This is a genomic window from Kitasatospora sp. NPDC097605 (assembly GCF_040302725.1).
In the GTDB taxonomy this organism is placed as follows: Bacteria; Actinomycetota; Actinomycetes; order Streptomycetales; family Streptomycetaceae; genus Kitasatospora.
Genome location: NZ_JBEOSF010000026.1, coordinates 1 through 57,036 on the forward strand (window position 1 = coordinate 1; position 57,036 = coordinate 57,036).

Below are 57,036 nucleotides of genomic sequence, written 5' to 3' on the forward strand. Positions count from 1 at the left end.
CCCGGGCCCCCGCGCCCCCCCCCCCCCCGGCCGCCCCCCCCCCCGGGCCCCCCCCCCCCCGGCCGGCCACACCGGTGGCCGGGGAGCGGGTGGACCTGTGCGCATGGCAAGGGGGGAGCATGGTCGGACCGTCGACCGGCGGAGCACATGGGACTGACCGGCGGAGCACACGGGGCTGAATCGACCCGGGCCTGTCCGGCCGGAGTCGGGACGCATGGCGGTTCGGGGAGGGCGCTGCCCCAGGTCAGCGGTGCCCGGCATCCTGTCGTCACCGCTGGCACATGACAGGAGCATGGCTTGCTGAAGGGGGCGCTCCGGCATCATAGGCACGAGGGTGGGGTGGACACCAGATGATCGGTCCATGCAAGCTGACCGGCATGGCAGTTGAGAAATCTGAAATCACGTCAGCCCATGTCGGGGATGGTTTGTCCGAACGCTCCCCGGTGCGCCGCCCTGGACTGGCACTCGGTGTCCTGGCCGGTGCGCTCGCCCTGGACGTGAGCGGTCTCGGAGTGCTCAACGCCGCCCTCCCGTCGGTCGGAACGCGCTTCGACCTGGACGACAGCACGCTCCAGTGGGTGATGACCGCCTACGCCGTCACCTTCGCCGGCTTCCTGCTGGTGGGCGGCCGGCTGGCCGATGTGCTCGGCCGGCGGCGGGTGTTCGAGGCCGGCGTCGCGCTGTTCACCGTGGCCGCGCTGGTCGGGGCGGTGGCCCCGGGCGTCGCGGTGCTGCTGGGCGCGCGCGCCGTGCAGGGCGTCGGCGCCGCCCTGTCGGGGCCGGCCGCGCTGGCCCTGCTCACCGAGACCTTCCCGGCCGGTCCGGCGCGCAACCGGGCCTTCAGTGTCTACGCGGCGGTCGGCGCCGCGAGTTTCAGCGGCGGGGTGATGCTGGGCGGTGTGCTGACCCAGTTCCTCGGCTGGCGCTCGGTGCTGTGGTTCTCGGTCCTGCTGGGCGTCGCCGTGCTGGCCGCGACCCGTGCCGCACTGCCCGACGGCACCGGGCACCGTGGCCGGCTGGACCTGCCCGGCGCGATCACCGGCACCCTCGGACTCACCCTGCTCGTGGTCGGCGTGAGCGGTGACGGTGTGTCGGCGTGGATCCTGCTCGGCGCCGCGGCCCTCTGCCTGGTGCTCTTCGTGGTGCGTGAGCGCGGCACCGCCGACCCGGTGCTGCCGCTCGGCCTCTTCCGGCTCGCCTCGGTGCGGGCCGCGAGCCTGGCGGCGTTCCTCCAGTACATGGCGTCGGTCGGGATGCTGTTCTTCGCCCCGCTGTACCTCCAGGGGATGCTGGACTACTCGCCGTTCGAGTCCGGCCTGGCCCTAGTGCCGATGTCCGCGGCCGTCTTCCTCACCGCCAACTTCGCCACCGGCCGCCTGCTGGCCCGCTACGCCCCGCGCACCCTGATGGCGGTCGGCCTGGTGCTGATCGGGGTCGGCACCGGCCTGTGGCTGGGCACCCCGCACGACGGCGGCTACCTCCAGCACGTCCTGCCCGGCCTGGTGCTCAGCGGCATCGGCCAGGGCCTGAACTTCCCCTCGATGACCTCCGCCGGGCTCACCGGCGTCCCGCCGGAGCGGCACGCCGTCGCCGGCGCGGTGAACGTGGTGACCCAGCAGATCGGCGCCAGCGCCGGGGTGGCGGTGATGGTCCTGGTCGCGGCGACCCGCGACGACCAGCTCGCCGGCTACCACCTCGCCTATGTCACCGCCGCCGTCGCCTGCCTGCTGGGCGCGGCGGTCGTCGCCGTCCGCCGCCGGGCCTCCTGAGGGTCCTGGCGGGGCGTCCCGGTGGGTGCTGCTCACGGCACACCGGGACGCCCCGCCGGTCGGCGGCTCTCAGCGGCCGTCGGTCACTGGGCGACGACCCGGGCCGTGGTCCGGTAGCGGTCGATGTGCTCGTCGACGATGTAGAGCGAGAGGTCCACCGCGGCCCTGTCCCACGCCTGGCCGGCCGGCGCGGTGGTCACCGGAACGGTCGCGGTCCGCTGCGAGCCGCCGCAGTTCACCTGGATCGTCTGCTTGCCCGACGCGGCGGGCTGGGTGGCCGTGACGATGATGTTGGCCGTGGGCGAGGACGCGCTGCACTGGAAGGCCACGGTGACGTTCAGCGTGCGGCCGGCGTCCGCGACCGTGGCGCCCTTGGCGGCGATCGAGACGGGGCCGGCGTGGGCGGGCGCGGTCGCGAGGACCACGCCCGCCGCGGCGAAGGCGGGAACGGCCAGGAAACGGGTGAACTTGGTACGAACGGACGAACGCATGGCGGTCTGCTCCAGTCGGAATGGGGGCGCGGGGATTCCCGCGCCCCCATCGTGCTGTACGCGGCCGAACGGAGCGGGCGGAGAAGGGTCGGACGTCCGAAACGGCGCGGCGAAATGGCGTGGATTCATGGGCCCGGCGCCGCGTGTACGCCGTGTACATCTCCTGTCGACCGGCTGCGGATAATGTCTTCCGGCTATTCCGTCCAGGGAAAGTCCCCGGGAATTCCCGGGGACTTTTCCCGGTGATTCGCCGGCCTTTCCGGCCCGTCGCGGGGTCAGTTCAGCGGGCGGCAGAGCAGGGCGTCCGGGACGCCGTAGTGCAGCCACTTCCAGGTGTCGGCGACACCCGCGAGGTACTCGCCGTCGGCGCACTGGCCCTTGTAGTGGCCCGGTGCCCAGTCGCTGTGGGTGGAGCCGCCGGTGGCCGGGCGGTTGTCGCCGTGGTCGAACCACACGGTGCGGCCGGTGGTCGGCAGCGGGGTGGCGGACGGCGCGCAGAGCAGGGCGGACATGGCGTTGTCACGAACGCTGTAGCCGACGGCGAAGGTGTGGTCGGGGCACTGGAGCTTGTCGTAGCCGGAGGCCCAGTCGCCCCCGGTGACGTAGCGCTGGTCGGTGACGGTCACCCAGGCGCCGCCGCCGGTGGCGGGCCGGCCCGCGTCGGTGCACAGGCCCCGGCTGTCACCGCGGCCGAGGCCGGCGAGGCGCTGGCCGTCGGGGCAGTTGCCCTTGCGGTTGCCGCTGCTCCAGTCGGGCAGCGCCAGCATGCGGGTGGAGACGTTCTGGTCGCCGTGGTCGAGGTCGAGCATGTTCCAGCGGTCCACCGCCGCGACCCGGCCGGTGTACGAGGGCGCGTCGACCAGCTTGCTCCAGTCGGCGGCGCGCCAGTCGCCCGGGTCGGTCAGGCCGAGCCGCCGGCCGGCGGTGTCGTAGGAGAGCAGCGCCCAGTCGTCGTTCGGGACGCCCCCGCTCTGCCAGCCGATCAGCGGCCAGACGGCGAAGTCGGTGTCGTTGGCGGCCAGGATGTCGGTGAAGCGGCCGAACCAGGTCTGCTCCTTGCCGTTGGTGGATCCGCGTCCGGCGGCGCCGAACTCGCTGATCCACACCGGCGCGGTGAAGTGCTGGCCGGACCGGGTGACGAAGAGCGCCTGCTGGTCGACCACCCGGGCGAGCTGCTCGGGCGTGAAGTCCTGGTAGCGGGGGTCGCTCGTGGAGCCGGGACCGCTCGCCGCACCGGTGTTGGCCGGGCCGGTGTAGGCGTAGAAGTGCGCGGCGTAGACCAGCTTGTCGGAGCGGACCAGCGTGTTCGACAGGGTGGCGACGGGGGTGAGCAGCGGCCGGCCGTGGGGGAGTCCGGCGGCGGGGATGCCGTACCAGTTGATCCCCTCCATGACGACCAGCAGGTCCGGGTCGGCCCGCAGGATCCGGTTGCCGGCCTCCTCGAAGGCGGCGTACGCGTCATGGCCGTCGCCCAGGCCCCAGTTGGGGTCGTCCCAGACGTCCCGGCGGATCTCGTTGCGCAGATCGGCGCCGACGACGCGCTTGTCCGCCCGGTAGCGGTTCACCATGAACAGCCAGTCGTCCACCCACTGCTGGGTCGTCTGGCCGCTGTTCCAGCGCTCGTTGCCGTCCAGGCCGCAGCAGAACCGGTAGCCGGTGGTGTGGTTGTTGAGGATCACCGCGAAGCCGTCGGCGGTCAGCGCGGCCACCACCGCGTCGAACACCTGGAGCGGTGTCCTGCCCTTCAGCTGGGGGTTGGCGGTGACGGCGGCGTCCGGCACCGGCGCGGTGTCGTGGATCAGCGCGTTGGCGAACGGGAGCCGGACGCTGTTCAGGCCCAGTCCGTGGAGGTCCGTCAGGATCCGGGCGATCGGCACCCGGTCCAGGCCGAGCGGGATGTTGTACGAGACCTGGCGGGCCTGGTTGTTCGCCGGGTCGGTGGTCGAGCCGCTGCCCTCCCAAGTCCCCTGGGCGCCCGCCCAGTTGCCGGCTTTCAGCTTGAACCGGTCGCCGTTCGCGTCGACGACGTAGCGGCCCCGGGTGCTCAGCGGGCCGGTCCACGAGGCGGCGAGGCCGGGGCCGTCCAGCACCGGCGTGGCGGCCGCGGGCGGTGCGGTGGGCAGGGCGGTGGGCAGAGCGGTGGCCGGGGCGGTGGCCGCCGCTCCGGCCAGCAGGGAGGCCGCGGCGACGGCGGCCACGAGGAGCCGGCGGCGTATCCGCGGCGGGCGGGCTGGACTGGTGGGCTTCACGGCGTCTCCAGAAGTCCGAGCGGGGCAGGGACTGCTGACAGTACGTCTCATGAAGCGTCAACCACAGGGGAAAGGCCGTTCCGGGGCCGTGAAATCTCGGTCAGGAGCGGCGTCGGCACCGGCCACCGCCGCCCCTGGCCTCGCGCTCTCCTCCTACGACCTGGTCGGCAGCACCGCCCCCGGACGCCCCCGGGAGCTCTCGGCCCTCACCGGCCGCGACCTCCCGGGGGCGTCCCGCGTCCTGCCGGAGAACGGCCTCGATGAGCGGGCCCGGTGCGGCCGTCAGGGCCGCTCCGGGGCGCAGGCGTTGTCGTACTCCTGCCCGTTCTCGACGCGGGCGACCGGTGCGCCGGCGAGCCGGCCGAGGACGGAGCGCAGGGTCCCGGCGGCCGTGGGGTCCAGGTCCGCGAGCAGGCCCTCCTCGATCGTCCGGACGTCCTCGCGCGCGGCGTCGAGGACGCGCCGGCCGGCGTCGGTCGCCTCGACGATCCGGGCCCGCCGGTCGGCCGGGTCCGGCCGGCGCCGGACCAGCTCGGCCGCTTCCAGTTCGTCGAGGACGAGGACGAGCTTGCTCTTGTCGACGGAGACGGCGTGGGCGAGGGCGAGTTGGCTCCGGGTGGGTGCGTCGACGATCGCCATCAGCACCGTGTAGCCCCAGAGGGAGAGCCCGTGCTCGCGTACGGCCGATGCCTCCGCGGTGGCGAGCCCCTGCTTGAGACGGGCGAAGAGCCAGTGCAGGTCGCTGTGGAGCCGGCTGTCCGACGCCTGGTCGTCGGGGGAAGAGGTGTGGGCCATGGCGACAGAATAGCAAAGGACCAATATCGTCTTGACTTGAGATTATCTTTGACTACGCTGATCGAGTCTTCAGATCGTCTTGACTGGAAGGGATTGCCATGCGGAAGCTGCTGCACCTCGACGCCAGTGTCCGGAGCACGTCGTTCTCCCGGGAGCTCGGAAGCGTCTTCGTCGAGCACTGGAAGGCCGCCAACCCCGATGGCGCGTACACCTACCGCGACCTGGTCGCGGAGCCGGTGAAGCCCATCGACGAGGCCCGCGCGACGCTGATGACGCTGTCGGGGATGAACGGGATCAAGGACCTCGCAAGCATGGACGCGCTGGTCGCCGAGCACGGGCTGGAGGAGGCCTGGGCCGAGACCCGTCCGCTGATTGTGCAGCTCATCGAGGCGGACGTGCTGGTCATCGGCACGCCCATGTACAACTTCACCGTCCCCGGGTCCCTCAAGACCTGGATGGACCGGGTGACGCTGCCCTGGCTGCCGCTGGCCGGCAAGTCCGCCGTGATCCTCAGCGCCCGCGGCGGCGCCTACGGCCCCGGCATGCCCCGGGAGGGCTTCGACTTCCAGGAGCCCCTCCTGCGCGGCTACTTCACGGTGCTCGGGGTGGAGGACGTGGAGTTCGTGCACACCGAGCTGACCCACGCCACGGTCATGCCGTTCCTCGCGCAGTTCAAGGACACCTACGAGGCGGGCCGGGCCGCCGCGCTGGAGCAGGTCAAGGAACTGGCCGCCCGCGTCCCCGCGGAGGCCCCGGCCGCCTGAGGCCGGCTCCGACCGTACGTCCCGTCAGACGCCGTCACGCACTTCCGCACGAGAGGACACCCCGCACGATGGACACCGCACTCAAGGACCGCGTGGTCCTGGTCACCGGCGCCTCGACCGGCATCGGCGCCGCGACCGCCCGGGCGTACGCGCAGGAGGGCGCCCGGGTCGCCATCACCTACCGCGACAACCCGGAGAAGGCCGAGAGGGTCGCCTCCGGGATCGAGGGCGCGGGAGGCCGGGCGCTCGCGGTCCGGCTCGACCTGGAGGACCTGGAGACCGTCGAGGAGGCCGTCACCGCAGTCGTCGCGCACTGGGGCGGGATCGACGTCCTCGTCGCCAACGCCGTGCGCTGGGGCGGCGACGGCCCGCCCGACCCGAGCGTCCGCTTCGAGGACGTCCCGCTCGAGGAGTGGCAGGCCATGGTCAGCGCCAACCTGATCGGCGCCGCCGCCCAGGTGCGCGCCGTCCTGCCGGGCATGCGCTCGCGCGGCTGGGGCCGGATCGTGCTGATCTCCTCCAGCGTCGCCGAGGAGGGCGTGCCCGGCCCCGGCCCCTACGGCACGTCCAAGTCCGGCCTCCACGGGCTGGCCCGCAGCCTCGCCTGGGAGGCGGGCCGGGACGGCATCCTGGTCAACGTGGTGGCCCCCGGCTTCACGCTGACCGACAGCCGCCCGGTCCCCGAGGCCATCGCCGACCGGCTCGCCGCCGGCACGCCGACCCGTCGCCTCTCCGACGCGGACGACGTCGCCAGGCTGGTGCTGTTCCTCGGCTCGGGTGCCAACGGCAACCTCACGGGCGAGGTGGTCCGTGACGGCTCCTCGGCCGCCCGCGCCCCGCACGTCGGCCCCTGACCGCGGGTCCGGCCCGGGGCGCCGCTCAGCTGGAGGCCTTGACGACGGACCAGCCGCCGTCCACCACCAGGGTCGCGCCGGTCACGTAGGACGCGTCGGACGAGCCGAGGAAGGCGACGGCGGCGGCCACCTCCTCGGGTGTGCCGAAGCGTTTGGCGGCGGTGCCGGCCACGCTCTCGGCCCGTCCGGCCTCGTCCACGCGGTCCCAGGCCGCCGTCATGATCGGGCCGGGGAGCACGGTGTTCACCCGGAGCCGGGGGCCGTACTCGACGGCGAGTTGACGGCCCAGCGCGCACAGGGCGCCCTTCGCCGCGGCGTACGCGGGATGGCCCGGGAGCCCGACCAGGGCATGCACGGAGGAGGTGAGCACCAGGGCGCCGGCGCTGTCGGTCAGCTGGTCCGCGAACGCCCGGACCGCCAGCCAGGACGCCTTGAGGGTGACGTCGAGCTGGCCGTCCCACTCCGCCTCGCTCAGTTGGTGCGCCGGCTTCACGACCACGGCGTAGGCGTTGCTGTGCAGCAGGTCCAGCCGTCCGTAGTGCCGGCGGACGTGCTCGGCGAGCTCCTGCCACATCGCCGGGGAGGCGACGTCCCCGTGCCGGTACTCGGCGCGGCCGCCGGCGCGGGTGATCTCCTCGGCCACGGCCCGGCCGGCGGTGTCGGCGAGGTCGACGCCGACCACCGCGGCGCCCTCGGCGGCCAGCCGGCGCATGGTCGCCGCGCCGATCCCGGAGGCGGCCCCGGTCACCAGCGCGACGCGGTCCTGGAACCTTCGACAGGGCTGCTCGGGCATGGGCGTCAGCGTAGTTCCCGGGCCCGGTTCTGGAAACGGCGCGGGGACGGCCGGGGCAGTCGGTGAGTCAGTGCAGCGGGACGACGGCGAGCGGGCAGGGCGCGTGGTGGATGACCGCGTGGGCCACCGGACCCAGATGGGCGCCCACCGGGTTGCGATGGCGCCGGGCCCCGATGACCAGCAGACCGGTTCCGGCGGCCGCGTCGACCAGGGTGATCCCGGCGTGGCCCATCAGCACCTCGGTGGACACCGGGACCTCCGGGTGGTGCTCCCGCCAGGGGGCGAGCGCCTCGTCCAGCGCCCGCCGCGCGTCGGCGGCCTGCTGCTTCTCCTGGCCGCCGATGGAGCCGAAGTGCAGGTACTCGGTGCCGGCCGGCGGCCCCCAGGCGTGCACCACGGTGAGCGGTTCGCGGCGCCGGGCGGTGGTCCGGAAGGCGAAGTCGAGCACCGGGTCGCAGGGGTGCGCGAGGTCCAGGCCCGCGGTCACGCCGCGTGGCTCCCGCACCGGCTCCCGCACCGGCTCGCGCGCCGGTTCCTCCGACCGGGTGCCGGCGCGGGCCCGCACCAGCACCACCGGGCAGTGGGCCGCGCCGAGCACCCGCTGGCTCACCGAGCCGGTCAGGAAACCCCGCAGCGAGCCGAGGCCGCGGGAGCCGAGGACCAGCAGCGCGGCCCGTTCGGAGGCCGCCGCCAGCGCGACGACCGGGTCCTCCGGCGCGTGGACGACCCGCACCTCCAAGCCGGGGAAGCGGGCCCGCAGACCGTCGGCCTCGGCCTCGGCCGCGGGCTCCTCCCGCCCCCGGCGCGGCTCCCGCGACCCGGCCCGCAGCACGTCGAGCGGCAGCCCCTCCCGGACGGCCTCGCGCGCGGCCCAGTGCGCGGCGGCCCGGCCGGGCGCCGAACCGTCGAAGCCGGTGATGATCCGGTCAGCTGCCACGGTCCGCCTCCGCTCCCGGCACCCGCGTCCCCACGGGCCCTCCCCACCATGCTGCGCACCGCAGGGCGCGGAGCGCGAGCGCTGGGGGCGACCACGGGCCGCGCGCGACGACGTCACCTCTGTGGGTGGTTTCGGATCGTTCGGACACCCCCGGCCCGGGCGCGGCCCCTACCGTCGTCCTGTCGGTGTCCCCGTGCGGAAGGCGGTCCCATCCTCATGACCCGAAGGATCCTCATCAGTGCCCTGTCGAGCGTCGTCGTCGCGGCGGGACTCACCCTGGGGGTGGCCCCGACGGCGAGCGCGGCGACGTGCCCCTCGTCCTCCTCGCCGAAGATCTCGGGGGCGGAGGCCCAGTGGACCCTGAGCTGCAGCGGCGGCAAGCTCAAGGTGTACGGCTGGGTCGAGGACATCAGCGTGTTCGACGGCTGCGCCAATGTGCGGATCACCCCCGAGAAGGGGGAGGCGAAGGCCGCCAAGGCGTGCGGGTCGGGCGAGCGGGAGCAGTTCAGCTTCGAGTTCCCGGGGGCGAAGAAGGCCGAGGTCCGGCTCAGCACGGACAGCTGACCCCGGCCCGTCCCGGCCGGGCCCCGCACGGCGCGACGTCGTGCGGGGCCCGGCCGGCGTGATCCGGGGGAGCTGGCTACGGTGCCATGGTCAGGCCGGCCGAGGCGGCGCCGCGGCTGAGCACCACCGTGCGGATGTGCTCCAGGGCCCGGGCGTAGTCGGCGCGGGAGGGGTCGCGGCCAGCGGCCTCCCTCAGGTCGAGGACGCGGTAGGGCGGGCCGAGGTCGGTCACCTGGGGGATGAACTCGGCCTCGGCGACGGTCCAGCGCTGCCCCGGCGCGCCGGGCGGGGCGAAGGTGAACCGGGCGATCGAGCTCCAGTTGCCGCGCGGGTCCTCGGCGCCGTCGTAGGTGAACATGTGCCCGGCGAGCTGGTCGCCGAGGCCGTACACCGTCCAGGTGTCGCCGATCTTCTCGTAGGCCTGCGGGATGTGGGCGTGGGTGCCGAGGATCAGGTCGATGTCCGAGCGGCCCCCGGCCTGCCCGGCGGCCAGTTCGCGGGCCAGGGTGAGCTGCTGCTCGTTCGGGGCGTCCTGCCACTCGGTGCCCCAGTGCAGGCTCACCGCGACCACGTCCGCCCCGCTCGCCCGGGCGGCGCGGGCGTCGGCGAGGATCCGGTCCCGGTCGATCAGGTTCACCGCCCAGGGGCGGTCCGCCGGCAGCGGGATGCCGTTGGTGCCGTAGGTGTAGGCGAGGTGCGCCACGGTGGCGCCGCCGGCCCGGAGCAGGGCCGGCCGCCCCGCCTCGCTCTCGTCGCGGGCGGAGCCGGTGTGTGCCAGGCCCACGGCGTCCATGGCGTCGAGGGTGCGCCGGACGCCGGCCGGGCCGTCGTCGAGGGTGTGGTTGGAGGCGGTGTCGCAGGCGGTGTACCCCGCGTCCTTGAGCGCGCGGGCGACCTGCGGCGGCGACTTGAACGCCGGGTAGCCGGTGAACGGGCCGCCGTCGGCGCCGTAGACCGTCTCCATGTGGCAGATGGCCAGGTCCGCGCCGCTGATCAGCGGCTTGACACCGGCGAACATCCGGCTGAAGTCGTAGCCGTTGCCGCCGGCGTCCTCGTTGGCCTGCCGGATGATCTCGGTGTGCGGCAGCACATCGCCGGTGGCGACCAGGGTGAAGGCCCGCGGCCCGCTCGGGGCGGCGGCGGCGCTGACGGCGGGGCTCGGGCTCGGGCCGGCCACGGGCGGCGGGACGGCGGGGGAGCCGCAGCCGGCGGCGGCGAGCAGCAGCGGGAGGGCCGCCGCGACGGCCGGTCGGCGGGGCAGGCGCATGGTCGGCTCGTCTCATGATCGGAAGGTGTCACCGGCACTCCGACTATGCGACGCCCAGGCGGCCCCGACAGCGGCACCACGCGCTGAGGTCACCCGGGTGTCCGGCGCGCGGGTGGCCCGGGGCCCCCATATCGTGGGAACCGGGGGCTTCCAGCGGATCATCACCGCACGTCATCGCCCCTTCGGAGAGTTGCCATGGCTACGCCCCGCAACGCCCGCCGCCCCGTGCCGCCCCGGACCGGCGGCTACCGAACGTCGCTCCCGTGGCGGATCGTCACCGGCGCGGCCGAGTACGTCGACCGGCGCGTCGGCTGGGACAGGCTGCCGGTCGTACCGGGGCTGGTGACCCTGCTCGGACTGCGGGTCAGACTGCGGCAGCGGAACCTCTACGACACCGGGCAGCTGCCCTCCGTCGATCCGCCCACCCCCGCGCCCGCGTCCGCGCGCGACCGGGTCAACCGCACCGCCGACGGCAGCCACAACGACCTCGCGGACCCCGGGATGGGCATGGCGGGCACCCGCTTCGGCCGCAACATCCCGCTGGACCGGATCGCCCCGGCCGGCCCCGAGGCGGTCCTGTCCGCGCCCAACCCCCGCGAGGTCAGCCGCGCCCTGCTCACCCGCCGTGAGCTGATCGCGGCCGAGTCGGTCAACTCCCTGGTCGCCGCCTGGCTGCAGTTCATGATCCGCGACTGGTTCAGCCACGGGACGAGCCCCACGGAGCGCCCCTGGGAGGTGCCGCTGCTGGACGACGACCCGTGGCCCGACCGCCCGATGCGGATCATGCGGACCCCGGACGACCCGACCCGGGACCCCGCCGCGCCCGCCGGCACCCCCGACACCCGCGTCAACGTCTCCTCCCACTGGTGGGACGCCTCCCAGATCTACGGGAGCGGCGAGGCGGAGCAGCGCCTGCTGCGCACCGGGGAGCTGGGCCGGCTGCACGTGTGGGACAACGGGCGCGGCCCGCTCTCCGCGGACCCGGCCCGCGACCCCTCCCGGGTCCCCGGCTTCTGGCTGGGCCTGGCCATGATGCAGGACCTGTTCGCCCACGAGCACAACGCGATCTGCGACCACCTGCACGGCGCCTACCCCTCCTGGGACGACGAGGAGCTGTTCCAGCGGGCCAGACTCGTCAACGCCGCCCTGCTCGCCAAGATCCACACCGTGGAGTGGACGCCGGCCGTGATCAGCCACCCCACCACCGTCGAGGCGCTGCGGGCCAACTGGTGGGGCGTCGCGGGGGAGCGGGTCCACCGCCTCTTCGGCCGGATCAGCGGGAGCGAGGTCCTCAGCGGCATCCCCGGCGGCCCGACCGACCACTACGGCGTCCCGTACGCCCTGACCGAGGAGTTCGTGGCCGTCTACCGGATGCACCCGCTCGTCCGCGACGACTGGCACCTGCGCTCCGCCGCCGACGACGCCACCCTGCGGCACTGCACCTTCCGCGACCTCGCCGGGCCCGAGGCGCTGAAGGTCCTGGGCACCGTCGGCACCGCCGACCTGCTGTACAGCTTCGGCACCCTGCCGCCGGGCCTGGTCACCCTGCACAACTTCCCGCGCTTCCTCCAGGAGTACCAGCGCCCGGACGGCAACCTGCAGGACCTCGCCGCCACCGACATCCTGCGCAGCCGGGAACTCGGGGTGCCCCGCTACAACGAGTTCCGCCGGCTGCTGCGCCTGGAGCCCGCGCAGAGCTTCCAGCAGCTGACCGGCAACCCGGAGTGGGCCGAGGAGATCGAGCGGCTCTACGAGGGCGACATCGAGAAGGTCGACCTGACGGTCGGCATGTACGCGGAGAAGCTGCCCGCCGGATTCGCCTTCAGTGACACGGCGTTCCGCATCTTCGTCCTGATGGCGTCCCGGCGGCTGAACAGCGACCGCTTCTTCACCGCGTACTACACCCCCGAGGTGTACTCCAGGGCCGGCCTGGCCTGGATCGACGACAACACCATGGTCACCGTGCTGCTGCGGCACCACCCGGAGCTGCGCACGGCCCTCGCCGGACTGGGCAACGCCTTCGTCCCGTGGCACACCGCCGCCACGACGACGCGGTGACGGGCCTCGGCCTCCCTTGGCCCGGGTCATCGGGATATGTACGTTAGAACATAAGTGCCGGGGGCGACAGGCCCAGGCCGACCCGAAGAGGACCCGAGCATGACCGAGCCCACCGCGCCCGCCCGCTGCTGCATGCCGTCCGGAGGGGGCGCGGTGACGCCGTCCGCGCTCCCGTCCGTGCCGTCGCCGCGCCGTTCGGCGGCCGCCGGGGGCGACGACGGCACGGTGCTGCTGCCCGGCGGCGAGTTCCTGATGGGCACCGAGGACGCGGAGGGGTTCCCCGGCGACGGGGAGGGCCCGGTGCGCCCGGTGCGGCTGAAGCCGTTCCGCATCGACACCCGCGCGGTCACCAACGACCGGTTCGCCGCGTTCGTCGCCGACACCGGGTACCGCACCGAGGCGGAGCGCATCGGCTGGTCCTACGTCTTCGCCTCCTTCCTGCCCGCCCGGCTGCGCCGCGGTGCCCCGCGCCCCGGGCGCACCCCCTGGTGGTGCGGCGTCGAGGGCGCCGCGTGGAACCGGCCGGAGGGCCCGGGCAGCGGCGTCGGGGAGCGCGGGGACCACCCGGTGGTGCACATGTCCTGGAACGACGCGGCGGCGTACGCGGCCTGGGCCGGCAAGCGGCTGCCCACCGAGGCGGAGTGGGAGTACGCGGCGCGCGGCGGCCTGGAGCAGGCGCGCTACCCGTGGGGCGACGAGCTGGACCCGGCGGGGGAGTACCGCTGCAACATCTGGCGCGGCACCTTCCCGGCCCGCAACACCGCCGCCGACGGCTTCCGCGGCACCGCCCCCGCCGACGCCTTCGAGCCCAACGGCTTCGGGCTGTACAACGTGTCCGGCAACGTCTGGGAGTGGTGCGCCGACTGGTGGACCACCGACCACCCGGCCGGCCGCCCGCTGGTCGACCCCACCGGGCCCGCCACCGGCACCGAGAAGGTGATCCGGGGCGGCTCCCACATGTGCCACCGCTCCTACTGCAACCGCTACCGGGTGGCCGCCCGCACCGCCAACAGCCCGGACAGCTCCAGCGGGCACGCCGGCTTCCGCTGCGCGGCCGACGCCTGAGCGGTCCTCGGCGGAGACCTGAGCGGTCCGGGGCGGAGACCCGGGCCGGGGTCTCGATCCGGAGTCTTGACATCCGGCTACCGGCGGGTAAACCTGTGGGGCATAAGTTCCTCAGAACATAGGTGCCGCACATGCAGCTCGACTATGTGATCCTCGGGGCGCTGACCCTGCGCCGTCTGTCCGGCTACGATCTGCGCCGCTGGATGGAGGGGCCGGGCCGCTTCATCGGCTACGGGGTCCAACTCCCGCACATCTACCGCCGGCTGGCCAAGCTGGTGGAGCGCGGCTGGGTGGACTTCGAGGTCGATCCGCGCGAGGGCCGGCCGGACGCCAAGGTGTACCGGCTGACCGGGGAGGGCCGCGAGGCCCTCCTGGAGTGGGCGCGTTCCCCCTTCGTCCCGTCCGCGCGCGCCAAGGACCCCGACTTCACCCTGCGCTTCTTCTTCGCGGGCCAGCTCGGCCCCGAGACCGCCCTGGAGGTGGTCACCGCCGAGCTGGAGTACCGGATCGAGCAGCACGCGGAGACGGGCGCCATGCCGCTGCCCGACGCCTACGACCCGCAGATCCCCGAACTCGACGCCGCCTGGGCCCGCGAGGTCCACACCATGGCCCATGAGCACGGCTACGCCTTCGGTGCCTCCCACATCGCCTGGCTGCAGCTCACCAAGGCCCGCCTGGAGGCACGGCTCGGCCGCTGAACCGCGGCCCGCCGCGCCCCCGGCGCGGTCACCCTCCCCACCCGGTCGCCGTACCCCTCGCGGCCACCCCCTCGGCCGACCCACCCTCCCTCGGCCGCCCCTCCCTCGGTCCCCCCTTCGCCGCCTGCACCGCGCGGCCACCCCCACGCCCCTCCGCGGCCCCCGGTCGTCCGGCACCCCCCTCGCCGGCCGCACCGGTGCGGACCCCTGCCCGCTCCTCTCCCCGGAGTCCCCCCATGCGCATCATCTATGTCGACGTGGACACCCTGCGCGCCGACCACACCACCCCCTACGGCTACCACCGCCCCACCACCCCCCACCTCCAGGCCCTCGCCGAGAAGTCGGTCACCTTCGAGCGCTACTACTGCTCCGACTCACCCTGCCTGCCCTCGCGCACGGCCCTGACGAGCAGTCAGTTCGGCATCACCAACGGCGTGATCGGCCACTTCGGACCCGCCGCCCAGTTCCGGCTCGACTCCGGCCACGGCCCCGAACCCGACCGCCCCCTGCTCGGCCAGGTGCTCGGCTTCGGCGGCCACTACACCGCCGCCGTCTCGGTGTTCGCCGAGCGCCACCGCGCCTACTTCTTCCACGCCAACTTCCGCGAGTCCATCCGCGCCACCGCCCGCTACGGCGACGAGGAAGCCCAGGACGTCAACCGCGCCGCCACCGACTGGATCCGCCGGCACGCGGACGACGAGAACTGGTACCTGCACCTCACCTACTGGGACCCGCACACCAACTACACCCAGCCCGCCGAGTGGACCGAGAAGATGGCCGCCTCCGGCCCGGTGCAGGAGTGGCCCGACGAGGAGACCATCGCCGCCCACGCCGAGGTCTACGGTCCGCGCAGCGCCCTCGACCTGCACTACTCGCTGACCGGCGACGGCACCTCCCCGGTCCCGCACAACATGCCCGACGCCGTCCGCTCCCGCGCCGATTTCGAGCACCTGATCAACGGCTACGACGGCGCGGTCCACTACTGGGACCACTACTTCGGCCAACTCATGGCCACCCTGGAGGAGTTGGGCATAGCCGACGAGACCGCCGTGATCGTCAGCGCGGACCACGGCGAGTCCTTCGGCGAGCAGGGCTCCTACGCCGAGCACGGCCTGGCCAACGAACCGACCCACCGGCTCCCGCTGGTCGTCCACTGGCCCGGCGTCACCGACCGGCTGCCCGCCGAGGCGCGGCGCAACGACGCGCTGCTCTACAACATCGACCTCGCCCCCACCCTCTGCGACCTGCTCGGCCTGCCCGCCCCGGCCGGCTGGCAGGGCACCTCCTTCGCCCCCGCGGTGCGCGGCGAGACCATCGAGTCCCGCCCCTACCTGGTCCTCGGCCACGGTGCCCACACCTACCAGCGCGCGGTGCGCACCCGCGACCACCTCTACATCCGCACCTACCACCCCGGGGCCTTCCGGGCCGAGTGGGAGCAGCTCTTCCACGTCACCGAGGACCCCCACCTGACCCGCGACCTGCTCGCCGACGAGCCGGAACTCGCCGCGGTCATGCGCTCCCACCTCGCCGAGTGGTGGAACGAGTACGCCGGCCGCCCCGGCTGCCTGCCCGACCCGATGCAGGCGACCCTGCAGACCGGGCCGACGTACTACAACGACCCCGTCCGGTACGCCCGGCACCTGCGGGACACCGGCCGCGAGCACCTCGCCGAGGACCTCGAAGCCCGCCTCACCTCCCTGAACGTGCCGGTCTCCTGGCACGCCCCCGACCGCCCGCGCGTCGCCGAGATCGCCGCCCGCTGGGCGGCCCTGCTGCAGACCCGTGACCAGCGGTCCGTCCGGCCCAACTGACGCGCGCCACGCCAAGGGAGTCCACATGACCGCCGAATTCCCGCCGCCGCCCGCCGCGGCCGCCGCCCCGTCCGCCCCCGCCTCCGCCCCCGCCCCCGCCGGAAAGGGCAGCCGTGGCCGCTGGCGCCAACTTGGCCTGCTCAGCGCCGCCATGGGGACCGACGGCGGCGAGCACAGCGCCGTGTCGGTGCTGTTCCCCGCGATGCGCTCCGCCCTCAATCTGCCGCTGTCGGCCCTCAGCCTGCTGGTCGCCCTGGGGAAGATCACCGGGGTGGTCTTCGCCCCGATGTGGGTGAGCCTCGCGCAGCGCTACTCCCGCAAGTACATCCTGGCCGGCTGTTCCGGCCTGTGGGGCGTGTGGACCATCGCCACCGGGTTCGCCCAGAGCTATCTGCAGCTGGTGGTGCTGTTCGGCATCGCCGCGATCGGCATCTCCGGCAGCGGGCCGCTGGTCAACGGCATCCTCGCCGACCTCTTCGACGACCGGACCCGCGGCCGGGCGGCCGGTGTCCTCTTCGGCTCCATCGCCGTGTTCACCGCCGTCCTCGGCCCGCTGTTCGGCCAGCTGTCCCGGTTCGGCGACGGCTGGCGCTACGGCTTCTTCCTGCTCGGCGCCATGCAGCTGCTCTCCGGCATCGCCATCCTGCTGTTCTTCGAGGACCCGGGCGTCGGCGGGGCGGAGCACCAGCTGGCCGCGCTGAAGACCGGTCCCGCCGCGCCGCGCGGCCGCGCCTTCGACCGGGCGAGCCTGCGCCGGCTGGCCGCCATCCGCAGCTTCCCGCTGATGTGCCTGCAGCGCCTGCTCAGCGCCCAGTTCGTGATGGTCGCCTTCGGTGTGGTGTTCCTGGTCGACGCCCGCGGCTTCAGCAACGCGCAGGCCTCGCTGGTGATCTTCCCCGCGGCGCTCTCCTACCTGCTCGGCACCCTCGGCGGCGGGCTGACCGCGGACCACGTGCAGCGCCGCTTCCCCCGGTCCGGCCGGATCGCCGTGCTGCAGATCGCCCTCCTCGGGTACGCCGTCGTCGCCTACGTCGCCACCCAGATCGCCTGGACCCAGCTCGGGGTCTACGCCGTCCTGTTCTCGCTGCTGGGCGTCCTGCAGGGCGTCCAGCCGTCGGTCAACCGGCCGGTCGTCATGGCCATCACGCCGCCGGAGCTGCGCGGCGCGGCCTTCGCCGTCTTCCTCGGCCTCGAAGGGGTCGGCTGGGCCGTGATCACCCTGCTGATCGGCTTCCTCGGCGACACCGTCGGGCTGCAGGACGCCTTCCTCTGGGTGGTGGTCGTGGTCCTCCTCGTCAACGGACTGCTCGCCACACCGCTGTACCGCACCTACGCCCGGGACGTCGCCGCCGTCCAGGCCGACCTGGACCGCCGCGCCGGCGAATCCGACCGGCCGGTCCCGCTCCCCGACTGATCGCAGAACCAGGAACCGCACATGACGCACCGTCCCGACTCCGTGGTCTGCACGCCCGACCAGCTGCGGGCCGACGCCGTCGGCGCGTTCGGCGACCCGTACGTCAGCACGCCGCACCTGGACGCCCTCGCGGCCCGGGGCACCGCCTTCACCCAGGCGTACGTCCAGCACCCGGTGTGCTCGCCGAGCCGGGCGTCCGTGCTCACCGTCCTCCGTGCTGCTCCGGGTCACCCCACCGGAGCGGGCCCGCGAAGGCGGCGGGGACGCCGCGCCCGGCCCGGTGCCGCCGGCGGGACGGCACCGGCGGCCGCCTCAGGCGGTCGGCGGCGCCGCGGTGGCCGGGGTGGCCGGGGTACGGGCCGTCAGCGGGGCGAAGGTCTGCCGGAGGTCGACGACCGCGCCCGGGCCGGTGACCCAGGCCAGCGGCGCGTGGTGCAGCTGGATCCCGTCCGGTGCCCGCAGCAGGGCCTCGCCGGCCGTGTTCCGCGGCCACTCCACCGACCCGGTGGCGGTCCGGGCCGGGACCAGCCAGTGGTCGCCCCGGGTGTACGCGCCGCACGGCCGGAAGTACACCTGCACGCCGTCCTCCAGGTCGAGCCAGGCCCCCTCGCGCAGCCGCAGGGCGCCGCCGGCCATCGGCAGGGCGTCCCGGCCCCGGGGCGCCCGGTGGTCCCAGCGGCGCAGGAAGGGATGGAGCTCGGGCGACCGCCCGGTCTGCGGCCCCGGTTCGGCGGACAGCCGCACCCGGCGGCCCGGCAGGTCGGTCTCCTCCACCTGGAGCAGGTCCGCGGGCTCGGCCCGGCTGAGGTACGCGCTGTCCGCGACCTCGACCCAGTCGCCCACCGACAGGCCGAGCTTGTCGTCGTCGCCCAGGCTGGTGAGGTCGACCCAGACGCCCTCGACCGAGAGGACCGGGAGCACGACCGAGCCGTTCTCCCGGGACCACTTGAAGGTGGCGCCGCCCTCGGCCGAGCCGCCCCGGTGCACCTCCACCCGGTACAGCTGGTTCTCCGGGCCCCGGTAGGCGGCCTCGGGGTGGGCGAGGCACGGGTCCTCGCTCGCCCGCTCCGGCCGCCGGGCGCGCGCGGCCAGCCGCCCGGTCGGCCGCTCGCGGGGTTCGGCCCACGCCTCGAACGCCTCCCGGACCCGGGAGATCCCGCCGTCGGGTACGTTCAACTCCGCGCCGGGCAGGGCGAGTACCTGCCAGACGACCTTGGCCCGGGCGGCCGTGTCGGGCATCGCCGCACCGAGCGCGGCCTCGCGGATCTCCGGGTCCTCGACCGCGGTGACGCTGCGCTCCCAGACCTTCAGGTAGACCAGGAACGGGAACGCGCCGGGCAGCCGGTCCTCGGGGCGCTCCTGGTCCCGGTAGGCGTCCGGCTGGTCCCAGTACGTCCAGCCGGCGGGCGTCCGCGGGGCGTCGCCGTCGCCGTCCCGACCGGCATCACCGGCGCCGGTCGGGACGCCGGTCGGGACGCCGTCGTCGGGCACGGCGTCACCGGGTTCGGGCCGCTGGGCCTCGCACAGGACGCCGTCCACGTAGTACCGGCCGGCGCCGATGGCGAGGTCGTCCACGTCGTGGTTGCCCGGCAGATGGCCGATCGCGAACCCGGCCGCTGCGGCCGGTCCGCCGTGGCGGCCGATCAGGTCGGCGGCGAGCGTGCGCAGCTGGTACCGCTCGATCGCGGCCTGCTCGTTGGCGTCGGCGTCGAGCTGGACCCGGCCCTGCTGGGTCAGCACCGCGGAGTAGTGCTTGCCGGGCCGGAAGGTCAGGCGCGAGAAGTCTGCGTGCACGGTGTTCCTCTCACAAGCGGATCGCGGGGGGCGGGAGTCGGTCAGGTGACGAAGAAGACACCGGCGTCGGTGCCGGCCGGCGCGTACTCGGCCAGCCGCGCCCGCAGGTTGTCCTCGCGCTGGGGCTGGAACAGGTCGTGGAAGGCGCCCAGTTCGGAGCGGTCCTCGGCGCCGCGGGTGATCTCCGGCGCGCACCCGGCGGCCAACTGGCCGTAGCCGGGCGTGCCGTAGCGGAGGCTGGTGAACAGCGGACGGACCCGCGCGCTCTCCAGCTCGCGCAGCCGGGCGGCCCGCGCCGGGTCCAGCTCGCCGCGCTCGACCAGCTCGTCCACCGCCGAGCGCACCAGGTCCGGCTGGCAGGCGTACCGGCGCGGGGTGCGCGAGCCCGGGGGGACGTAGCTGAACCGCAGGCAGCCGAGCGCGCGGCGGGCCACCCGCAGCCGCCCGGTGAAGACGCAGTCCTCGGCGGTCGCCACCGCGTGGGTGTGCACCTCGCCGGCCACGGTGCAGCGGTGGGCGTGCAGCAGCGCGTGGGCGGGTGCGCAGTCGGGCCCGGAGAGCGCCGGCCGCTCCGGCCCGGTGGCGTCCAGGACGCTGTCGGCGAGATGGATCTCCAGCGGGTCGGTGTCCACCTCGTCGCCGACGACCTGGACGGTGCCGAGGACGCACCGCTCGATCCGGACGCAGGCCGTGGTGTGGTCCAGCACCAGGCTGGGCTCCTGCGGCGCGTGCGGTTCGCAGTGCGGTTCCAGCGACCAGCCCGGCACCAGGGTGCAGTGCCGCAGGGTCACGGAGGCCAGCGGACCGGTGACGTTGACCCCGCGACCGGTGATCAGCAGGCCGTCCAGGACCAGCCGCCCGCCCGGGTGGACGCCCCGGACGTTGAGCGCGTCCGGCCGGTTGCTGTACCAGTCGAGCAGCCGGATCACCGGCCGGGTGCCCTCGGCGGCGCGCAGTTCGAGGCGGTCGTCGGCCGCCAGGTCGAAGTCCAGCTGCTCCTGGTAGGCCCCGCTGTGGGTGATCTCGATGACGGCGGCGCCCCCCGCCTCGCCGGTCCGCTGGTCGGCCCGCCACCGCTCGTACGCCTCGTTGATCCGCTCGAACCGCTGGCCGGGGCCGACCCGGTAGAGCGTGCGGTGCCGGGCCTCCGGGCGGTCGCGCGGGTACTCCCCGCCGCCCGTGTCGTCGGAGAACGCGTAGTGGTGGTCGACCCAGACGCCGCGGCGCGGGGCGGTGCGGGCGCCGAAGGCGATCCGGCCGAGCACCGGGTCCACGGCGACCTGGCCGCGCCCGGGCCGGTACGCCCAGCCGCTCAGGTCGGCCACCGTGATCTCGGCGGGCGGGACGGGCTCCTGGGCGCCGTCGCGCCAGATCGCGAAGCTCTTGCCGGGCCCGTAGTAGTCGGCCATCCGCTCGGCCAGCTGGCGGCGCCGGATCGCGGCCGGCACCTGGTCGAGCGCCGCGAGGTGGGTGGCCGACGGCTCCGGCTCGGGCCGGGTGAACAGCGGGGCGTCGTTCCCGAGCACCGAGAAGGTGAAGAGGTTCCTGGCCCGGTCGACGCAGTAGGCCGGCGCCCGGGTGACGGAGTACGGCTTCAGCCGCCAGACGTACACCGCGACACCGGCCGGCGTGAAGCCGCCCTGGCGGCGGGCGGAGGCGGCCCGGCGGACGTCGGCGGTGTGCGCCTGCTCGTCGAAGGGCCCGCCGAGCAGGTCCAGCGCCGCGCCGCGCCGGACGTCGACCAGCCGGCCCCGGACCGGCCGCCGCTGGCCGGCCGGCTCCTCGTCGGGGCGCGGCAGCCGCACCGGCCGGGTGGCGCCGAGCAGCCGGGAGAGCTCCACCGCCCGGGCCGGCCAGTCGGCGACCGAGGCGGGCAGCTCCTCCAGCAGGGCGAGCGTGCCCTTGCGCCGGCGGTCGGCGACGGTGTCGGCGACGTCCCTGCGCGGCGCCAGCCGGGCGGCCAGCCGGTCGCGGGCCGCGGCCCGTTCCGGGGAGGCCCCGCCGTGCAGGCCGGTGGCGAGCACCTCCTCGTAGCCGGGCAGGATCCGGTAGCCGACCAGGTCGCCGAGGTAGGCCACGGCCCAGTCGGCGGCGGTCTCCACGAACCAGTCCCGGTAGCCCTGGTCGATGCCGGCGCGGACGATGTCGACCTGCTCGGCGACGACGGCCAGCAGGGCGCGCAGCGGCTCGCCCGCCTCGGCGTCCCGCAGCCGGTGCCAGCGCGGCAGCAGCTCCAGCAGTCCGTCCGGGTCCCGCTCACTGGGCTCGGTCATGCGCGGACCTCCTTGAGGATCAACGTGTCGGGCAGATCCGGTGCCAGCAGGGCGAGTTGGGCCGGACGGATGCCGCGGAAGACGGTCAGCACCCGGCCGGCCGGCAGCGGACGGGTGTCGGTGACGGCCGGGTTGAGCCGCAGCAGCTCGGCGAGCGGGATGCCGTGGCGGGCGGCGATGTCGGTGAGGGTCTCCCCGGCCGGGTCCCGCACCCGGTACCGCTGCTCGTCGAAGCGGGCGAGCCTGGCCGGGACCGTCGGCTGCGGCCGGACGAGCTGCTCGGCCAGGTGCTCCAGGCCCTCGGGGGTGAGGCTGCCGGGCACGCCGGTGAAGGCGTCGACGTCCACCCGGTCGACGCCCGGGACGGCCTGGGCGGCGGCGAGCACCTCGGACAGGTGGGCGCTCTGGCCGAGCCGGCGTCCGGCGAAGCCGAGGCGGTCGAGCAGGGCGTGGCGCAGCGCCGGCTCGACCACCTCCCAGGAGTGGTCCGGGTCGACCTTGACGCTCAGGGCGAGGACCAGCAGGACGAGTTCGCGCAGCGCGACCTCGACCGGCAGCCTCGGGTCGCCGTAGGCGCTGAGCGCGGAGCGCAGGGTGCGGACCAGGTCGGAGTCGGCGGTGAGCGGGATGTCGTCCACCCCGGCCACCGTGACGTGCACCAGCTCCCGCCGGCCGTCCGAGAGCCGGGTGGCGGCGGCGCGCCCGATACCGGCCCGGGAGCGGGTGAAGTCCTCGTAGTCGGGGACCGACACCAGCCGGTCCAGGGCGGTGACCGCGAGCGGGATGGTCTGCCGGGCGAGGCCCGGTCCGTCCGGGCCGGCGCCGCCGGTGGCGGGCAGCGGGTTGACGACGGCGGAGACCCCGAGCGGGCGGGTGGTGAGCTGGGTGATCCGGCCGGCGCCGACGTTGCCCGACTCGCCGATGCCGACCCGGTAGCGGGCGCGGACGTTCTCCCGGCCGGTGGGCAGGCGCGAACCGTGCACGCCGTCGCCGAAGGTGACGGTGGTGCGGCCGTCGGCGCCGATCGCGGTGACGAAGACCCGGTCGTCCGGGCCGTGTCCGGCGAGGCTGTCGACCTCGTGCCAGCGGATCCCGTCGACCCGGACCTCCAGGGTGCTGCGCGCGCCCCGGGGGGTGTCGGCGGCCAGCCAGGTGAGCGGCGACTGCCAGAGGGCGAAGCGCTGGCCGGGGAGGCCGGCGTCGCCGCTGCCGATCGCCTCGTCGCGGGTGGCGCCCTGGGTGGCGCGGACCACGTTGCCGAGGACCTGGACGGTCTCGCGCCGGTAGCGGTGGGCGAGCGGGGCGCTGAGGGTGATCGTGGTGCGCACGGTGTCCCCGGGCAGCCGGGGGTCGACGCCCTGCCCGACGCCGGCGATCATGGCGAGTTCGGTGGCCCGGACACCGGTGGTGCCGGGGATGTCGGTCCGCTCGCCGCCGACCACGACCCACCGGCCGGGGGTCAGCCCGTCGTAGAGCCGGGCGAGTTCGATCCGGTCGCCGTGCACGTCCTCGGTGACCGGCTCGTCGGCGAGCCGCAGCGGCTCGCCGCGGGCGTAGACGGTGGCGTCGCGGATGTGCGAGAGCTGGGTGTCCTGGTCGTCCAGCCAGGGCTGCTGCAGGGACAGCTCGGTGACCTTCCCGGTGATGCCGAAGTCGGCGCGGGAGATCACCCGCACATCGGTCACCCGGGTGATGACCTCGGCGAGGTCGCGGCCGCCCGGAACGCCGCCGTCGAGCCCCTTGCGCGGGCGCTGGACGACCACCCAGCTGCCGGGCGCGATCTGGTCGTAGACGGCGTCGAGGGTGAGGACGGTGCCGGAGACCGGCTGCAGCTTGGTGGTGAACACCACCTCGACCGCGGGCGGGGACTGCTCGGTGGCGGCGTAGCGGTGCACCCGGACGTTCAGCTCGCCGGACTCGCCGGTCGTCTCCTGGCCCGGGTCGAGGTGGTGGTCGAGCGCGGGGCCGGGCCCGCCGTCGACCTTCACGTGCACGCGCCCGTCGGCCTGCGGGCGGGACACCAGGACGGTGCGTTCGGGCAGCTTGGCCAGGAATCGGGCGCTGACGCCGGGCTCCCGCTCGGGCCCGGGCCGGGCCGAGGCGTGCGGGTCCGGCGGCGGCGGTTCGGTGGTCACCACCTGGACCTGGCCGGGCCCGAACGGGAAGGTGTGGTCCCACGGCAGCGAGAAGCCGCTGTGCAGCAGGCTGCCGGCCTCGACGTAGGTGAAGTCGGCGGTGGCGGGGACGGTGCCGGTGGCGTCGAAGGTGACCCGGACGCCGATCAGCGTGCTGCCGGAGAGCGGCCAGTCCACATAGCGGTCGATCCGGCCGTCGGCGCCGTAGACGGGCTTGAGTGGCGCGGTGGCGCCGAACGGGGTGGCCACCACCCGCATCGCCTGGATCTCGTGCACGGCGAGCGGCACCGTCAGGTCGACCCGGCGCCAGGCGGGGTAGAGGCCCTCGCGCAGCCGGGGGTCGAGCGCGGTGAGCAGCTGCGCGCCGAGGTCCGAGCCGGGGGCGAAGAGGCGCTGCGGGTCGCGGGCGAGGTCCCTGGCGCTGAGCGGGGGCCGGGTGGGGGCCTTGCGCAGCGCGGCCAGCAGCGAGCCCAGCCCGCGGACGGCCGGGTCGGCGGTGGCCGGGCCGTCCGGGCCACCCGGGCTGTCCGGGCCGTCCGGGTCGGGTTCGGGCCGGTCGGGGGCCTGCGGCGGCTCCAGTTGGTGGGCGCGCTCCCGCAGACCCGTCAGCTCGTCACCGAGGCGGCCGAACCACGCGGCCACCGGCCGCTGGGAGCGGGCCAGCTCGGCGGCCTCGGCGGCCCGGGCGATCACCGGGCCGAGCCGCTCGGCGAAGTCGGCCGGGGTGCCCAGCGGGCCGGAGGGCAGGTCGAGGTCGGCACGCAGCGGGGCCAGCACCTGGGCGTCGAACTCCCGGACGATCCGGCCGTTCCCGGGCCGGGGGTTCGGCGCGTGCGCGGAGACCGTGATCCAGTCCGCCAGTTCGGCGCGCAGGTCCTTGAGGGTGCGCAGGTCCCGGGGCAGCCCGATCACCGTGACGTCGTTCTCGCGGTCCAGCCGCACCTCGGGCACCAGCCGCAGCACCCGGTGGACCGGGTCGGCGGCCCGGTCGGCGCTGAAGACGAACAGCAGCCGGTCGCCGGGCCTGATGTTGTTGGCGGTGCCGGCGGCGAACAGCTCGGCGCGCCCGCCGGGGTTCAGCTGGCCGGGCGTCAGCTGGTACGGGCGGCGGCGCAGCACGGCCAGCTCGTTCCAGGCCGGGCGGGCGGCGAGGTCCTCGGCGGTCTCGAAGGACTGCGGGTCCTCGCCGGGGCCGGGGACGCTCTGGCTGCGGGCGCCGCGCGGGACGGTCACGGTCGGGTCCTCGACGGCCCGCGGGTCGTGGTCGAGGGTGTAGGCGAGGTAGGTGTCGGCGGCCACGCCGGGCCGGGGCCGGTGGCCGACCAGCCGGCCGAGCAGGCCGAGCGAGGACTCCTCGGTGGCGGTGCGCAGATAGCCCTCGTTGGCGATCCGCTCGGAGTAGAAGGTGAGCACGTCGGCGAGCACGGCCCAGGCGTCCAGCAGCGCGATCGCCGGGTCGTCCGGGGTGCGGACCGTCAGCTCGCGCAGCGCCGGGTAGGCGGGGGCGGACAGCCGCGCGAGCAGGCTGTCGAGGAACTGCCCGTAGCGGCCGACCCGGTAGCCGATGGCGTCCAGCCCGGGCGGGTTGAACAGCGGGGCCGGGGTCGCGGTCGCGGTGCCCGCGCAGCCGCAGGTGCACTGGCCGTTCATCGGCCGCCTCCGATCACGAGCGAGAGCCGGCCGTGCTCCGGCCGGTCGGGGTCGTTGTCGCAACAGGCGATCTCCAGCGCGCCGAGCCGCAGCAGCCCCTCGGCCGGCTCGCCGTCGTCCCGCCCGAACTGCCGCCGCAGCCGGGTGACCCGGGCGCTGACCACGCCCGGCACGGCGGCGGCCGCGGCCACCAGCCGGGAGACCCGCACCGGCTCGCCGAAGCCCAGCGCGTCGGGGTGGAAGAAGCCGGGGCGCCCGTCCGGCAGGGCGCGGTTGCCCAGCACCCGGCGCAACTCGGCCAGCACATGGCCGCGCTGGTGGCCGGGGGCGGCGCAGATCCGCAGTTCGAGGTCGAGCGGCACCAGCAGCGCGGGGCGGACCACCAGCTCGTGGCCGATCCGGCGGTACGCCTCCAGGCCCTGCCCGACCGCCGCCAGCAGGGCGGTGTCCGCCGTGGCCCGCCCGTACGGCTCGACGGCGACGTGCGCCTCCTGGCCGCTGCCGGTCCAGCGGAGTTCGGCGGCGGCCCGCCGGACGCCCGGCAGGCCGGCGGCCAGCTCCGCGTAGTCGGCGGCCGTGACGGCGCGCAGCCGGGTGCGGCTCAGCGCGAGCGGGGCCGCCTGCCGGACCTGGTCGAGCGGTTCGGGTCCGGTGCCGCCGGTCGCGGGCAGCGGGTTGCGGACCAGCCGCACCGCGCGTGCGTCCTGCGGCCGGGGCCGCGGCCGGTCGGGGTGGTCCCGGCAGACCACCAGGTGGTTGATGGCCTCCGCGCCCACGTTCCCGGCGGCGCCGTCGCCGATCCGGTAGGCGACCCGCAGCTCCGCGCCGGGCCGGGGCGGCAGGCCGTGGCGGCCGTCGCCGAAGCGCAGCGCGAGGCGGCCGTCGTCCTCCAGCTCGCCGACGAAGTGCCGGTCGCGCCGGCCGTCGGCCAGCAGGTCCCGGCGGGGCGTCCACTCCTGTCCGTCGGCGCCGGCCCGGACGGCGGGCAGGGCGGTGCGCGGGTCCTGGACGGCGATCGCGCTCGCCGGGCCGGCCAGCGCGGGGGAGTCGGGGTCGAGCCCGGCGGCGTACCGGGCGCCCCAGCTCTGGGCCACCTCCCAGACGGCGGACCGGCGCAGCACCGTGCCGGAGCGGGCCCGGGCGGTGAGCACCTCCAGCCGGCGCAGCTTGGCCGCGAGCAACCGGGTGCGGCGGGCCAGCAGCTCGCGCAGCCCGGAGGCGGGCCGCTCGGCGAGGCGCAGCTCGTGCACCACCCGGGCGCCGAACAGCAGGGTCAGTTCGGCGAGTTCGGCGCGGGAGAGGTGGTGGTGGCCCCGGCTCGTCCGGTGCCACAGCTCCTCCAGCCGCTCCCGGACGCGTTCGGGGACGGCGGCCAGCAGCTCGGCCTGTCCGGCGCAGACGTGTCCGGGATCCGGGTAGGCGGCCGCCTGGGTGACCGGGGCGTGGCTCAGCAGCGGGCGGAAGGGCCGGGGCAGCACCGGGTAGCGGGTCTGGTCGAGCAGCGTCTCCAGCGCCGCGGCCTGGGCGTCGGCGGTGGGCGGCTCGACCACGGCGCCCGCGCCGTCCGGGCCCTCCGCGCCCGCGCGGGGCGCGAGCAGGACGCTCAGCCCGGCCCGCCGGACGGCGGCCTCGCCGACCAGCGCGTCCAGCTCGCGGACCTGCTCGGGACCGAGGTGGCGGCCGGTCCTGGCCCGGTCGAGCAGCGCGTGGATCGCCTCCGCGGCGGGGCTGCCCTCGGTGCGGTCCGCGCAGTCGCACCCGTCCGGCTCGCAGAGCGGCACCCGGACCGGCTCCGGCGGCACCGCGAAGGTCTCCGGGGCGCCGCCGCAGAAGGTGAGGGAGCGGCCGTGGTCGACCAGGGCGACGTTGCCGCGCGCCACGCTCACGTCGGTGATCGGCTCGCAGTCGCCGCCGCCGCGCGCGGAGAGGCAGACCGGGAAGGTGAGCGCGTCCTGCGGTGCCCAGGCGACCTCGACCACCGGCTGGTCGTAGAGCTCGTCGACCAGGGGGGTGACGGAGGTGAGCCGGACGGCCTGGCGGTGCGCGGGGTCGGCGTCGGCGGCGGCGCCGGTGCGGGGGCCGAGCACCTCCTCGATGACCAGCAGGTCGCCGGGGCGCAGCGCCAGCCTCCGGGGCCGGGGCTGCGGCCGGGGCTGCGGCCGGCTGGTCTCCGGCCGGCCATCGCCGTGGTGGCCGTCGTGCGGGTCGTCGCCGTGCGGGTTGTCGCCGTGGGGGTCGTCGTGCGGGTCGTCCCGCCAGTCGTCGCGCAGGGTGGCGCCGGTCGCGCCCTCGGGCAGCACCCGGTCCTGGCCGCCCCAGGTCCAGAACCGGATGGTGTTGTGCGCGGGGTGCAGCACCAGGTCCGCCCCGCCGAGCGGCTCGAACACCTCGACGGCGGCGGTCCGGGCGAGCGCGTCCAGCTCCTCGTCCGGGATCACCGTGGACAGCTCCGGGCGATCCTGCGGGCCGAGCCGGCCGACGTCGACGGCGGCGAAGCGGAAGCCGCCGCGGCGCAGGATGAGCGGACGGTCCACCGCCAGCGTGACGAACGCCCGGGCGTTGCAGCCGTCGTGCATCGCGTAGTCGATCAGCCGCACGTGCCGGCGCACCGACACCCGGCGGCGGGCGGTGTCCAGGTAGGCCTCGGTGGCCACCGCGTCCTGGTGGTAGGAGAGCTGGTCGGCGGTGTGGGCGAGCAGCTCGACCAGGGTGATGCCGAGGTCGGGCAGGTGCCGCTCGGTCCAGCCGGGGACGGTGAGGCTCATCCGGTCCAGCACCAGCCGGCGCAGGCTCTCGTAGTCGCGGGCGGTGTAGTCGATCACCGGGGCGGGCCGGACGGCGGGCGGGCAGCTCTCCTCGGTGCGGCAGTCGTAGGGGGAGGGGCAGTCGAGGCCGAAGGAGAACCCGGCGCTCGCGTACCTCGGGTCGAAGCCCGGGTACGGGCGGGTACCCGGGCGGCCGTGGGCGTCCGCCTCGACCACCGTCAGCCGGTAGCGGGAGGTGTCGCCGGCGCGGTCCAGGGTGATGCGCATCCGGTCGTCCAGCTCCGGGTCGTCGGCGCGCTCGACGTCGACCGCGAGGGCGCGCAGGCCGGTGATCCGCCGGCCGCCGTCGATCCGGATGTGCTCCGGGCCGAGCCCGTCCGGCGCCCGGCCGAGGAAGGTGACGTCCAGCGTGCGCCCGTCGTCGCCCACCTCGGCGCCGTCCAGGCCCAGCAGGTGCGCCGCGCGCACATCGGCGCGGCGCGGCTCCGTCCCGCACCGGGCCGTCGGTCGTTCGGATCGCCCGGTCATGCCGCCACCCCGCCCTCGAACACGTCCTGCCGCCGCGAACCGGTCCGGCGCACGAGGTACGCCAGCTCGACCCGCACCACGTTCTCCTCGCTCGTCACGTCGAGCGAGGCCACCTCGATCACATCGCCGAGCCACTGCTGCAGCGCCGCCTGGACGGACAGCTGCAGGGTGGCCGCCAGCTCCGGGCTGTTCGGCGCGAAGACCAGGTCGAGCAGCCCGCAGCCGAAGTCCGGGTGCATGACCCGCTCGCCCGGCGCGGTGAACAGCAACTGCTCGATCAGGTCCCGCACATGGTCGTCGTACGCCGCCTCGGCGGTGCGCCCCCGGCTGTCGGTCCGGAACGGGAAGGCCAGGTCCGTCCGGACCGGCTCGGCGCGGTTCCCGGGGTACCCCGTGCCGCTCATGTCCCCTCCGCCCGCTGTTGGACCACGGTCACGATCGGCGGCCCCTGCGGGACCTGCTCGGCGCTCTGGCACAGCCCGACGGCGGAGCGCGGCAGCGCGGGGGAGCCGTTCACCCGGATCCGGGCCGAGGGCACCACCCAGCGGACCGTGACGCAGGGCTGCGGCTTGCCGGCCACGGTGAACGGGCAGCCGGTCACGGTGTACGGGTCGGCGGTGCTGGTGACGGCCTGGCCGGCGACCAGCACCCGGGCCTGGACGGGCCGGGCGGTCGCCTGGGCGCCGTGCGGGCAGGTCACCGTCGCGTTGACGTGCAGCAGATTTCCGGGCACGAGACTCTCCCCGTCAGGTCACGCTCAGGGCGTCCTGGTTGATCGAAACGGTGGCGCCGACCAGCGAGATCGAGGCGCCCTGGCCATTGCTGATCCGGATGCCCGAGTCGTTGATCACGATCGAGGCCCCGCCGGGTGTGCGCAGGGTGATCCCGGTGGTCGGGTCGTCGGACAGCACGATCACCCGCCGCCCGGTGGTCTCCAGCACCGCGTTCGGCGCGCCCGGCGGGCCGGTGGTCGCCTCCACCGGCACCTCCGAGGCGGAGCCGTACCAGCAGCCCGTCCAGACCGGGTAGCTCTGGTCGCCCTGCTCGAACTCCAGCCACACCCCGGCTCCGACCGGCGGGAGAGCGTAGTGGCCCATGCCCGGACCGGCCACCGGGAAGCACGGCATCGCCCAGCTCGACACCGCCTCGCCCAGCACGTCGGGCACCTGGGCCTGGATGCGGCCGATCCCCAGCGGGTCGACGTTGTTCACCACCGTCCCCCGGAACTTGCCGAGGTAGCGGGTCGGTTCGGCCATGCCGGCACTCCTGACTTCGGTGGGACGTAGGTGCGGTGGGACGTAGGTGCGGTGGGATTTCGGTGCTACGGGACGACGGTCGGCTGGAGGGCGATCAGGCCCTCCCGGGTCAGCGTGAAGTTCTGGGTGTAGGAGCCGCGCCTGAGGTTGTGGGTGACGCTCTTGACGAAGTACAGGCCGTCGTAGGTGAGCCCGGCGCCGCGGACGCCGACCAGCTCGCGCGGCCGCAGCACCCGGCCGTAGCGGACCACGTCCAGCTGCCCGGAGCCCGAGACGGCGTCCGCCGACTGCATCGCCTGGGCGATGATCTCGGCCACCGCCTGGGTGTTGTCCTTCTTGGCGGTGTCGGCGACCACCTTCTTCTTCAGCGCCGGCGCGGGCCGCAGCGCGAGCGGCGGGCGCAGGATGCTCACCTCCGGCACCGGCAGCACCGAGGACACCTTGGTCGCCGGGAGCTGGATCCGGGCCTCCGGCTCCTCGCGGGCGGTCCCGTCGAAGGCGAAGGTGAGCTGGTCGACGTTGGACAGCGCGTCCATGTTCACGTTCAGCGCGTGCTGCGGGACGCCGAGCCGGTTCTCCGGCCCCCAGTAGGCGCGGCTCGTCCCGGGGACCGGGCCGGGCTCAAGGTAGAAGACGTAGCCGTTGGCCTTCGCCAGCTCGTTGACGTACCCGAGGTCGGTGCCCTTCTGGAAGTCGATCCGCCGGGTGGGCATCGGCGTCTGCGGCACCAGCTCGGGGATGACCAGCGGGACGATGCCGTACTGCCCGTACTTGGCGATGATCGCGGCGACCCGGGCGGCCGGGGACATCGCGGGGAAGGGCACCCCGGCCTGCTCCTCCAGGTCCATCAGCACCGTCAGGTCCTCGCCGGTGACGGTGAGGGTGGACTGGCCGGGCTGGTTGCTGATACCGACCTCCTGACGGATGATCACACCGTCCATCAGCACGGTCGGGGTGCCGGTGACCGTCACCACCAGCACGATCCTGATCTTCGGGTCGAAGAAGCCGCCCGGCAGCAGCGCGGTGTCGATCAGCCCGCGCTTCGACAGGTCGAAGGCCAGCTGGAACCCGCTGCGCTGTCCGGACGCCACCGTGACCTGCGCGGACAGCAGGGCATCGGTCACCGGCTGCGGCACCGGCACCGGGATCTGCGGCCCCATCAGCAGGCCGAGGTGGATCGACCCGATCGGTCCGTCGCCCGTGACGGCCGCGACCTCAGGCACGGCCCACCCCCGGGACCGCGCCGGGCAGCGCGACGGTGATCCGCCGGCCCGGCGTCGCGGTCAGCTCCCGAGGGTCCAGCACCGGGTTGGCGTCGGCGATCCGCCACCACCGGTCGGCGCTGCCGAGGTACCGGTGGGCGAGCAGGTCGGGGCGGTCGCCGGCGCCGACGGTGTGCTCGGCGAGCGGGGTCAGGCCGTCCGGGTCCGGCAGCAGTCGCCGTCGCAGATACGGCACCTGACGCCCGTCCGGCTCGGTGCGCACCGCGACCGGGACGCCGTGGTACCGGCTGGTCAGGGGGTACGGCGAGGGCGCGGGCAGCGCGTCGAGCGGGTGGCCGGCGGTCATCGCAGCCCCCCGCCCAGACCGAGCGCGCTCAGCCGGCCGTCGGCCGCCGCGCCGACCAGCCGCTCCTTCTGCGCCAGGTGCGCCAGGTAGAGCTCGGCCCCGCGGTGCCCGGTCGGCAGATCGCTGACGGTCAGGACGCGCAGGCCGATCGCGACGGCGGCCCTGATCGGGTTCAGGTCGATGTCGAACGCCTCCTCGGTGATGGTGAGTTCGGTCAGCCGCACCGGCAGGATCCGCTTGCCGCCCCAGGTGAACAGGGTGAGCGGGGCCTCGATCGGCGTGATCTCCAGGGTGCCGAGCGCGGCGAGCGCCTGGTTGGCCCTGAGCTGCGCGCTGGCCGGCTGCACCAGTGACTCCAGCGTGGCCAGCTGCGGATGGATGCCGTTCGGGGCCGGCAGCTCCAGCTGGTCGGTGGCGTCCAGCTCCGCGGTGAACTTCCAGCTCTCCACGGCCGGCCCCTTGAGCCGCAGCGCCTCGGTCCGGTCCCCGCTCCCGTCCGCCCCCGCCACCTGCGGGGCCAGCGACCGCTCCAGACTGTCCGGGTTGAACTGCAGCACGATGATCCGCTGCGGCGTGCCGCGCTGCGGATCGACGATCACCAGCCCGGACCGCACCGGCCTCGGGGCGTCCGTGTAACCCAGGGGCGGGCTACTCATGGCCCTCCTCCAGCACCCGCAGGGCGATCCCGGCCTGGCGGGCGACCTCCGGGTCCGTCTCCTGGGTGAGCAGGTCCGCCAGCGGCTCCCGGTACTCGGGCCACTCGGCGTACACCATGGCCTGCACGGCGGCCCGGCGGACCCGGGCGTCCCGGTGCCGCACCGCCGCCAGCACGCGGGTGACCACCGAGTCCACCGCCCGCTTGGGGGAGCCGGCGCCCAGCAGCAGCACGGACCTCGCCCGCTCGAACGGGTCGGCGCGGACGTCGAGGTCGGCCTCCAGCTCGTCGACGCTCCGGACGTCGAGCGCGGCCTCCACCCGAGCCGACGCCGCCTGGACCCGCGTGTCGTCGTCGCCCGTGACCACCAGGTACCGCGCGTCGATGAACTCGTCCGCGACGTAGTGGGCCGACAGTCCGCCGGGCAGCGACCACTTCGCCTCGTAGAAGGCGTGGCTCGCCGGATCCCGCGCGATGTCCCCCTGGTAGGCCCATCCCTCGGCCTCGGCGAAGGCCCGGATCTCGGCGTTGTCCACGGAGTCGCGGAGAATCAGGCGACGACCCACGTACGGTCCGACGGCCATGCGGCCTCCCTTCCTGTCTGTTCCGGGCCTCAGAGGCCGTAGATGGTGCGGATGTGGTTCCGGATGTGTGCGAACAGGGCGTCCTTGCCGCCCTCGTCGGCGAAGTCGAGTTCGAGCGTCGCGGCCCAGGCCTGGAGGAACGCCACCTCGCGCTCGGCCATGGCATCGGCCGCGGGCGTGACCTTCACCTCCTTGTCCCGGGCGGCCTTCCCCCAGGCGTGCTCCACGTAGGACTGCTTCCACGACTCCACCTTGGCGTGCGCCGCCGCCCGCTCCGCCTCGGTGGCGTTCTCGTCCTTGATCACCTTCCGGACCGCCCGGCGTTCCCTGGCCGGTATCCCCTGGGCCGTGAGGAAGCGGGCCTGGCTGGTGCCGGTCATTTTTTCGAGCTCGCTCAGCCGCAGTCCCTCCGCCGCCGCGAGCTCCTGCATGCGCGTGGCGAACACGGCCGCATCGGGCTTCTTGGCGCTCAAGTCCTTGAAGGCGAAGGCGAGATCGAGTTGCCGGGCCGCCGACTGCGCCTTGTCCGGTGCCAGCGGCAGTTTGTTGAAGGCCTTGTCCAGGCCGGTCAGTCCGGCGGCGCGCTGCTTCGGGTTGAACTTGCCGGCGTCCTCCGTCGCGACCTTGTAGGCCATGGCCCGGTAGACCACGTCGCTGGGCGCCCGGTTGTGCTCGACGGCGCCGAGGGTGTGCAGGAAGAGCCTCCTGCGCTCCGGGACGGCGTCCTCGCCCTGCGGCGCGGGGCCCCCGCCCAGATCGGCGAGCATCACCCGGGCGGTCTTCTGCTGTTCCGCCGGCGGCATCCCGCTGAACATCTCCGGATACTTCTCGCCGAGCCTCTCCTCGGCGCTGCCGTGCGGTTTGGCCACCTGATTGCGTGGACTGTTCTTCCCCTGGTGGAGACCGGTGGTCGCGCCGTTCGGGCCCTCGACCGTCTGGTAGCTCCAGTCCGGGAACGCCAGCGTGCGGAACTTGTTGGCCAGGGACACCGAGTCCACCCGGTCGCCGGCGGCTATCCGGCGGTTCTGCTCGTCGTACCCGATGTTCTCGGCGTTCTCCACGTGCCGCTTCGAGTCCCGGACCTCCTTCGCCACCTGGCGGATGTACTTGAGGAGTTCCTCGCGGTCGAGTTCCACCCCCGCGACGGTGACCCGTTCCGGGTTCAGCAGCGCGCGGACCACGAACCGCGGCAGGCCGGTCAGTTCGAGCCCGGTCAGCCGGTACCAGGCGCGCAGGGCCCGCAGCACGGCGCTCAGGACCTGCCGGCGGACCCCCTTGCCGAGCAGCCGTGCCAGCCGGGGCCGCAGACGGGCCACGATCAGGTCGAGCCGCTGGTCCTTGGCCTGCGGCGAGTTCTCCCGCTGACGGCGCTCGGCGCGCTGCTGACGGCGCTTCCGCTGCCACTCGCGCAGGCGCTCGCGCTGCCTGCGGTAGGCGTCGCGGATGCGCTGGGCGCCGCTGGTGAGGGCGCGCCCGAGCCGGCTGCCGAGCAGCCGGCGGCCGAGGGCGCGGGCGGCGCCCCGGACCCGGTGGAGGGCGGCTCTGACGGTCTGCCGGGAGGCGTTGAGCGCACGGCCGACGGCGGAGCCGGGGCGGCGGGGCACGGCGGGCTTCGGGCGGGTGACCTCGCGGCGCGGGCGTCCGGCGCCGGCGGTCCGGCGGGGGTCGGTGCGGCCTTCGGAACGGCGTTCCGGACGGCGATCCGGACGGCGTTCCGGGTGGCGTTCCGGGTGGCCGACGGTCTGCCGGGCGGGTCCGCTCCGGCCGGGCGGGGTCCGGCCGGGGGAGGGGCGGCGGCGGAGCGCCTGGGTCGCCCGGCGCAGGCCCGCCCGGGCCCGGTTGACGGCGTTTCCGGCCGCCTTGCGGGTGCCCCGGCCGGCCCTGGCCAGGCCCTTCAGGATCCGCTGGGCGATCCCCTTGAGCCTGCTGCCGACCGCCTTGCCGGCCGCCTTGAGCTTGCCGAGCAGGAAGTTGGAGATGAAGTCCAGCAGCGCGACCACGCCCGCCGCCACCGCGTCGGCGAACAGACAGGCGGCCGATCCGGACTTGACCGCCTTGAGGAAGGCGACGAACCTCCCGATCGCGGCGACGATCCGGCTCACGGTGTTCCACGCCGCCACCAGCCCCTGGATGATGGCCATGATCGCGCCCGCGGCCGGCACGATCAGCGACACCAGCTTCTCGACGACGATCGAGACGATCATCCCGGGCAGCGCGGCGACGATCGCCTGCCAGGCCATCCGGCCGATCCGGGCCATCGAGATACAGCCCTTGACCAGGACGCCGACCAGGGTGGACGTCAGCCCGACGACCGACTCCACCTTCTCGTCGAACCACTGCCGCACCGCGCGCTTGATCGCACCCCACAGGTGGAGCCGGACCCCGTCGACCGCGGCGGTGCCGAGCTTGCGCAGCCACCCGCCCGGGTCGGCGGCGATGTCGCCGATCAGGATCGCGAACTCGCCGAAGACCGCGATCGCCTTCCGCACGAAGTCGATCGCGTCCAGCACCGCCCGGCGGACCGCCTCGACCGCGGCCTTCAGCCCCGCCTCCAGCACGTCCAGCAGCGCGTTCAGCCCGGCCGCGAGCACGTCGAGCAGCTTGTTGACGGCGTTCTTGAGCCGGTCCGCCCACGCGTTGACCTTGGCGACGGCCTTGTCGCGCCACTCCTCGATCCGCCGGCGGAACCTGTCGCGCAGCTCGGGGAAGGCCGCCAGCAGGACGTCACAGATCCTGATCAGCGCGTCCGCGAGGCTGGTGATCAGGTCGACGGCGAACCTCCGCGCCTGGTCGATCGCCCAGTTCGCGAAGGTGCGGAAGCCGTCGATGATGGCGTTGACCAGGCCGCGGAAGTAGTCGAAGACCTTGGTGACCGCCTCGACCAGCGCGTCGAAGGCCGCCTTGACCTTGGACTTGACCCAGCCCCACCAGCCCTCGGACTCCTCCTTCTTGCGGTCCTTCTCCCGCTGCGCCTTCTCCTCGGCCTCCCGCCGCTTGTCCTGGATCTTCCGGTTGTCCTGCTGCCGGCGGTCCTCGACGTCCCGGTCGGTCTCGGTGCGCCTGCGGTCGATCCGGCCGGACTTGTCCCGGTGCTCGGCGTCGGCGTCCCGGTCCGCGCCGGACACCGTCCGGTCCTGCTCGACGCGCCACTGCCCGCGTTCGGCCCGGACCCGCTCCGCGGCGTCGCCCCGCTCGCCGGCCTGGGCCTGGGCGTTCTCGGCCACCTCCCGGTCGATCTCGGCCTGGTTCCCCCGGCGCGCCTCGGTCTCGTCCTGCTGCTGCCGGGCCTGCGCGGAGCCCAGCCGGCTCCGGCCCTCGCCGACCGCGGCCCGGATCTGCGGGCCGCGCTCCTGCTGGGTCACCAGGCCGATGCCCGGCGCGACATCGGCCGCCCGGCCGGTGGCGGCGCCCCCGCGCCCGCCGCCGCGCCCGTCACCGCCACCCGGGACGGAGGCGGTCAGGGTCTCCGCCGGCACGTCCGGGTGGATCCCGTCCTCGCCCATCGGCCTGGCGGCGTCCTCCCGGCCGACGCCGAGGATCCTGGTGGAGCTGTCCTTGAGCTTCGCCGCCTGCGCGTCGGTGCGCGCCGGATCGCTCTCGCCGGTCAGTTCGACCCTGGGTGCCTGACCGACCGTGGTGTTCAGCGCCGGGTCGGTCGAGGGCACGCCGTCCAGCGCGCCCTGGACCCGCTGCACCTCCTGCGGCGAGACCTGGCCGCCCGCGTCGTCGGCGACATGGGGCGCGGCGACCCGCTCGCCGGGATTCCGGCCCGCCACCTCCTTCCGCTCGGCCTGCGGCCGCGCGCCGTCCGCGCCCGCCGGTCCGACCCGCTCCAGCCGCTCGGTCACCGCCTCGGCCGGCGGCGCGGCCTCGGGCGGGCCTGAGCGGGTCCGTGGGGCGCCGGACGGCCGCTGGACGGCCGGCGGGTCCGCCTGCAGCCGGGCGTGCTGCTCGCCGACTGTCCGGTCCACCGAGCCGTCGACGCCGTCCAGGGTGGCGGCCATCCGGTCGGGCGGCAGGCTCGCGGCGGTGGCGAGGGCGCTCTGCGGGTCCTGGGCGGAGACATCGGGCGGGGCCTGTTCCGCCTGCTGCTCGGCCGGGGCCGCGTCGCCCGGGGCGCCGGTTCCGGCCCCGCCCGCGCAGCCGCCGCCGGGGGCGCCCGCTTCGCCCGGCTCCGCCTCGGTGGTGGGCTGCGGCGGGCCCGCGCAGGCGCCGCCGCCGGTCTCCAGGGAGGCGTCCGGGGCGGGCCCGGCGGCGAGTCCGGCCGGGGTGTCGGTCTGCTCGGCCGCCGGGCCGGGGGTGGCGGCGGGCGGTGCCGCGCCGGGCGCGGCGTCGGGTGCGCCGCCCGGGGCCTCGCCGTCGACCGGTCCGGCGGTGGGGTCGGCGGCGGTGCGCTCCGGGAGGGCGGGCTCGGGTGACGGCGCGGGCTCGGCCTCCCGGGTCTCCTGGGCAGGTGCCGCCGGCTGTTGCTCCTGCCGGTCCGGCGGCGGCTCCGGGGCGGTGGGCTCGACGGCCGGGGTCCGCTCCTCGGGCTCCTCGGCCTCCTCGGGTTCCGCGGGCTCCCCGGCTTCCCCGGTCCGGGCGTCGGGAGCCGGCTCGGGTGGCGCCGCCGGCTCCTCGTCGGTCTCCGGCCGGCCCTCCCGCTCCTCCTGGACCTGCTCGGCCTTGGTCGCGGGCGGCTCCGGGAGCGCCGGCGCCTCGGCGTCCGGCGCGTTCGAGGCGTTCGCCGACAGCGGGATCCGGTCGACGGTCGGGACGTCGGACACCTCGGGGTCCGACGACGGCAGGAAGTCCCCGGGCCGCAGCTCCGGCGCGGCGGCCTCCGCCTGCGGTGGGCGGTCCCGGGCCGGGTCCGGGGCGTCGTGGACCTCGGCGTCCGCGTCCGGCTCCAGACCCAACGGCTTTTCCTCGTCCCGGACGTCGTCCTGCGGGCGGTCGCCGTCCAGCAGCCCGTGACGGGTGAGCGGGCTGTCCGGGGCCTGCGCGATCGCGTCCAGGCGCTCGGGTTCGACCGGCGCGGGCTGCGGTGTCGGTGCGGCGGCGGGCTCCTGCGGCGTCGTCCCGGCCGAGGGCTGGGCGGCGGCGTCCGGCTGCCCGGCGCCGGGCGCGCCGGTGACGGGTACGGTCGGCGGCGCGGCGGGCTCCTCCGCCGCGGCGGGTACGTCCGGTGCCGCCTCCGGTGCCGCCTCGGGGGCCGTGTCGGGGGCCGCCTCGGGCGGTGCTTCGGGTGCCTTCGGGCCGGCCGCGTCCTCGGCGGGTGGTGCCGGCTGCTCGTCCTGCTGCGGCTTCGGCTGTCCGGCTTCCTCGTCCTGGCCCGCGCCGCCCGCGCCGCCCGCGCCCTGCTGGTGCGCCGGGTCGTCGGCCTGCTCGTGCTCGTCGCCGGTGTGCTCTGCGGCCTCGCCGGTGCCGGTGGCCTCGGTGACCGGCGCGGGCGTCAGGGCGCCGTCCAGATCGGCCGGACGGTGCTCCGCGGCCTCGACCAGCTCCAGCACCCGGGTGTAGTCCGAGGAGGGCAATCGGTCCGCCAGCCGGTCCAGCACGGAGGCCTGCAACTCGGGGGCGAAGCGTGCGAGTTGCAGGCGGACCCGGCCGGAGGTGTCGGTCGGGTCGCCGCGCAGCGAGCGCAGGATGCCGGCTGCCAGCCGGTCGACCAGGGTGGCCGGATCGAGCCGCTCGGTGCGGAACCGGTCGGCGTCGACCGTCGCGTACCGGAGCCAGCCCGGGGTGGCCCCCGGCGTCGTCGCCGCCGGCCGGTCGTCCCGCGCGCCGTGTTCCGCCTCCCGTTCGATCGCGTCCTGCGGCAGGCTGACCGCGCCCAGGTCGCGCCCGGCCCGCAGCGCGCCGAGCGGGTGCGGGGCCTGGACGGTGTGCAGCAGCTCATGGGTGAGCAGCCGTCGGCCGTCCTCGGCGGCCGGGCGGTACTTGCCCTCGCCGAAGAAGAGGTCAGGGCCGACGGCGACGGCGTCCGCGCCGATCAGCTCGGTCAGCGCGGCGGAGTCCCGGTCGGTGTGCACCCGGACCCGGCTGAGGTCGTGCCCGAGCCGCGCCTCCAACTCCCGGCGCAGGCCCGGGTCGAGCGGCTGGCCGGCGCCGGAGACGATCTCCTTCGGCTCGGGCGTGCGGGCCTTCGGCGTGCGCGTCCTGCGCTTGGCCGCGTCCGGCGCGGTGTCCTTCGAGGAGGCGGCGGCAGTGGCGGCGGGTCTGGTCATGTCCGCCCCCGTCCTCGTCCCCGGTCCGGCGGCCGGCCGCCGCCGGACAGCCCGGCGTGCACGGCGCGGGCGAGCGCCTCGCCGAGCCGTTGCGGGGAGGCGCCCGCCGGCAGCGGCGGCAGCCCGCGCAGCAGGTCCAGCTCGCGGTCGCCGCCGGTCGCCAGCGGCACGCCGCGCGCCTCGACCAGCCGGGTCAGCTCCCTCCGGAACGCCGCCGTCAGCCGGTCGTGGTCGATCCGCGCGAAGCCGTCGAGGACCAGTTCGCCGATCTCGACCTCGATCCGTCCGGTCTCAGGGGCCCGCCGCCCCTCGCCCAACCCCTCGCTCAGCCCGTTGGTCAGATCCATCCGCCGACCTCCGAGGGCGTCAGCGAGCGCTCCAGCTTCAGGTACTCGGTGCGCGCGGCGGCCAGCAGGTGCCGCATCTGCAAGGGGCAGTCCTCCTCGGCGGCCTGGAAGGCGGCGGAGAGCGCGATATTGCGGATCGAGCCACCGGTCACGGTCAGCTGCGCGAGCCGCTCCGGGTCGAGGCCCGCGCTGGGCGTCCGCTCGGGGATGACCCGCCGCCAGATCTCGGCGCGCTCCGACACCCCCGGGAACGGGAAGTCGACCACGAACCTGATCCGCCGCATGAACGCCGGGTCCAGCGCCTTCTTCATATTGGTGGTGAGCACGGCCAGGCCCCGGTAGGCCTCCATCCGCATCAGCAGATAGCTGACCTCCAGGTTGGCGTAGCGGTCATGGCTGTCCCGGATCTCGCTGCGCTTGCCGAACAGCGCGTCCGCCTCGTCGAACAGCAGCAGGGCGCCGCCGCGCTCGGCCGCGTCGAAGACCCGCCGGAGGTTCTTCTCGGTCTCGCCGATGTACTTGCTGACCACCTGGGAGAGGTCGATGACGAACAGGTCCACCCCGAGCTGTCCGGCGACGACCTCGGCCGCCAGCGTCTTCCCGGTGCCCGACCCGCCGGCGAACAGCGCGGTGACGCCGAGGCCGCGGCGCAGCACCGCCTCGAAGCCCCACTCCTGGTAGACCGTGCCGCGCCGGCGGACGTGGGCGACGATCTCGCGCAGCGTGGCGCGCTGGTGCTCCGCCAGCACGAGGTCTTCCCAGCCGGCCCGCGGCTCGACCCGCCGGCCCAGCTCGTCCAGGGACATCCGGGCCTCCGTCAGTCCGGCGTGCCAGGCGAGCGGGCTGATGTCCCGGCCGCCGCCGGCCGCCCGCCGGGCGGTGGCGGCGGCCGAGCGGATCACATGGCCGGGCAGCGAGAACTGCGCGGCCAGCGCGCGGAGGTCGCCCTCGGCGAGGCCCGGTGCGCCGTCCAGCGCCGTGGCCCAGATCGCCAGCTGCTCCTCGGGGCCGAGCGGGGGCACGGTCAGCCGGGCGCGGTCCGAGACGTCCGAGGGCGGCGGCTCGTCGCCGGACACCACCAGCGGCACCGCCAGGCTCGTGAGGAAGGCCTCCGTGCCGTGCGGGGCCTGCGGGCGCTCCCCGCCCTCCACCAGCAGGGCGGCCGGGATCAGGATCGCCTCGCGCTGCCAGAGCCGGGCGAGGCGCTCGCGTTCGGCGGGCTCGGTGGGCAGGTCCTCGCGGTGCGCGGCGTAGAGGCCGAGCCCGGCGTGGTGGGCGGCGGCCGCCGCGATCTCCCAGCGGGTGCGGCGGTCGGCGCCGGTCAGTTCGGTGTGCGGCGGGCCGGCCGGCCCGGCCTCGGTCCACGTCCGGGCCAGCTCGGCCGCGCAGCGCTCGTGCGGGCCGGGCAGCTCGCCGGGCGGGCCGATCCGGGTGAGCAGGCCGTGCAGCCGCGCGTCCAGGTAGGGCACTCCGACCAGGAAGTGCAGCACCCGTTCGTCGATCCGCAGCCGGGAGGTGGTGAGCGCCGTCTCGTCGTCCAGCTCGACCAGCCGGAACCGGCGCAGCGGGCCTACCGGGGTGAGCGCGCTCCAGTGCGGCCGGTCCAGGGCGGCGAGGGCGAGCGAGAAGGTCGGGTACCCGCGCCCGGGGTCGCCGCTCGCGGCGGCGCACCGGGCGGCGGCGGTGGGGTCGATCGCGGGCGCGGCGGCCAGGACGAGGACGTCCCGCTCGAACGGGGTGAGCCCGAAGTCGGCGGTGAGGGCGTCCAGGGCGGTGGCGGGCCGCGCGGGCTCGCCGGAAGGCGGCCGGTCGTCGGTGCGGCCGGCCGCGTGGGCGTCGACCCGGTCGAGCACGGCGGCGACCGCGGCCGACAGCGCCCGCCGGTGCGGCTCGTCCACCGGGCCGTCGCGGCCCTGCTTTCGGCGCGTGCTCATCTCTCCCCCCTTCTGCGGTCGGTGCGTCTGCGATCAGTGCGTCAGGTCCACCACGGGACCGGTGAAGGTGCCGTCGGCGGACACCGTCAGCTCGCTCGGCACGCCGTCCACCTGGATCCGGGCCAGGTACGCCGTCGGGCGGACGCCGGCGACCGGGACCCGGACCACGAACGGGTCGGGGCGCGGCCGGGTCGGCACGGGTGCGCGGAACCGGTGGCTCGCCGCCGGCCGCCCGGCGGGTGGGTGCGACTCGTCGAGCAGCAGCAGGACCTGCTGGTCGTCCCCGAGCGGCAGGTCCAGCCGGACGTCCAGCCGGGCCGAGACCCCGGCCGGTCCTTCGCTGCGGCCCGCCGTGCCGATCGGCGCGACGATCCGCGGCTGCCGGGCGAAGGTCTGCGCGTCGGACTCCATGGCGAGGTGGTCGGCGGCCGGCCGGCCGTCCAGCACCAGCCCGTGCAGCACCCGCACCTGGTGCACGCCGGGCGGCAGGTCCGCCGGTACGGCGACCACCAGCCGGTCGTCCCGGACGGCGCCCGGGTCGACCGGCACCCGCCGCTCGCCCAGCCGGACCACGACCAGGTCCGCGCGCAGGCCGGAGCCGACCAGCACCAGCTCCCGGTCCTTGGTCACCGGCCCCTCCCCGGGGGCGTCCGGGGAGCCGGCCGGCCGGGAGAGCACCTGGTCGACGACCGGCCCGCGGGACGGCACGGCCCGAACCGTGCGGCGCAGCACGGGCTTGCCGGCCACCGGATCGGCCCTGCCCTCGATCAGGACGACGGTGGCCTGGTAGACGACGGACAGCGCGTACGGCGTCTGGAACAGCGCGGTCCAGAGCTTGGAGAGGTCGTCGACGTCCATCGGCGCGGGGGTGAGGCGCACCCGCTGCGGGGAGGCGGCCAGGTCCGTCCCCGCCAGGTACGGCCGGGCGGCCGCCTCGTCGATCAACTGCCGGGACAGCACCGGCTGTTCGGTCAGTGCCCGGACCACGCAGCCGAGCAGTCGCTGGCCGACCAGCTGGGACTCCTCGCCGTAGCAGCTGATCAGGTAGTGCAGGTCGAGGGCGGTGGTCGGCCGGGCGAGCAGGGTGCCGTCGGCCGCGCGGGTGGGCGCGTCGAGGTTGCGCAGCGCGGCGTTGGGCGTGACCTGGTAGAGGAAGACGGTGATGGCCGGGTCGGCCGGCGGCTCGGTCGGCGGTTTGCGGGCGCCGACGTCGACCGCGAACGGGATGTCGGGCGAGAGCGCGCGGGTGAGGAGCAGCCGCAGCGCCTCGCTCACGGTCGCGATCGCCAGGTGATTGCTCATGGGCCCGCCCGTTCGGTCATGAGGGCTCCCGGGTGAGGTACGTGTCCAGGTCGAGGGCCGGGGCCGGGCGGGCCGCCCGCGGTCCTCGGGGCGTGATCGGGGTGCGCTCGGCGGCCTTGACCTCGACCCGTCCGATCCGGACCTGCACCACCCGCTCGACCGGCCGCTGTGGGCGGCGGGCCCCGCTCCCGGGGGCGGGACGCGCGGCGGCGGCCACGGCGGCCACGGCGGCCCGCCGTCCGGACGCCGGCGCCGCGGCGGGGCGCGGCGGCGCGGGCGGTGCTCCGGCCGACGGCCCGGGGGCGACGGTACGGCGCGGCGCGGTGCCGGGGGGCACGGCGACCGGGCGGGTCCCCACCCGCGCCGCCGGCCCGATGTCCCGCGCGGCCGGGGCGGCGCGGGTTCCCGCGGCCGGGACGAGCGGCGGCGCGACCAGCAGCGGTGTGCGCGCCGGCGGCGGGACGGGAGCGGCGGTCGGCCGCCGGTCGCCGACCGTCGCCGGGAGCGCCTGCCCGGGCGGTCCCGGACGCGGCGCCGCCGGCCGGGGGAGCGGTGCGGGAAAGGTCCGCGGGCCCGCCGCGGCCGGCTCCTCGCCGACGGCCGGCCGCAGCGGTTCGAGCGCGTCGGTCCGTTCGAACGGCCCCGGCAGGCGCGGGCGCACGCGCACGCCGGCCGCGGTTCCGGCCCGCTCCCGGTCCGGTCCGCCCTTCGCGAGCAGACGGTCGAAGTGGTCAGGCATCGGCACACAGCTCCAGGTAGTAGCGGCGCCGCAGCGGGCTGAGCGCCAGGATCTCCGGCTCGCTCCACCCGTAGGCGGTGGCCAGCAGATGGACGTCGAGCAGGGTCGCCCGGGCCCAGTCGTCCAGCTCCTCCCAGAGGTAGGAGGCGATGTCCAGCTCGGCGAGGGTCTGCCGGCCGCACCCGGGGCAGTCGAGGTTCAGCCGGACGTCCGCGCAGGGGTCGGCGGCCGCGGCGGCCTCGGCCATCCGCCGCTGGACCGGTGCGGGGAGCCGGCGGGCGGTCACCGGTTCCCCGTCGTGCTCGGCGGTCAGCATGCACCGCTCCAGCAGGACGGTCCTGGCCCGGCCCTCGGGGGCCTGTTCGGCGGCGGCCAGGTCGCCGGGGGTGGCCGGCCGGAAGCCGACCCGCCAGCCGTCCAGCTCCACCCGCAGCGGCCCGGGCGCCGGCCGCGCGGCCCCGACCACCTGCCCGGCGTCGAGGGTGAACTCCAGCTCCTCCGGGCAGCCCGGGCAGCCGGCCCGCATGGTGAGCCGCTCGCCGAACAACGCGACGCGCAGGCCGAACAGTTCGGCGTCCCGCTCGCCGAGCGGCACGGCCAGCAGCTCCTCCGCCCCGGCGCCGGGGCGGGCGAGGGTGTGCAGCAGCAGCGCCCGTGCGCTGCGGCCGGCCGCCAGCCCGGCCTCCCAGGTGGCCAACAGGGCGCCCTGCCCGGCGAGTTCCATCAGCCGCCCCCGATCAGGCCGGCTGCTGGAACGACGGTTCTTCCGGCTCGGGCGTCTCCTCGTCCCGCTCCCAGCCCTCGACCTCCAGCTTGAGGCTCTGGATCGCCACCGCGTTGGCGTTGGCGTCCAGTTCGCCGAGCACCTGGTACTCGCTCGGCCAGGCGCGGTACAGCTTGTGGGCGACCGCCACCTGGCCGGCCTCGTTGAGCACCTGGATCACCAGGTCCTTGCGGAAGTCCCGCAGCGAGACCTCCGCCCCGCGGCCCGCGCCGACCATCCAGACCTTGTTGGCCCAGCGGTCGAACTCCGGGTCGTGGGTGACGCCGCGCTCCAGGGTGACCGCCTCGAAGTCGGTGCGTCCCGGCGATTTCCGCGGCGCGCTCGGATCGCCCCCGCTGCGGTGCTTCACCACTTCGGTGGTGCGCTTGAGCGGGCTGACCTTGCTGACCCCGGCGACGACCCGGCCGTCCCAGACGACCAGGAATTTGAAGTTCTTGTACGGATCGAACCGGTGCGGATTGACGGTGAACTCGACCATGGAGATCCTAAACCTCGAACTGTCCGGCGAGCTGCTCGATCTTGACGATCACGAATTCCGCGGGTTTCAGCGGGGCGAATCCGACCACGACGTTCACCACACCGCGATTGACGTCGTCCTGGGTGGTGGTGTCCCGGTCGCACTTGACGAAATAGGCCGAGCGCGCGGAGGTGCCCTGGAACGCGCCCTGCTGGAACAGCGAGTGCAGGAACGCGCCCACGTTCAGCCGGATCTGCGCCCACAGCCGCTCGTCGTTGGGCTCGAACACCACCCACTTGGTGCCGCGGTAGAGGCTCTCCTCCAGCATCAGCGCGAGGCGCCGCACCGGGATGTACTTCCACTGCGAGCCGAGCGCGTCGGCGCCGGCCATGGTCCGGGCGCCCCACGCCACCGGGCCCACCACCGGGAAGGTCCGCAGGCAGTTCACCGCGAGCGGGTTGAGCAGGCCGTTCTCCCGGTCGGTGAGCGGGACGGTGAGCGCGCGCACCCCAGGCAGGCCGGCCTCGGTGCCCGCGGGCGCCTTCCAGACGCCCCGCTGGGCGTCGGTGCGGGCCATCACGCCGGCGATGGTGCCCGACGGCGGGAAGGCCCGCAGCCGGCCGGTGAGCGGGTCGACCAGCTCCAGGTGCGGGAAGTACAGCGCCGCGTGGTCGCCGCGCACCGAGTCGAAGGCGGACAGGCCCGCCCGGGCGGCGTCCAGCGTCGTCCACGCCTGCGGCGAGTCGACGATCAGGAACATCCGCTTCTCCGCGCACAGCGCCTGGGCGGCCGAGACGACCGTGACGGCGTCGTCGACGTCGGCGTAGCCGGCCAGCTCCGGCAGCACCAGCAGGTTGACGTCCTGCACGTCGCGCAGGGCCTGGATGCCGGTCTTGCCCGCCTCGCTGCCGATCAGGTCGGTCAGGCCGGGGGCGCCGCCGTCCTGGCCGCCGGCGAGGGCGAGGACCGGCGGGTTGACCGAGCCCTCCAGGCCGAGGTTGTTGGCGGCCTCGCCGAGGAAGCGCACCACGTCGGCCGGGTCGGTCGAGCCCGCGACGACCTGCAGCTGCCGGCCGAACACGCTCACCCGGGTGCCCGCGAAGGCCCGCCGGCCCGGGGCGTCGGGCAGTGCGCGCAGCTTGCGCTCCAGCAGCAGGGCGAGTTCGGCGACGGTGGCCGGGGCGGCGCCGTCCACGGCCGGGTCGTGGATCCGGACGGTCCGCGCGTCGTCACCGATCTTGACCTGGATCTCGTGGGTGAGGTCCGGCAGCGTGGCCGCGAACGGCTTGGAGACCGTGCCCACCGGGTCCGGCCGGCTCTCCGTCAGCACCTTCACCCGGACCACCGCCGAGCCGCCGTTGACCACCGTCTCGGCGAACCGGGCGCCGGCCGGCCGGACCGACAGGTCGGCGAAGGACTCCCGGACGGCGCCCGAGGCGTCGAAGACCTGGAGGTTGAAGGTCTCGGCCGGGGTCGGCGTCCGGTAGTCCACGGCGACCCGCAGCGCCGCGCCCCAGGCGCCCGGTTCGACGGCCGTGACCTCCAGGGCCGGGGTGGCGGTGGAGGTCTGCGTCGAGGTGAGGGTGACGCCCGCGGCGGCGCCGGTGCCGGCCGCCGCGACCCGGACCACGACCCCGATCGAGCCCCCGTTGAGGAAGAACTGCTGGACGGCGTAACTGACCGGACTCTGGCTCGCGAGCCCGCCGAAACGGCGTTCGAAATCCGCGAAACTGGTGATGGTGACGGGCTGGTTCAACGGACCGCGCCGGGTGGCCCCGACGAAGGCGGTCACCGAGGTGCTCACCGCGGTGATGGTGCGGACACCACTGGGAAGCTCTTCGATGTAGACGCCCGGGTAGGTCGGTGTCGTCGGCAATTCCCCCTCCGTTCACTCCGTGCGGTTCGCTTCGTGCCGTTCACTTCGTGCATCAAGGGACCCGGAGGGAAATGGCGGTCGCGGGTTCCCGGTGCATTGACGGCAGGCTCAGTTTCATATTCGGCCGACGGTCCGTCAAGGCTTTTTCTTGAGAGGGAAATTGTATTATTGTGCCAATTATTCAGGGGGTGTGGAATCGGTGATTCCACACCCCGGTCGGTCAGTCGCCCGGCGGTCGGTTGGACGGATCCTGGTAGGACGGCGGCCGGGCGGCCCCGAGGAACCAGCCCCAGCCGGCGCCCAGCCGGTGCTCCAGGAACCGGAACACCGTGTAGTAGACCGTCCCGAAGCCGGTGACCAGGGCCGCGGTGACGGAGGCGTTGTCCAGGTGGATGCCGAGCCGGGCGGCCTGCACCACGACGAACGCGACGACGTAGGGCACGCTCGTGCGCCACAGGGAGAGGGTGAGTGGGTACATCGGTCCTCCTCTGCCGGGTATGCCGACGGCGTGCTGCCCGCCGTACCCGCCCCGCACACGCCGTCCGCCCGGTGCGTCGGGCTCAGGAAACGGCGCCGGAGGACGCCCCGCGCCGGCCCGGCGCGCCGCCCTCCGGCGCGCGGACCGGCGTACGGGATCGAACCGTTGCGACCTCACCGGCCCGCACGCCCTCCGGAGGACGGCCCGGAGGACGGCCCGGGGGGAGGCTCAGGGCCGGACGGCGACGGCCCCGTAGCAGGAGGCCTCGGCGTCGGTGATCGGCTCGGCGTCCTCCCCGGGCGCCGGGTTCCAGCGCTGGGTGGCGACCACGCCCGGCTCCATCAGGTCCCAGCCGGTGAAGAACCGCGCGAACTCGTCCCGGGTGCAGGCCGCCACCGCGGTGCCGGCGGCGGTGTAGACCTGGATGAGCCGGGCCGTCTCCACGGCCGCGAAGTCCTGCGTGAGGTGGCTCATCACCAGCGCCGAGCCGCTGGGCAACTGGGCCTTGAGGCCCTCGGTGATCCGGTGCGCCTCGGACGGCACGAAGTGCAGCAGGGCGTTCATGCTGAGCGCGATCGGCCGGCTGAAGTCCAGGACGGCCCGGGCCGATTCCAGCAGGGCCGCGGGCTCGCGCACGTCCGCCTGGACGTAGGCGGTGACGCCCTGTTCGGTGCCGCGCAGCAGGGCCCGGGCGTGCAGCAGCACGATCGGGTCGTTGTCCGCGTAGACGACCTTGGCGTCCGGCGCGACCGCCTGGGCGACCTCGTGCAGGTTCGGCGAGGTCGGGATGCCGGTGCCGATGTCGAGGAACTGCCGGATCCCGGCCTCGGCGAGCAGGTACGTCGAGCGGCGCATGAAGGCCCGGTTGGCGCGGGCGGCGGTGCGGGCGTAGGGGAAGACCGCCAGGGCCCGGCCGGCGGCCTCGCGGTCGGCGGGGAAGTTGGTCGTCCCGCCGAGGTAGTAGTCGTACATCCGCGCCGAGTGCGCCAGGTGGATGTCGAGGTTGACCTCCACGTCGTCGGTCTGGGCCGTGCCGTCCCCGTCCGTCATCTGCGTTCCCCCTGATCGGTCGCCGGCTCGCCCGGCGTGGTCCCTCCCACTATGCCCACACGCTCGAACTGTCGATCAAGGGGTTCCGCCGAGGTGCCACAAGTGTGCAGCAGGATAACCGGATCGGATCGCACGGCGGCTCGATCCGAGCATGTTCGAGCGACGTGCTTCCCCCGGCCACCTGCCGGCCGCCTGTCGTTGTGCCCGACCTTCAAACCTCTTGTTGCGGTTTAACATCTCGGCACCCAATAAGCCTTAATGTTCCTCCTGGGGAACCGAGTTCACCGCTGCGACCGTCGTACGGCCGGGAGGAATGGAACGTGACCGAGCGCGACTGGGTGGTCGGCGACCGGGACCGCCTGACGTTCGACGCGTTCTGCGACACGCACGGCAGGGCCTGGACCGGGTTCGCCTGCGCGCGCCTGCGCGACGACGACGCCGCGCACACCGTGGTGGAGATCGCCAAGGCCCGGGTGTGGGAGGATTGGCCCCGCATCCTGCGCGAGAAGGTCCCGCCGTTCCACGCGTGGGCGATCCTCAAGGAGGAGATCGGCGCCTCCCTGGCGGAGATGATGATGAACGGTGAGCCGCTTCCCACCCACGCGAGCGTCCCCGGCTGGGTCCACGCGGTACGGGCCGCCGCCGAGCGGGCGCAGCACCTGGTGGAGACCGAGGGCAGCCACGAGCAGCTGTACGCCGCGCTGCGCCGGCTCTCCGAGCGGCGCCACGACGTGATCGTGCTGCGGTACCTGCTCGGCCTGCCGGACGAGCAGATCGCCGACTACCTGGGGACCACCGAGTCCGGCGTCCGCTCGACCCTGCGCCAGGCGCTGGACCGGCTGGCCGCGGCCCTCGGCGGCCGGTGCGGGGAGGGCCGTTGAGCACCGAGCACGACCGGGCCCTGCACCCGAACGCGACCGGCGTCCACCCGCCCGCCCGGGCCCCGCGACCGCAGCCCGGCGGTGCCGGGGTGTCCTGGGACCGGCTGCTCACCGCCCCGAGCCCGCTCTCCTCCGAGCACCGGCAGGCGGCCCACGAACTCGACCTCGCCGCCTCCCTGGTGCTGGCGATGCCGTCCGCCGCGGCCTCCCTGGGCCTGCTCGTCAACGGTGAGCGGATCCAGCCCGAGGGCGCCCTGGTGCTCGGCGCGCTGCTGTACGTCGCGGACCACCGCGACGGCGCCCAGTTCTGGTGGCAGTTCGCGGCCGGCGGCGGCTCCTACACCGCGGCGTCGTTCCTCAGCCTGCTGCACCGCAGCCTCGGCGAGTTCCTGGACGCCGAGGTCTGGCGCCAGCAGGCCGAGGCGCTGGCCACCAAGCCCCGCCCGCCGCAGCGCGTGCTGGACGCCCCGCGCGCGCTGCTCCCGGCCAGGGTGCTCACCGACATACTCGCCAGGTGCCACCACGGCCTCGACGTGAAGCTGCCGCCCCGCCTCGCGGCCGTGATCCACCAGCTCCCGGTCGACGGCGACGACCCCGAGTACGGCGAACTGCCCCAGGTCAGCAGCACCCTGGTCCGCGACCTCAGCGGCGAGCCCTGACGACGGCGCCCGCCGGGCCGCCCGGTCAGGCCCGGGCGGTCAGGCCCGGGCGGCCGCCGTGGGGCCGCTGAACCGCAGCACCCCGTCCTCGATCGGGTCGCGGAGCAGGACCTTCCGGTCGTGCTTGTAGTCCATGACCATCCGCCAGGGGAAGGCGCGCCCCTGGCGCGGCATGATGTCCTTCGCCCGCCGGACGTAGCCGGAGGAGAGCGCGTCGACCACGCCGGCGTCGGTCGCGTCGGTGGCACGGCCGACGGGTACGGCGACGGTCCGGCCGGTGGCGTCCATGTGCCTCAGCAGCCGCACCAGGTAGCCGGAGGCGAGGTCGACCTTCAGGGTCCAGGAGGCGTTGGTGTAGCCGAACACCCAGGCCAGGTTGGGGATGCCGGCCAGCATCACGCTCTTGTAGGTGCAGCCGTCGTGCAGCTCCCGCACCTCGCCGTCGACGCTGATCGACGCGCCGCCGAGGGCCTGGAGGTTCAGGCCGGTGGCGGTGACGATGACGTCCGCCTCGAGCTCCCGGCCGGACGCCAGCCTGATGCCGGTGGCCGTGAAGGTCTCGACGGTGTCGGTGACGACGGAGGCCCTGCCCTCGCGGAGCACCTTGAAGAGGTCGCCGTCGGGGACCGCGCACAGCCGCTCGTCCCACGGGGCGTACCGCGGGCTGAAGTGGGCCATGTCGACGCCCGGGCCGACCCCGCGGCGCACGCCGGCCAGCAGCAGCCGGCGCACGGCCCGGGGGAAGCGCCGGGAGGCCTTGAAGACGGCGCGCTGCGCCCCGATGGCGCGCCGGCGGGTCATCCGGTGGACCAGCGGGGCCGCCAGGAACCGCTGCTGCCAGGCGGCGATCCGGTCGATCGACGGCACCGAGAAGACGTACGACGGCGAGCGCTGCAGCATCGTCACGTGCGCTGCCGTGCCGGCCATCGCCGGGACGAGGGTGACGGCCGTGGCGCCGCTGCCGATCACGACGACCTTCTTCCCGGCGTGGTCGAAGTCCTCCGGCCAGTGCTGCGGGTGGATCCGGGTGCCCCGGAACTCCTGGGCGCCGGGGAACTCGGGCAGGTGACCCCGGTCGTAGTCGTAGTAGCCGGTGCAGGTGACCAGGAACGAGCAGGTCCACGTCCGCGTCTCGCCGCTCGCCTCGTGCAGCGCGGTCACCGTCCACCGCTGCCGCTCGCTCGACCAGTCGGCGGCCAGCACCCGGAGCCCGTGGTGGATCGCCTCGTCGACGCCGTACTCCCTGGCGGTGGCGGTGACGTAGTCGCGGATCGAGGCACCGTCGGCGAGCACCTTGAGCCCGTCCCACGGGCGGAACTCGTAGCCGAAGGAGAACATGTCGGAGTCCGAGCGGACGCCGGGGTAGCGGAAGAGGTCCCAGGTGCCGCCGATGGCGTCCCGGCGTTCGAGGATCGCGAAGTCCCGGTCCGGGAACTCCCGGCGCAGCCGGCAGGCGACACCGATGCCGGAGATCCCGGCGCCGATGATGAGGACGGTGGCGTGGTTGGCGGTCATGGCTCCACTGTGTCGCGTCACAGGGGCGATTATCGCGTTCCCGGGCCGTCCGTCCGGGAATCCCGCCGCAGCAGGGCGGCGACGGCGGCGGTGATGCCGAGGGAGACGGCGGCGCACAGCCACCAGACGGTGGTGTACGCCGAGACGGTGGGGACGGTGCCGCCCCGGACGGTCATCGTGGTGAGGACGGCGGCGAAGACGGCGCTGCCGACGCTGCCGCCGAGCGTCTTGGCGGTGCTGTAGAGCCCGGTGGCGATGCCGGTGCGGTCCGCCGGACTGACGTCGATGACCAGGGCGGGCAGGGTGCTCAGCACCAGCCCGGTGCCGAAGCCCAGCACGGCGTTGAGCAGCACGAAGTGCCAGACCGCGTGGTGGGCGAGGACGAGCGTGGTGTAGCCGGCGGCGAGCAGGCAGCCGCCGAGGGCGGGGACCGCGCGGGCGCCCAGCGCCCGGCCCAGCGCGGGCGAGACGGTGGCGGCGGCGAAGGCGCAGATCCCGGCGGGGAACAGGACCCAGCCGATGCCGAGCGGGCTGTACCCGAAGCCGTAGCCCTCCCGGTCGGGGGAGGCGGCCAGGTAGAGGGCGGCGGCGATCTGGGCGCCGTAGAGGGTGATGCCGAGCAGGAAGGCGGCGGTGTAGACGGGGAGCAGGCTGCGCCGCACGGTGACCCTGATGTCCACCACCGGGTGCGGGGCCCGGAGTTCCACGAAGACCCAGAGCGTCAGCACGGCGGCGGCGAGCAGCAGCAGGGCGGCCGGCGCGGAGGCGGCCCAGCCGCCCTTGGCCCCCTGGGAGACGCCCGTCAGCAGGGCGGCGAGGCCGAGGCTCAGCAGCGCGGCGCCGGCCCAGTCGACGGTGCCGCGGGCCCGGGTGGTGGACTCCGGGACGAGGAGGAACACCACGGCGGTGCACGCCAGGGTGGCGACGGCGGGGACGAGCAGGACTCCGTGCACGCTCGGGACGGCCCGGCTGAGCAGGCCCGCGAGGACCATGCCGGTGCTGGAGCCGAAGGTGAGGGCGCCGACCAGCAGGGCGATGGCGCGGCGGGCCTGCCCGGGACTGAGCCGGTCGCGGACCAGTCCCATCTCCAGGGGCAGCAGGGCGGCCAGCGGGCCCTGGAGGACGCGGCCGAGGAGCAGTACGCCGACGGACGGGGACCAGGCGACCAGCAGCGAGCCGACGGCCAGGCCGGCCACCGCGATCCGCAGCAGGCGCCGGTGTCCGTGGACGTCTCCGAGGCGGCCGAGGAGCGGGACGCTGACCGCCGCGGCCAGCAGTTGGGCCCCGGCCACCAGGTTGAGGTCGCCCGCGCTGATCGAGAGTTCCGTCCCCAGGCGAGGGGTGAGGGCGGGCGTCATCCCCTGGATGATGCCGCTGGTGAGTTCGACGAAGATCAGGAATCCGACGACGGGGGCGACGCGGGTGTCGCTCCGGCCGGTCGTTGCGGGGCCTGTGGCAGCACGGACACGCGGCATGGGGGGACCTCCAGCGAGCACGGTTTCCGGTGGGGGAGCGGGGGTGGTGCCGGGGGGACACGGCCGGCTGCCGGGGGGCGGGCGGGGCCCGGCAGCCGGCCGGTGGTCAGTCGCCCTGGCGCAGCAGGAGCTTGGCGATGCCGTTCTGCTGGATCTCGGAGGTGCCGGTCAGCACCCGGAACATACGGACCTTGCGGAACAGGAACTCGACCTCGTTGCCCTGGGTGAGGCCCTCCTTGCCGTGGAGCTGCACGGCCCGGTCGAGGATCCGGAACGCGGACTCGGCGACGAAGTACTTGCACATGAACGCCTCCAGCCGGGGCACCGGGCCGGTGTCCAGGTCGGCGAGCGCGGCGTAGGTCATGGACCGCGCGGCGTAGAACTCGGTGGCCAGGTCGGCGAGTCCGTGCTGGACGGACTGCAGTTCGGCGAGCGGGGCGCCGCCCACGGTGCGGGTGCGGACGCGCTCCAGGGTCAGCGCGATCGCGCGCCGGGCCATGCCGAGGACGCTGGGGCAGTGCAGCAGCCGGTTGACGTTGACCCGGCCCAGGCCGAGCAGCAGGCCGTCGCCCTCGCAGCCGAGCAGGTTGGCGGCCGGGACGAAGCAGTCCTCCAGGACGATGTCGCTCTCGATGTGCTCGCCGGACATCGGGGTGGCGCCGTCGGCGACCCGGCAGCCGGGGCTGTCGAGGTCGACGACGAACGCGGAGAAGGTCTTCTCGGTGCCGTCCATCCGGGCGATCACGATGGCGAAGTCGGCGACCGGGCCGGCGCTGGAGAAGACCTTGTGGCCGGTGAGGCGGTAGCCGCCCGGCGCGGGCACGGCGACGGTGCGCATCGCGCGGACGTCGGAGCCGGCGTCGGTCTCGGTGAGGGAGAAGCAGCAGGCGCGCTCGCCGCGCACCACGGGCAGGAAGTAGCGGTCGAGCTGCTGCGGGGTGGCGCCGGCGAGGATGTCGCCGACCCTCAGCGGGCCGCCCATCTCGCCGAGCACGCTGTGCCCCAGCACGCGTCCGCTCGCGCCGATCTCCTCCTTGAGCGCGGCGAGCTGGGTGTAGGTCAGCCCCTGGCCGCCGAGCTCGGGCGGCAGGTGGATGCCGTAGAAGCCGAGCTCGCGGCTGCGCCTCCAGACGGGTTCCAGCAGGGTGCGGGTGATCGGCGTCGCCGGGGTGACGCCGTGTTCGGCCTCGTAGGCGGCGAGTTCGCCGTCGAGGTAGTCGCGCAGCCGCCCGACCAGGTCCCGCAGCAGGGGGTCGGCGGCGTAGTCGGGGCGCAGGGAGAAGAGCATGGGGGAGTCCTCAGTTGACGCGCCGGTCGGCGCCGGCCCAGTAGGTTTCGCGGACGGCCTTGCGGTCGACCTTGCCGTTGCGGTTGTGCGGGAGCGCGGGCACGTAGTCGACCGAGCGGGGCTTCTTGAGGCGGTCCAGGCGTTCGGCGCAGAACTCGATCAGCTCGGCCGCGGTCGGCGCGTGGCCGGGGCGGAGGGCGACCACGGCCTTGACCGCCTCGCCCCAGCGCTCGTCCGGCACCCCCACCACGCAGGCCTCGAACACCGCGGGGTGTTCGTAGAGGGCCGCTTCGACCTCGGTGGAGTAGATGTTGAAGCCGCCGGAGATGATCATGTCCTTGATCCGGTCGACGATGAACAGGTAGCCGTCCTCGCGCATCCAGGCCAGGTCGCCGGTGCGGACCCAGCCGTCGCGGAAGGTCTCGGCCGACAGCTCCGGGTCGTTCCAGTACTCGGTGACGCAGTCGGCTCCGCGCACGGTCAGCTCGCCGACCTCGCGGGGCGGGAGTTCTCGGCCCTGTTCGTCGACGACGCGGATCTCGCTGTCGTAGCCGGCCCGGCCGCAGGAGCCCAGCAGCTCCGGGTCGGCCGCGACGGCGTGGGCGATCTCGGCGCCGGTCAGCCCGGCGACGACGCTGGTGGTCTCGGCCGTGCCGTAGCCCTGGCCGACGACCGGCCCGAACGCCTCGACGGCCTGCCGCAGACGCTGCGGGGAGACCGGCGCCCCGCCCACCCGCAGATCGCTGAGGCTGGACAGGTCGTACGTGGCCAGCTCCGGATGGGCCAGCACCATGCCGAGCATCGCCGGCACCAGGAAGGTGGCGTCGATGCGCTCGCGTTCGACCGTCGCCAGGAAGGCCTCGACGTCCCAGGCGGGCAGAACGTGGATCGTCGTGCCGGCGAAGACGCAGGCCAGCAGGGCCATGCCGGAGGCGTGGGTGATCGGGCCGCAGGCCAGATAGCGGGTGCCGGGCCGGGGACGGGGTTCGCCCATCAGCTGCTTGCGCATGTTGGCCAGGCGGTTGCCGAAGGTCTGGGTGGCGGCCTTCAGCGCCCCGGTCGATCCGGAGCTGAAGTTGAGGACCGCCGGGTCGTCCTCCCGCACCTCGACGCACACCGGGTCGGCGCTGCCGTCGGCCAGCAGGCTCGCGTAGGACAGCACGCCGTCGGCGGCGCCGTCGATCGGCACGGCCGCGTCGTCGTCGAACTCCACGGCCACGCAGCCGGTTCCGGCGGCCTCGATCGCGGCCAGGGCGTCCGCGCGGTGCGCCGCGTCGAAGACCAGGAGGCGGACCGGGGCGTAGCCGAGGATGTGGGTGATCTCCGCGCGCCCCAGCCGGGCGTTGACGGGCGCGCGCAGCAGGCCGGCCTTGTAGAGCGCGAACTCGACCACCAGCAGCTCGCCGCGGTTCCACGCCAGGCTCGCCACCGCGTCGCCGGGACGCAGACCGCGCGCCACCAGGGCTGCGGCCAGCCGGTTGGCGTCCTGTTCCAACTGCCGGAAGGTCCATGACCGTTCACCGCACACCAGGGCCCGCTCGTCGGGCCGGTACCGGGCACTGCGGGTGAGGTAGACGCCCAGGTTCATGTGCAACAACCCCTGACTGAATTCCAAACATCCAGATCGTTTCCGGACAGGTTGTCCATTAACGTCTCGACTGTCAAGGGTCTCTATACTGGGAGTTCACTGCACGGGAGTTCGCCGCAGCCGCAGCCGCAGCCGCAGCCGCGGCCGCCGCCTCCCGCATCCCTGGATCGAAAGGTGACGATGGCCGAGGACAGGCGCACACGGCGGACCCGGCGCGCGCTGCGCGACGCCCTGGTGGCACTGGTGATGGAGCGCGGCTACGCGGCGCTCACCGTGGAGGACATCACCGAGCGGGCCGATGTCGCGCGCGCCACCTTCTACAGCCACTGCCGCGACAAGGACGACCTCTTCACCAGGGTCACCACCGAACTGCTCCAGGAGCTGGGCGAGCGTCTGCAGCCGCTCGCCGACAAGTCCGACACCGGCTTCACCGGGGAGCCGCTGCTGGCGCTGCTGCACCACGCCGAGGAGGAGCGCGACCTCTACCGCGTCATCCTGCGCGGTGAGGGGGACGGCAAGCCGCTGCGGATGTTCACCGAGGAGGCGGTGCGCCGGATCGCCGCCGTCTTCCGCCACCGGGCGGAACAGAACCACCGCGCACCGCGGATCGACCCCGAGGTCCTCGCCCGGGCCTGGGTCGGTGAGCACTGCGCCGTGATGCAGTGGTGGCTGGAGGGAGAGGCGGAGCGGATGCCGGCCGAGGGGCTGGCCGAGCTGCTGCTGGGCCTGTCCAAGCACGGGCGGTACTGGGCCAGCGGGTTCGACCCTGTCGGCTGAGCGCTCGTCGCCGCTCGCCGCCGGTCGGCCCGGGGCCCGGGCCCCGGGCCGGCGGTCGTGCTGAACTCCGTGCTCAGCGGAGACCGTTGAGGTGCTCTCCGAGTTCGGTGAACACCTGGACCAGTGGCACCTGCGGCGCGACCGGCGACATGACCTGGGAGCCGTAGTGCACCACGACGAGGTCCAGCCCCGGTGAGACGAACAGCCGCTGGCCGTGGATGCCGCTGGCCAGGAAGGATCCGTAAGGGTCGTTGGGGATCCACCACAGGTCGTGGTACGAGAGCGTGGCCGGCGTGGTCGCCGGCGCCCCGGGGAAGCGGACCCGGCGGGCGTACCCGTCCGGGGCGCCACTGGCGATCGTGCGCGCGACGGCCTCCGGCACGACCTGCCGGTCCCCGGCGGCGCCGCCGCGGCGCAACATCTCGCCGAGCCGCCCGACGTCGCGCAGGGTCGCGCTGAACCCTCCGCACGCGGCCTCGACGCCCTCGCCGTCGAGCAGGTAGTAGGCGTCCTCCTCGGCGCCGATGCCCAGCCACAGGAGCTCGCCGAGCAGCTCCGACGTGGTGATGCCGGTGATGCGCCGCAGGACTGCGGCGAGCGCCTCGACGTTCCCGTTCTCGTAGCGGAACTCGGTGCCCGGCGCGCCGGTGGCCCGCGCGGTGGCCAGGTGTTCGCCGATGCTGACCGGCCCGCGGTACCCGTACGGGCGCAACTGGGGGGCCAGGACCGCGAAGTAGCGCTGGGCCTCCAGCGCCTTGTCGTACGGCCGGCCCGCGTAGCTCATCAGCGTGCCCATGTGGAGCAGGTGGTCGACCTCCGCGTCGCCGAAGGCCGTCCCGGCCAGCTCGGGGACGTAGTGGCGGACCTGGGCGTGCCGGTCGAGCAGCCCCTGGTGTTCGAGGACCGCCGCCATCAGGCCGGTGTACGACTTCGCCGCCG

At 74.8% G+C, this 57,036-nt stretch carries 44 protein-coding genes and 1 pseudogene (1 of these 45 only partly in view); 13 read left to right on the forward strand and 32 right to left on the reverse strand.

The genetic code is table 11. The features are described 5' to 3' along the window. Positions 1-425: 425 nt before the first annotated feature. A complete protein-coding gene (locus ABTX81_RS26045) occupies positions 426-1,769 on the forward strand; it encodes an MFS transporter (RefSeq protein ID WP_350549926.1) in 1,344 nt (447 codons plus the stop codon). Positions 1,770-1,852: 83 nt separating this feature from the next. Here ABTX81_RS26045 and ABTX81_RS26050 read toward each other — a convergent pair whose 3' ends face one another. The 3 genes from ABTX81_RS26050 to ABTX81_RS26060 all read right to left on the reverse strand — a co-directional run bounded on the left by ABTX81_RS26050 (position 1,853) and on the right by ABTX81_RS26060 (position 5,304). After that, positions 1,853-2,260: a hypothetical protein gene (locus ABTX81_RS26050; protein ID WP_350549929.1), complete on the reverse strand. Its 408-nt coding sequence runs from the start codon at positions 2,258-2,260 to the stop codon at positions 1,853-1,855. Positions 2,261-2,535: 275 nt separating this feature from the next. Further along, the gene (locus tag ABTX81_RS26055) at positions 2,536-4,509 is read right to left on the reverse strand and encodes a glycoside hydrolase family 5 protein (RefSeq protein WP_350549932.1); all 1,974 of its coding nucleotides are present in this window, start codon (positions 4,507-4,509) and stop codon (positions 2,536-2,538) included. Positions 4,510-4,791: 282 nt separating this feature from the next. Continuing rightward, a complete protein-coding gene (locus tag ABTX81_RS26060) occupies positions 4,792-5,304 on the reverse strand; it encodes a MarR family winged helix-turn-helix transcriptional regulator (protein ID WP_350549934.1) in 513 nt (170 codons plus the stop codon). Between the two features lie 98 nt (positions 5,305-5,402). Here ABTX81_RS26060 and ABTX81_RS26065 point away from each other — a divergent pair, with 98 nt between their 5' ends. Together ABTX81_RS26065 and ABTX81_RS26070 are read left to right on the forward strand one after the other, a co-directional pair. Next, on the forward strand, positions 5,403-6,068 hold the full coding sequence (locus ABTX81_RS26065; RefSeq protein WP_350549936.1) for an FMN-dependent NADH-azoreductase: 666 nt from the start codon (positions 5,403-5,405) through the stop codon (positions 6,066-6,068). A 68-nt stretch (positions 6,069-6,136) separates the two neighbouring features. After that, complete coding sequence (locus ABTX81_RS26070; RefSeq protein ID WP_350549939.1) at positions 6,137-6,922, forward strand: SDR family NAD(P)-dependent oxidoreductase; 786 nt, start codon at positions 6,137-6,139, stop codon at positions 6,920-6,922. A gap of 25 nt (positions 6,923-6,947) precedes the next feature. On the opposite strand, the gene ABTX81_RS26075 is transcribed toward ABTX81_RS26070, so the two are convergent. Together ABTX81_RS26075 and ABTX81_RS26080 are read right to left on the reverse strand one after the other, a co-directional pair. Next, on the reverse strand, positions 6,948-7,715 hold the full coding sequence (locus ABTX81_RS26075; RefSeq protein ID WP_350549942.1) for an SDR family NAD(P)-dependent oxidoreductase: 768 nt from the start codon (positions 7,713-7,715) through the stop codon (positions 6,948-6,950). Between the two features lie 67 nt (positions 7,716-7,782). Further along, positions 7,783-8,652: a universal stress protein gene (locus ABTX81_RS26080; protein WP_350549945.1), complete on the reverse strand. Its 870-nt coding sequence runs from the start codon at positions 8,650-8,652 to the stop codon at positions 7,783-7,785. A gap of 216 nt (positions 8,653-8,868) precedes the next feature. Between ABTX81_RS26080 and ABTX81_RS26085 the strand changes: the two genes are divergently transcribed. Further along, positions 8,869-9,216 (forward strand): hypothetical protein, encoded by a 348-nt coding sequence (locus ABTX81_RS26085; protein WP_350549947.1) that lies wholly within the window; start codon positions 8,869-8,871, stop codon positions 9,214-9,216. Positions 9,217-9,292: 76 nt separating this feature from the next. Here the strand turns inward: ABTX81_RS26085 and ABTX81_RS26090 are convergent, their stop codons facing one another. After that, positions 9,293-10,483 (reverse strand): CapA family protein, encoded by a 1,191-nt coding sequence (locus tag ABTX81_RS26090; protein ID WP_350549949.1) that lies wholly within the window; start codon positions 10,481-10,483, stop codon positions 9,293-9,295. A 195-nt stretch (positions 10,484-10,678) separates the two neighbouring features. Between ABTX81_RS26090 and ABTX81_RS26095 the strand changes: the two genes are divergently transcribed. From ABTX81_RS26095 to ABTX81_RS26120, 6 genes and pseudogenes are all read left to right on the forward strand, one after another. Continuing rightward, the gene (locus tag ABTX81_RS26095) at positions 10,679-12,541 is read left to right on the forward strand and encodes a peroxidase family protein (RefSeq protein ID WP_350549952.1); all 1,863 of its coding nucleotides are present in this window, start codon (positions 10,679-10,681) and stop codon (positions 12,539-12,541) included. A 99-nt stretch (positions 12,542-12,640) separates the two neighbouring features. After that, positions 12,641-13,606 carry a formylglycine-generating enzyme family protein gene (locus ABTX81_RS26100; RefSeq protein WP_350549955.1) on the forward strand — a complete coding sequence of 322 codons (966 nt, stop codon included), beginning with the start codon at positions 12,641-12,643 and terminating at the stop codon, positions 13,604-13,606. 131 nt (positions 13,607-13,737) lie between these two features. After that, entirely contained in the window at positions 13,738-14,304 is a 567-nt protein-coding gene (locus ABTX81_RS26105) for a PadR family transcriptional regulator (RefSeq protein WP_350549958.1), read from the forward strand. A 236-nt stretch (positions 14,305-14,540) separates the two neighbouring features. Next, positions 14,541-16,115, forward strand: coding sequence for a sulfatase family protein (locus tag ABTX81_RS26110; protein WP_350549961.1), 1,575 nt, complete (start codon positions 14,541-14,543; stop codon positions 16,113-16,115). Positions 16,116-16,140: 25 nt separating this feature from the next. Next, the gene (locus tag ABTX81_RS26115; RefSeq protein WP_350549963.1) at positions 16,141-17,529 is read left to right on the forward strand and encodes an MFS transporter; all 1,389 of its coding nucleotides are present in this window, start codon (positions 16,141-16,143) and stop codon (positions 17,527-17,529) included. A 21-nt stretch (positions 17,530-17,550) separates the two neighbouring features. Then, positions 17,551-17,700 (forward strand): annotated as a pseudogene (locus ABTX81_RS26120) (sulfatase-like hydrolase/transferase); the annotation flags it as partial. A gap of 141 nt (positions 17,701-17,841) precedes the next feature. Here the strand turns inward: ABTX81_RS26120 and ABTX81_RS26125 are convergent. The 21 genes from ABTX81_RS26125 to ABTX81_RS26225 form a co-directional block, all read right to left on the reverse strand. Further along, positions 17,842-19,323 carry a DUF6519 domain-containing protein gene (locus tag ABTX81_RS26125; RefSeq protein ID WP_350549965.1) on the reverse strand — a complete coding sequence of 494 codons (1,482 nt, stop codon included), beginning with the start codon at positions 19,321-19,323 and terminating at the stop codon, positions 17,842-17,844. Positions 19,324-19,364: 41 nt separating this feature from the next. Further along, positions 19,365-21,596: a hypothetical protein gene (locus ABTX81_RS26130; protein WP_350549968.1), complete on the reverse strand. Its 2,232-nt coding sequence runs from the start codon at positions 21,594-21,596 to the stop codon at positions 19,365-19,367. Further along, positions 21,593-25,381 (reverse strand): putative baseplate assembly protein, encoded by a 3,789-nt coding sequence (locus tag ABTX81_RS26135; protein ID WP_350549971.1) that lies wholly within the window; start codon positions 25,379-25,381, stop codon positions 21,593-21,595. Before ABTX81_RS26135 ends, ABTX81_RS26130 begins: the two co-directional genes overlap by 4 nt. Continuing rightward, positions 25,378-28,674 carry a putative baseplate assembly protein gene (locus tag ABTX81_RS26140; protein ID WP_350549974.1) on the reverse strand — a complete coding sequence of 1,099 codons (3,297 nt, stop codon included), beginning with the start codon at positions 28,672-28,674 and terminating at the stop codon, positions 25,378-25,380. Before ABTX81_RS26140 ends, ABTX81_RS26135 begins: the two co-directional genes overlap by 4 nt. Next, positions 28,671-29,078, reverse strand: a complete 408-nt coding sequence (locus tag ABTX81_RS26145) for a GPW/gp25 family protein (protein WP_350549975.1) — start codon at positions 29,076-29,078, stop codon at positions 28,671-28,673. The genes ABTX81_RS26140 and ABTX81_RS26145 overlap by 4 nt, the downstream gene beginning before the upstream one ends. After that, positions 29,075-29,407, reverse strand: coding sequence for a hypothetical protein (locus tag ABTX81_RS26150; protein ID WP_350549976.1), 333 nt, complete (start codon positions 29,405-29,407; stop codon positions 29,075-29,077). The genes ABTX81_RS26145 and ABTX81_RS26150 overlap by 4 nt, the downstream gene beginning before the upstream one ends. 13 nt (positions 29,408-29,420) lie before the next feature. Further along, on the reverse strand, positions 29,421-29,930 hold the full coding sequence (locus tag ABTX81_RS26155; RefSeq protein WP_350549979.1) for a phage baseplate assembly protein V: 510 nt from the start codon (positions 29,928-29,930) through the stop codon (positions 29,421-29,423). Between the two features lie 65 nt (positions 29,931-29,995). Then, positions 29,996-31,153 (reverse strand): hypothetical protein, encoded by a 1,158-nt coding sequence (locus ABTX81_RS26160; protein WP_502892863.1) that lies wholly within the window; start codon positions 31,151-31,153, stop codon positions 29,996-29,998. Then, entirely contained in the window at positions 31,146-31,499 is a 354-nt protein-coding gene (locus ABTX81_RS26165; protein ID WP_350549981.1) for a LysM peptidoglycan-binding domain-containing protein, read from the reverse strand. Before ABTX81_RS26165 ends, ABTX81_RS26160 begins: the two co-directional genes overlap by 8 nt. Then, positions 31,496-32,155 carry a CIS tube protein gene (locus tag ABTX81_RS26170; RefSeq protein WP_350549984.1) on the reverse strand — a complete coding sequence of 220 codons (660 nt, stop codon included), beginning with the start codon at positions 32,153-32,155 and terminating at the stop codon, positions 31,496-31,498. Before ABTX81_RS26170 ends, ABTX81_RS26165 begins: the two co-directional genes overlap by 4 nt. Continuing rightward, complete coding sequence (locus tag ABTX81_RS26175; RefSeq protein WP_350549987.1) at positions 32,148-32,738, reverse strand: HEAT repeat domain-containing protein; 591 nt, start codon at positions 32,736-32,738, stop codon at positions 32,148-32,150. The genes ABTX81_RS26170 and ABTX81_RS26175 overlap by 8 nt, the downstream gene beginning before the upstream one ends. Before the next feature lie 29 nt (positions 32,739-32,767). Beyond that, on the reverse strand, positions 32,768-38,947 hold the full coding sequence (locus ABTX81_RS26180; protein WP_350549989.1) for an eCIS core domain-containing protein: 6,180 nt from the start codon (positions 38,945-38,947) through the stop codon (positions 32,768-32,770). Further along, positions 38,944-39,294: a hypothetical protein gene (locus ABTX81_RS26185; RefSeq protein ID WP_350549992.1), complete on the reverse strand. Its 351-nt coding sequence runs from the start codon at positions 39,292-39,294 to the stop codon at positions 38,944-38,946. The genes ABTX81_RS26180 and ABTX81_RS26185 overlap by 4 nt, the downstream gene beginning before the upstream one ends. Continuing rightward, a complete protein-coding gene (locus tag ABTX81_RS26190) occupies positions 39,285-41,228 on the reverse strand; it encodes an ATP-binding protein (RefSeq protein ID WP_350549994.1) in 1,944 nt (647 codons plus the stop codon). Before ABTX81_RS26190 ends, ABTX81_RS26185 begins: the two co-directional genes overlap by 10 nt. Positions 41,229-41,261: 33 nt before the next feature. Then, on the reverse strand, positions 41,262-42,530 hold the full coding sequence (locus tag ABTX81_RS26195) for a Pvc16 family protein (RefSeq protein WP_350549997.1): 1,269 nt from the start codon (positions 42,528-42,530) through the stop codon (positions 41,262-41,264). A 16-nt stretch (positions 42,531-42,546) separates the two neighbouring features. Continuing rightward, positions 42,547-43,269 (reverse strand): hypothetical protein, encoded by a 723-nt coding sequence (locus ABTX81_RS26200; protein ID WP_350550000.1) that lies wholly within the window; start codon positions 43,267-43,269, stop codon positions 42,547-42,549. Further along, positions 43,262-43,993, reverse strand: a complete 732-nt coding sequence (locus ABTX81_RS26205) for a hypothetical protein (RefSeq protein WP_350550003.1) — start codon at positions 43,991-43,993, stop codon at positions 43,262-43,264. Before ABTX81_RS26205 ends, ABTX81_RS26200 begins: the two co-directional genes overlap by 8 nt. Positions 43,994-44,006: 13 nt before the next feature. After that, positions 44,007-44,531: a phage tail protein gene (locus tag ABTX81_RS26210; protein ID WP_350550005.1), complete on the reverse strand. Its 525-nt coding sequence runs from the start codon at positions 44,529-44,531 to the stop codon at positions 44,007-44,009. 7 nt (positions 44,532-44,538) lie between these two features. Further along, a complete protein-coding gene (locus ABTX81_RS26215) occupies positions 44,539-46,386 on the reverse strand; it encodes a phage tail sheath C-terminal domain-containing protein (protein ID WP_350550008.1) in 1,848 nt (615 codons plus the stop codon). 220 nt (positions 46,387-46,606) lie between these two features. After that, complete coding sequence (locus tag ABTX81_RS26220; protein WP_350550010.1) at positions 46,607-46,864, reverse strand: hypothetical protein; 258 nt, start codon at positions 46,862-46,864, stop codon at positions 46,607-46,609. 228 nt (positions 46,865-47,092) lie between these two features. After that, complete coding sequence (locus ABTX81_RS26225) at positions 47,093-47,914, reverse strand: SAM-dependent methyltransferase (RefSeq protein WP_350550013.1); 822 nt, start codon at positions 47,912-47,914, stop codon at positions 47,093-47,095. 320 nt (positions 47,915-48,234) lie between these two features. Between ABTX81_RS26225 and ABTX81_RS26230 the strand changes: the two genes are divergently transcribed. Then, a complete protein-coding gene (locus tag ABTX81_RS26230; RefSeq protein WP_350550016.1) occupies positions 48,235-48,795 on the forward strand; it encodes a sigma factor-like helix-turn-helix DNA-binding protein in 561 nt (186 codons plus the stop codon). Beyond that, positions 48,792-49,454 (forward strand): hypothetical protein, encoded by a 663-nt coding sequence (locus ABTX81_RS26235; protein ID WP_350550019.1) that lies wholly within the window; start codon positions 48,792-48,794, stop codon positions 49,452-49,454. The genes ABTX81_RS26230 and ABTX81_RS26235 overlap by 4 nt, the downstream gene beginning before the upstream one ends. Before the next feature lie 39 nt (positions 49,455-49,493). Here the strand turns inward: ABTX81_RS26235 and ABTX81_RS26240 are convergent, their stop codons facing one another. From ABTX81_RS26240 to ABTX81_RS26255, 4 genes are all read right to left on the reverse strand, one after another. After that, complete coding sequence (locus tag ABTX81_RS26240; RefSeq protein WP_350550021.1) at positions 49,494-50,969, reverse strand: flavin-containing monooxygenase; 1,476 nt, start codon at positions 50,967-50,969, stop codon at positions 49,494-49,496. Positions 50,970-50,998: 29 nt separating this feature from the next. After that, positions 50,999-52,444 carry an MFS transporter gene (locus ABTX81_RS26245; protein WP_350550023.1) on the reverse strand — a complete coding sequence of 482 codons (1,446 nt, stop codon included), beginning with the start codon at positions 52,442-52,444 and terminating at the stop codon, positions 50,999-51,001. A 106-nt stretch (positions 52,445-52,550) separates the two neighbouring features. Beyond that, positions 52,551-53,732 carry an acyl-CoA dehydrogenase family protein gene (locus ABTX81_RS26250; protein WP_350550026.1) on the reverse strand — a complete coding sequence of 394 codons (1,182 nt, stop codon included), beginning with the start codon at positions 53,730-53,732 and terminating at the stop codon, positions 52,551-52,553. A 10-nt stretch (positions 53,733-53,742) separates the two neighbouring features. Then, positions 53,743-55,320, reverse strand: a complete 1,578-nt coding sequence (locus tag ABTX81_RS26255) for an AMP-binding protein (protein ID WP_350550133.1) — start codon at positions 55,318-55,320, stop codon at positions 53,743-53,745. A gap of 180 nt (positions 55,321-55,500) precedes the next feature. Here ABTX81_RS26255 and ABTX81_RS26260 point away from each other — a divergent pair, with 180 nt between their 5' ends. Further along, complete coding sequence (locus ABTX81_RS26260) at positions 55,501-56,097, forward strand: TetR/AcrR family transcriptional regulator (RefSeq protein WP_350550028.1); 597 nt, start codon at positions 55,501-55,503, stop codon at positions 56,095-56,097. A 73-nt stretch (positions 56,098-56,170) separates the two neighbouring features. Here ABTX81_RS26260 and ABTX81_RS26265 read toward each other — a convergent pair whose 3' ends face one another. After that, positions 56,171-57,036 carry the 3' portion of a serine hydrolase domain-containing protein gene (locus ABTX81_RS26265; protein ID WP_350550031.1) on the reverse strand. The gene runs 322 nt beyond the window's last position, so 866 of the gene's 1,188 nt are visible here — the last part of the coding sequence; its start codon lies off the right edge, out of view — the gene reads right to left on this strand; it ends in the stop codon at positions 56,171-56,173.

What these genes read in the sequence shown, in the direction of transcription:
- ABTX81_RS26225 (WP_350550013.1), bottom strand. Translation starts at nt 47,914, where the DNA reads ATGACGGACGGGGACGGCACGGCCCAGACCGACGACGTGGAGGTCAAC.
- ABTX81_RS26135 (WP_350549971.1), bottom strand. Translation starts at nt 25,381, where the DNA reads ATGAACGGCCAGTGCACCTGCGGCTGCGCGGGCACCGCGACCGCGACC.
- ABTX81_RS26250 (WP_350550026.1), bottom strand. Translation starts at nt 53,732, where the DNA reads ATGCTCTTCTCCCTGCGCCCCGACTACGCCGCCGACCCCCTGCTGCGG.
- ABTX81_RS26205 (WP_350550003.1), bottom strand. Translation starts at nt 43,993, where the DNA reads ATGGAACTCGCCGGGCAGGGCGCCCTGTTGGCCACCTGGGAGGCCGGG.
- ABTX81_RS26255 (WP_350550133.1), bottom strand. Translation starts at nt 55,320, where the DNA reads ATGAACCTGGGCGTCTACCTCACCCGCAGTGCCCGGTACCGGCCCGAC.
- ABTX81_RS26195 (WP_350549997.1), bottom strand. Translation starts at nt 42,530, where the DNA reads ATGAGCAATCACCTGGCGATCGCGACCGTGAGCGAGGCGCTGCGGCTG.
- ABTX81_RS26130 (WP_350549968.1), bottom strand. Translation starts at nt 21,596, where the DNA reads ATGACCGAGCCCAGTGAGCGGGACCCGGACGGACTGCTGGAGCTGCTG.
- ABTX81_RS26090 (WP_350549949.1), bottom strand. Translation starts at nt 10,483, where the DNA reads ATGCGCCTGCCCCGCCGACCGGCCGTCGCGGCGGCCCTCCCGCTGCTG.
- ABTX81_RS26145 (WP_350549975.1), bottom strand. Translation starts at nt 29,078, where the DNA reads ATGAGCGGCACGGGGTACCCCGGGAACCGCGCCGAGCCGGTCCGGACG.
- ABTX81_RS26165 (WP_350549981.1), bottom strand. Translation starts at nt 31,499, where the DNA reads ATGACCGCCGGCCACCCGCTCGACGCGCTGCCCGCGCCCTCGCCGTAC.
- ABTX81_RS26075 (WP_350549942.1), bottom strand. Translation starts at nt 7,715, where the DNA reads ATGCCCGAGCAGCCCTGTCGAAGGTTCCAGGACCGCGTCGCGCTGGTG.
- ABTX81_RS26095 (WP_350549952.1), top strand. Translation starts at nt 10,679, where the DNA reads ATGGCTACGCCCCGCAACGCCCGCCGCCCCGTGCCGCCCCGGACCGGC.
- ABTX81_RS26185 (WP_350549992.1), bottom strand. Translation starts at nt 39,294, where the DNA reads ATGGATCTGACCAACGGGCTGAGCGAGGGGTTGGGCGAGGGGCGGCGG.
- ABTX81_RS26065 (WP_350549936.1), top strand. Translation starts at nt 5,403, where the DNA reads ATGCGGAAGCTGCTGCACCTCGACGCCAGTGTCCGGAGCACGTCGTTC.
- ABTX81_RS26060 (WP_350549934.1), bottom strand. Translation starts at nt 5,304, where the DNA reads ATGGCCCACACCTCTTCCCCCGACGACCAGGCGTCGGACAGCCGGCTC.
- ABTX81_RS26190 (WP_350549994.1), bottom strand. Translation starts at nt 41,228, where the DNA reads ATGAGCACGCGCCGAAAGCAGGGCCGCGACGGCCCGGTGGACGAGCCG.
- ABTX81_RS26050 (WP_350549929.1), bottom strand. Translation starts at nt 2,260, where the DNA reads ATGCGTTCGTCCGTTCGTACCAAGTTCACCCGTTTCCTGGCCGTTCCC.
- ABTX81_RS26200 (WP_350550000.1), bottom strand. Translation starts at nt 43,269, where the DNA reads ATGCCTGACCACTTCGACCGTCTGCTCGCGAAGGGCGGACCGGACCGG.
- ABTX81_RS26175 (WP_350549987.1), bottom strand. Translation starts at nt 32,738, where the DNA reads ATGGCCGTCGGACCGTACGTGGGTCGTCGCCTGATTCTCCGCGACTCC.
- ABTX81_RS26180 (WP_350549989.1), bottom strand. Translation starts at nt 38,947, where the DNA reads ATGACCAGACCCGCCGCCACTGCCGCCGCCTCCTCGAAGGACACCGCG.
- ABTX81_RS26240 (WP_350550021.1), bottom strand. Translation starts at nt 50,969, where the DNA reads ATGACCGCCAACCACGCCACCGTCCTCATCATCGGCGCCGGGATCTCC.
- ABTX81_RS26210 (WP_350550005.1), bottom strand. Translation starts at nt 44,531, where the DNA reads ATGGTCGAGTTCACCGTCAATCCGCACCGGTTCGATCCGTACAAGAAC.
- ABTX81_RS26260 (WP_350550028.1), top strand. Translation starts at nt 55,501, where the DNA reads ATGGCCGAGGACAGGCGCACACGGCGGACCCGGCGCGCGCTGCGCGAC.
- ABTX81_RS26085 (WP_350549947.1), top strand. Translation starts at nt 8,869, where the DNA reads ATGACCCGAAGGATCCTCATCAGTGCCCTGTCGAGCGTCGTCGTCGCG.
- ABTX81_RS26100 (WP_350549955.1), top strand. Translation starts at nt 12,641, where the DNA reads ATGACCGAGCCCACCGCGCCCGCCCGCTGCTGCATGCCGTCCGGAGGG.
- ABTX81_RS26220 (WP_350550010.1), bottom strand. Translation starts at nt 46,864, where the DNA reads ATGTACCCACTCACCCTCTCCCTGTGGCGCACGAGCGTGCCCTACGTC.
- ABTX81_RS26245 (WP_350550023.1), bottom strand. Translation starts at nt 52,444, where the DNA reads ATGCCGCGTGTCCGTGCTGCCACAGGCCCCGCAACGACCGGCCGGAGC.
- ABTX81_RS26170 (WP_350549984.1), bottom strand. Translation starts at nt 32,155, where the DNA reads ATGAGTAGCCCGCCCCTGGGTTACACGGACGCCCCGAGGCCGGTGCGG.
- ABTX81_RS26070 (WP_350549939.1), top strand. Translation starts at nt 6,137, where the DNA reads ATGGACACCGCACTCAAGGACCGCGTGGTCCTGGTCACCGGCGCCTCG.
- ABTX81_RS26140 (WP_350549974.1), bottom strand. Translation starts at nt 28,674, where the DNA reads ATGACCGGGCGATCCGAACGACCGACGGCCCGGTGCGGGACGGAGCCG.
- ABTX81_RS26105 (WP_350549958.1), top strand. Translation starts at nt 13,738, where the DNA reads ATGCAGCTCGACTATGTGATCCTCGGGGCGCTGACCCTGCGCCGTCTG.
- ABTX81_RS26115 (WP_350549963.1), top strand. Translation starts at nt 16,141, where the DNA reads ATGACCGCCGAATTCCCGCCGCCGCCCGCCGCGGCCGCCGCCCCGTCC.
- ABTX81_RS26110 (WP_350549961.1), top strand. Translation starts at nt 14,541, where the DNA reads ATGCGCATCATCTATGTCGACGTGGACACCCTGCGCGCCGACCACACC.
- ABTX81_RS26155 (WP_350549979.1), bottom strand. Translation starts at nt 29,930, where the DNA reads ATGGCCGAACCGACCCGCTACCTCGGCAAGTTCCGGGGGACGGTGGTG.